Below are 57,671 nucleotides of genomic sequence, written 5' to 3' on the forward strand. Positions count from 1 at the left end.
GCAAAATAAAAGCTCTTAACCTTACTGAAAGCAAGAAGTAAACGATGAAAATAAATTGATTTTTTCAGCAAGATGGAACCTCACGATTTATCCTATAAGTGCATGAGCAATACCATGTTCATTAAAAATAGACTTATTAAGACGACAGCCGGTGAATATACTGGGGACCTTATAAGATCATTGAATCAGCCAATGGAAAAACTACCTTCAACAGCGCCAAAACTCCCAGCGCAGGTTCAGACAGCTAGAGGGAAATTAATAGTGTAATTTCAACAAGCTCTCATTTCACCTATACAGCCTCTAAGTCTATCCCGCCTTAATTAATAGCCCTAGATGCTAACAACACTAGCATTACGAAAACAGTTAATTTATATACCTACCAACAATAATCAATGACTATTTTTGTAACCCAAAACTCATATGCAGTACGAAAACTGGCAGCGCCCCTAAAGCTAAGACCGCTAGACTTCAGAAGACATCTATAAAAATGCAAAAAAAGGTTGGCAAGAAATCCTCTCACCAACCTACATATTCATTCAATCAAATCTAAACAATGAATCACAGATTTCACCGGATTAATCAAAACCCTTTACTAACACTTAAGCCAACAATACGAGGCTCTAATGTAAACACATTAGTAGTAAGACCTGAATCATCACTATTAGTGAACATATCAGTGATAGGCGCATCATCAAAAATATTCTTCACGTAGAGCTGCATATATAGATCAGAGTCAGGATTGCTGAGGCTAACTGAAGCATTGAGATTACTCCAAGCCTTCAAACGATCATACTCAGTGTTATATACACGAGCATAACTTTCCGACTGGCGGTAGTAATCTGCTCGTAGAGTTAAATCCCAATTCTCAATAGGAATCGTATGTTCCACTCCGAAATTAACGGTGAAACGTGGTGCGTTGGGCAACTCATTTCCACTTAAATCAGCAGCAAAACCACGCCCCCCATTAGGTGCATCGGTTAGCGGGTTGTAGGGATCAACTCCATAATTGATATCATGGCGCAATGCATCCGAGACTTCGATTTCTGGAGAGAATGAACCATACTGGGCGGAACCCGCACAAAGCGACCAAATAGCGAAAATATTAGGCGCAGCCATAACCGCTTCAACTAAATCCACAGGTGCAATACAGTTAGACGGCACCTGGATGCTAGGACGAACCAGTACCCAATCTTCATTGCCCTGAGTACGATCCATCACGTCAACAGATTCTTCTCCGTCTGCAATTCGGGTTTTTAGGTACCCTAAATTCATATCTATTCGTGTTGCATCTGTAAGCTGCCAAGCCAGCTCAAGCTCAAGCCCCATAGTTTCCGCATCAAAATTCTCATTGAGAGAAATTCTGTCAACAATTTGAGAGACTTGATAGTCGGTATAATCGTAGTAAAAGGCACTAGCATTAAGCGATAAGCTACCATCGAAAAGAATGTTCTTACTGCCAAACTCAATTGCGTTGACAAACTCCGGCTCAAAAGAATCTTCCAGGGGCTGAAACTGTACTATTGCTGGATCAACCTCGGCTCGGGGAGGGTTAGTACCACCACCTTTATAGCCGTGCGCAAAGGACATATAGAGCATAGTTTCATCCGTAAAGGGCAGATCCGTTCTCCAGTCCAAAACTGCACGCCCGGTGTACTCCTTCCAGCTCTGAGTAGCCGGATCACCTTCCGGATAGCCTCGATGGACAAGCCCCCCGGAGACTTCACCGGAGGAGACTTCCCCCGTTACCGGATCATAAAAAGTACCTAACAACAGCTGACTGGGTACTGGAGTAGAGCGCTTACGATCATTTGTATAGCGAAGGCCGGTAGTTAGCTTTACATCATCATTAATTTGCCAATAAGTTTCACCAAATAATGCCCAAGAATTAACTTCCACCAAATTTCGGCTCAAGAAATAGTTATGTCCTTCCTCATCAATGTTTTCTATCGAATTAGGGTCAACATAAATACAATCTGAACCAACATTTACTTCTGGATCAGTACAGTTTTGAAATACTAAGTTGAAATTTTCATCGCGGTCGGCATTATATAGATATTGCGCCACCATACTAAATATATTATTGAATACAAAATAGTCATCTTGGGTTTTAAAGTCTAAATAGTTTGTACCCACTGAAAAATTCCAAGGACCATCGAAAGATGTCTGCAATCGGAATTCCTGGCTCCACTGTTTATTATCTGATCGACTAATATCAACCGCCAACAGTCCTTCAGAGGGTCCCAACTGTGGATCAGTAAAAACTCCCCCCGGTGTAGGTTCTAAATTACCCCCATCATTAAAGATGGGATCTGAAACATAACGATTATAATCTTGGGATGAATAGTAATCGTCCTTAGCATAAGTCGACTGAGAGTAAAATGTAAGAGAGTCTGTCAGGCCCCATTCGAAGTTCAGTTGCACTAAGTCATTCTCTGCGCGGAATACCGGATCATAACTGGTTTCAATTTTACGAAGATCACGTGACTGCGTTGAATTCGCATAAGGGTCAGTAAACCAGTCAATAACCTGGCCATAGCTCGTGACAATTAACCCGGTAGCCAAAACGCTTGCAAAACCCTGGGCATTGGGTGCGCTGTAAGCGTCATCACTATAAATCGAGCTAGGCAGACAACCCTGACTAAAAAACACTGGCGTAAAGCCTGTTAGTTCAGTATCACCAATATGTGTTCGGCCTGGATCTTTTGTACAAAGTTGCTTGCCCGTGCGTGAGCGCCGATCATCTTCCTCAAAGTGCTGCCATATTAAATTGGCACTAAAGGATTCACTGGGCTCCCACTCAAAGATTGCACGAGTAGAATATAGATCGCGGTCATTAACATCGTTACCGGTATAAGTGTTGTAATCAAAACCATCACGCTTAGTCATGGCCCCGGAGAAACGCAACGCCATGGTCTCCCCCAATGGCATATTAAACATTCCGCTGGCGCGCTTGGTGTTATAACTGCCCACCTCCGCCTTGATCTCAGAGGCAAACTCATCTCCAGGCATAATTGGCAACATATTAACTACGCCAGCTGTCGCGTTACGGCCATAAAGTGTACCTTGGGGGCCACGCAAGACTTCAACCCGTTGCACATCAAAGAATTCTTGCTCAAATAATCGATTGCGAATTAAAGGAGTATTGTTGAAGCTCACAGCAACCGCCGGGTCTGAAGCAGCAGAAACAGCTTTAGTGCCTATACCACGAATAGAGAAGTTATAGGTGCTGAAGTTGGATTTAGAAAAATTGGCATTTGGGACAGCTCGTAGCAACTCTTCCCCCCGCTCAATTTTAAGGTCATCCATACTGTCACCACTGAGTGCAGATACTGCAATGGGCACATCTTGAATACTCTCTTCAATCTTCTGCGCAGTAACCGTGATCTCCTCAATCACCTGTCTTGGGTGTTTACCTTCTTCACTCTCCTGGGCACTGGAAATGGTAGGAACAACTGCAAATGCCAAAGAGGCAACAATGGAGCTGTACCAGGGAGTAATTTGGCATGAATGTCCAGATTGATAAATGGCTTGTGCAATCAATGTTTTCTTTTTGACAGGTTTCATCATCACACTACGTCTCTCTTTATTGTCGGTATTATTGGGTTATTGACCTGATATAAACCTATTTCAGGCTCAACAACATTTAAGACGCGAGAGCTAAAAGAAAGGGGGGATAAAAAATAAACTTGATTTTTGGGGGGCTAAAGCAGAATTATTAACTAAATATTTAGAAAGCTTCAACAGTTAGAACTAAAAAGCCAAACCTCTGGCGTAGCGCTAGCAGAATCACTCACCAAAAAATTTCTAGTTGAGCTTGTTGTCCCGTTAGACATCTACTCGAAAAAAGGTCACAACCTACAGCACAATATGACCTATTTTGCGCCATCAAGGAGCTTCCTCTGCCACCTGCCTAACCTTGGTCAAAGCACGCTGTATTAACTCTTTAACCGAATCCTTAGAGATTCCCATTTGCTCCGCAATTGCTTGATAAGTCATTCCCTCAAAGCGATGATAGCGAAAAGCTGTACCAGCTCTTGGCGGCAATCCTAAAATAGCTTCCAGAACTCGGGTATAAGCCTGTATTCCCATCACCGTCCGTTCCGGACTAATCATGTAAGGGATATCGACTTTGTGATCAATAGAGTCATGTAACCCTCCACACCTAGACTTTTGACGCCTACCATGACTAATCAAAAGATTTCTTGCCATGGCATAAATGTAAATTCTTGGGTTTTCGATTTGCCCTCCATACTTTTTGATACGAATATATAACTGAATAAAAACCTCCTGAACTAGATCATCAACATCAGATAGATTAACTCGGGAAGAAAAGTAACGTTTCAAATCCAATCCATACTCACCAACCCACTGCGTCACATCATCCTGATAAAAGTTTTCCATTTTTCTAGTAAACCATCTCGTGTGACCGACCGGTTTCTCTGAGCTTCTGGAAAATTTTGCAATACTTAGTACAACTTACAGAGGCTCTCTAGAGACAATGAACAAAACAAACCATCGATCAATTATTTTTTGGTCAAATTATTTTTGTAGTACAAAACCAGCCTTCTTTTCAAAATCGAGTATCAACTAGCTAAACCGATATAAGTCTTTAGTTTTACTAAAGTTAACTTCCCTTAAAAACACAGAGAGTAGACAAAAAACATACGATAAACGACCACCTCCAGTGACTGGAAAAAAGTAACGCCTAAATTACAAGCATAGAGAGGTATTACTATGAACTTCAGCGCCTAAAGGCTAATCAAATCGTAGACTATTAACCTTCAAAAGGAGGGAAAATAAAAGAGGGGAAAATGGAACAAGTACTTGGATAATTGTAGATATGAAAAAGTTACATTACGAAATATAAAAATAGAATTACTTACTTCTTCCGTTTTTGTAGTAGTAAAGTAGATTTTTACACTTCCACAGAAACATTGAGAGCTTCATACTCTTTATCTTATTACAAAAAAAATTGCTATCTTTTGAATAAATCTTATGCGAACAGTTTTCAAGATGAATCATTTCTATATGCTAGAGTACTTTCCTGACTTTTTGTTCACGCCGGCATAGTCGCAACTGGGAAAGAAAATGACACTTTCGTTTATAGAGCCTGTCAAGCCACTATACAAAAAGTACAAGCGTTTTATCCTTGCTAAAGCCCTGAGAGGGCTCTAAGCAACCTTGTTTTGCACTCTCAGCCTTTGTTCAGCCCCTTCACTTTCAGTGAACGCAGACATCTCACCGTTCCAAATTCCTCGAAGCAGCAGCCTGGAGTTAAAGATCCTATCAGTACTAGGTCCTATTCACTTTACGTTAAGTTACCTAAGAGTTACGAAAGTACCCTCGACTAACGATATCCTTTAGTGCTTATGACAGATGCAGACTCAGCCTTTCAGGCCACTTCAGGTACAACTCAAGTGCCGATGGATTTTGGCAAACTGCAGGAAGTCATTTTAGTTGGACTATCTTACTCAAAAGGGTCAAAAATCATGCCAGCCGTATTCGGGGCTTTACCCCCATCAGCGATAAAAACTGGAAATATTTAACTGGCAAGGCCTATGAGCATGCCACTTTTATTCATGACGTCATTTTGCCCCTCCTAGCAAGATCACATCGCCTATCTGACATCGGACACACCTTTATAGCGCACTCTCTAGGCGGGCTATTTGGCACATATATGTTGCTTACCAGGCTAAGCTGCTTTGATGACTATATCCTCAGCAGGATATCGGTGTGGCACGATCGTGCAAGAATCTTTAATATGAAAGCTACTTTCAGCTCTAATTACCGAAAGGTGTTTATTGGATTTGGTGCTATAGAAACTCAAAAAAAAGCCAAATTCGCAACGACATGGTAAGGGGAGCGAGACAGCCCCAAAGAAAATTAGTCATTGAAGAAGGCTAGAGATAAGCCCCCGACTGCTCATTTTTCCAGAAGCAAATTATGGCACTTCATTTCCAACTACTGCCATTTAGGACTTGGCTTGCTATACAGAACGAGAATGTAAGAGCAATAATAATATGAACTACTAGATGACAGTTTTATCAATACAAAGGTCTTTTATATCAACGATATACAACCACTAAAATTTATAAAAATCTCATAGGCGTGATGAACAAACCAAAGATAAAAAGGCTATCCTTATTGTTATAGCTGGCATTTTTTCATTGACACTATAGCCTCACTTTACCAAAGCTATTATCTAGGGGATGATGAATTTCAAATCGCCATACGATTCGCTCTCAGACACCCTACTTCAGGTAAAATATCTACATCAGAGGCGCCCCATGAATCTGAGCATAATGATTTTATATAATAACCCATAATACCTGAACACTTGCCACCCCAGGCGTAGAACCATTTTTTAGTTATTTTAGAGCAGGAGCTTAATTGCTATGTAGTGAATTTAAGGAAAGCTAGCTTTCATAGAGTAGCAACATTGCCTATCATTGATTATAACCTTGCACGGACCCCATAAGTCCATTAGTACTGGGTTTTAAACATCCACCTACTATTTTTCGGACTTCTGTCTGACAGCCTAATTAAACCGAAATCCCTAGTGAGAGGTTAATAGCTTATATTACCGATATTCACGGGGTATCTATATCGAGAAAAGCCCCATGAGCTCTCGAATAAAATTATTATCCACTTGAAAATAAGAGCCCAATCTAAAACAATAACATTCGCCTAAGTTCGACAATAAGGAAGTATCGAAACAATGAAAAATAATGCCAAAAAAGCACATCTTTTCACTCCGCTAATAATAATGCTATCACTGAGCCCTGTCAGCGGATCAGCAAAGTCCATTAACAATGAAAAACCGCACACCTTTACTACATGGAGCAAACAAACTGCAGAGGGCTATCAAGGCTTTATTGAGGTACCAGAAGATCGCACTAAGAAAGATAGCCGTAATATCACCCTCCAATATGTAAGGTTTCCTGCAACAGGAAAGAAAGTGGGCCCACCAATAATCTACCTGGCAGGCGGCCCTGGTGGCTCAGGAATTACGGCCGTTAATTATCGCTTTGATATGTTTATGGCGTTGCGACAATTTGGTGATGTTATCGCATTAGATCAACGTGGTAGCGGCCGTTCCAATGACCTTCCCAATTGTGAATCCAAGCAAATTGTACCTTCCCTTGAACCAATCACCGATACCCAGTATATCAACTACCACCGCAAAGCCCTAAAAGAGTGCTTACATTTTTGGGAGCTTACTGGTGTAAACCTAAATGCCTATAATACTCTCGAAAATGCCCGAGATCTTGATGCCATACGGAGCCATTTGGGTGCAGAGAAAATAGTATTGTGGGGAACATCTTATGGAAGCCATCTCTCTTTGGCAGCGGTAAAGGAGATTGAAGGTTCTATTGATAAGCTAATTTTATCCAGTGCAGAGGGTTTGGACCAAACCATCAAGCTGCCCGCCCGAACAGATTACTATCTAAACCGTCTACAACAGGCAATCAATCAGCAACCCGCAGCAAAAAAAGCCTATCCAGATATTAAAGCACTTATAAGCCGAGTCCATAAAAAACTTGAGTCACAACCATTGAAAATTAAAATCCCTCAACGGGATGGCAGGGAAGTCGAATCCCTCCTACAGCGTAGGGATATGCAACAACTAGCCTCGGCATTCATTGCGGACCCTAAAAGTGTCAGCCATCTACTCAGGTTTTATCGCGATTTGGACCAAGGAGCTACATTAAGTTTCGACAAGGTGCCCAGACGTTACTTCCCCGATGAATTTCTGCAACCAGGCATACCCATATCCCTGCGCCCGATGCCTACGGCGATGGATATAGCCTCTGGAATTGATATGAAGCGTAAAGCACAGGTTGTAGAGCAGGCACAAAAATCTCTACTGAAAGACTACCTAAATTTCTCTCTGCACTACGAAAATTTAGCGCCAGAGTTGGATCTTGGGGATAAATTTAGGGAAAAGCCAGTCAGCAATATTCCGGTATTACTATTTAGCGGGACCTTGGACGGAAGAACTTACCTGGAAGGTCAATATGAAGCCATTTCAGGGTTCAAAAACGCCACTAAAATAACAGTCGAAAATGCAGGGCATAATTTATTAATGGCTTCCCCTGAAGTCCAGGATGCGATAAACCTATTTATGGAAGGGCAGCCTATCCCGAATACCCATATCGTAGCCAAACTACCCAACTTAGCTCCATAACCAGTATCCGCCGATCGATAGCTGCGCTGTTAGGGTAAAAGACTCTTCCGCAGCTTTCTCCCTTTTTCGCATCCAACAAACCCTCACATTACCCTTGTCCTAGAAGCAACTGGAGGCTGGGGGATGACCAATATCACCGACGAAGTCCATCGTGGTGCCATCTGTGACCTCAGGGCGTTGCAGCAACCTGGTCTCGACACCTTTAAACGTTACATTCGCGGCAGCTTACCCGGGCCCCCTTTTTGGCGACTAACGGGTATGACTCCCACCGAGGCCGGCCTTGGTAAGGCCACCTATTCTATGCCTATTACGCCGTGGCTAGCTGATGGGACCGGGATCTATTGGGGGGGGATCTATGCCATGTTTGCAGACGCCCCCTTGGCCTCCGCAATATGGACAACCTTGCCCGCTGGTAAAGTCTTGAGCACATCAGAATTAAATATGTGCTTTATTCGACCCATCACTAGCAGTACACAAAATATTGTTGGTAGAGCTACGACCGTTCATTCGGGCAACCAGGTGGGGCTCTCAAGTATTCAGATTAACGATCAGGAGGGGAGAACCCTCGCTTTCGGTAGCACTCGCTGCCTTATTGCCGACTTTCCAGTCAACCCAGATCAGGAGCTTCCAATTCCCGACCTGGGACCAACAGATACACCTGACCCTTATCTTCGCCCTCCTCCAAAAACGTTCTTTTGCGACATGGCACACTTACCGGAGCAAGTCCCTATCGAATTGCAGAGAACCACGATTAGTGAGGGGCGAACTCACCCTATCTGGATGCTCACAGGTTACCGCGCAATAGAGGTTGAAAATGGTCGCTGTATCTCGACTATGCCCTCCTCTCCCTGGTTCTCTAATGGGACCCTTTCTATATATGGTGGACTTTTGGCATGGGCCGCAGATTTCACCATGGGAGGCGCGGTCTACTCCACACTGCCTGCAGGATCTATATTCGCTACTCTGGACATGCATATCCGCTTTGCTCGCCCAGCCAAGCTCAACAGTGGCGACTTGATTCTGGAGGCGCAGGTACTCCACCGCGGCCGGCAGCTGAGGGTATCCTCTTGCAACATTGATACTCCCAGTGGCAAGCGGGTGGCTATTGCTACTGGCTCAGCCCTGGTAATTCCAGGGGGCGCTCAAATGCTGAGTGACGGCAAGGAACCCGATGAAATCATCGCAACTGCTACCTCCGGTAAGCCTTGGACACCATAAAAATCTTTAGCGGTAGTTGGACCATCTTCAGGTAAAATACCCTCACAAACTATCAACCCATATGGTTGGTGAAAATTTGATCAGGCATACCTGTAAAGGCTGCCGAAACTTTAGACTTTCACGGGGAAGAGACTATGGCCTCATTGCAAGACCAACTACTCCAAGCAGGACTTGTCGATAAAAAGAAAGCCAAACAAATCAGCAAAGATAAACGGAAGCAACAGAAAGTTGCGAAGAAGTCTTCACAACCCCAGATTGATGAAACAAAGCTAGCAGCACAAAAGGCTCAAGCAGAGAAAGCCGCTCGTGATCGCGCCCTCAATGCTGAGCGCGATGCGGCTGCACAGCAGAAAGCTATTGCCGCGCAAATCAAGCAATTGGTGGAAAAAAATCGCCAACCTTATTCGGGCGAAACTACTTACAATTTCACTTTCGACAAAAAAATCAAAACCATCTATGTCAGCGAAGAATTAAGGGATCACTTGATTGCGGGGCGCCTGATGATTGTTGTCCAGGGAGAACAATTTGAGCTGGTTCCACGGGTTATTGCCGAGAAAATTGCGGAGCGCAATAGCGATATCGTAATCAGGCCTGCTGAAAGTTCAGCAGTGGTAGATGAAGATGATCCCTATGCAGACTTTCAGATCCCCGATGATCTTATGTGGTAAGCAGTCAAATGGAAAAAGCTGTTACTCAGGCGGTAGAACAATGGCTTACTGATGTGGTTGTCGGTCTCAACCTCTGCCCTTTCGCACGCAAACCTCTGCGTGCAGGGCAAATTCGACTCAAGGTGAGTCCTGCCACAGGAGACGAGGCGCTACTCAGTGATCTATTGACGGAGTTACGTCGGCTCGATACCACTTCGGAATCTGAATTGCTTACCACCTTATTGATTATCCCTAATCACCTAGGGAAATTCAGCGACTACAACCAGTTCCTGGATTTAGCAGAGTGGTTACTGGAACGCAACGACTATGTAGGCACCTATCAATTAGCCAGCTTCCACCCAGATTATCAATTTGCTGGCACCGCAGCCGCCGATGCAGAAAACCTAACTAATCGCGCACCCTATCCTATCTTACACCTGCTGAGAGAAGAAAACCTGGAAAAAATGATTGATCTATATCCAGATCCAGAGAGTATTCCAGAAAATAATATCCGTCGCATGGAATCATTAAGCCATGAGGAAAAACTAAAGTTATTTCCCTACTTATTTCTTCAGGGCAACAAGAAATAATGAAGCCTCTGGCAGAATTATTACGATTAAGGAAGCAGATCCGAGTTATCGGTTTTGATGACGCCCCTTTTGAAAAACGAAGGGGTGCGCCGGTAAAAGTAAGCGGTATTGTCTGCACCAAAACTCGCTTTGAGGGGATGCTTTGGGGGCAGGTAAGCAAAGATGGGATGGAAGCTACAGAAACACTTGCCACACTGCTGAAAGAAAGTAAATTCTACAGCCAGGTAAATGTCGTATTGACCGATGGAGTAGCAGTGGGTGGTTTCAATATTATTGATCTACCCAAGCTGGCCGATATCTTACAGCGCCCTTGTATCGCGTTAATGCGAAAACCACCAGACATTCAAGCCATTGATAAAGCGCTGCAAAATTTTCCTGACTATCTACTGCGTAAAGAAACCCTGATGAAAGCTGGGAGTATCCATAACTACAATAACTTCCATTTTCAAGTACAGGGATGTGAACCGGAGATTGCCGCCCAGGTGTTAGAGCAAACCACTGACACTGGGTATGTCCCTGAAGCTCTACGTTTAGCCCATATGATTGGCGCGGCAGTAATGACCGGACAAAGTGGCAAACGCGCATAATTCCAATAGCATAACAGATCTACCATTTGTCGCGGGCAGCTATAGCTCTTCTTTTACCGCGAGAATTATTATATTGCCCACAAATCCTGATATACCCACCTTAAACCTTTTGCCAACCCCACCGGGAAAGTGGAATAGTGGTCCGTACCGCTCACCACCTCTCCACTAAGCTTTAATCCACGATAATTACGCGACTGTAATTTAGCAAGAAATCTCTTATGCCCATCTACCATATCATTACGCATGTGGCTCTTTTGTATTGTCTCCAAAGCGCCAGTGGCAATATAGACGTTTACAGGCAGTGTGTTGTTATGGCTTGCATATTTATCCTCCAAATCAAAGATCATTTCATCCTTAAACCAAAGAGAGGGACTTGTCAGGATATAAGTGGAAAACAACTGTGGATTGGTAAGTAATATCCAAGCACCAAAAGATCCACCCAATGAATGACCTGAAAGAATCCTACGTGTGGGATCCCCCCTAAAGCTCCCCTCAATAAAGGGCATTACTTCTTTTTCAATAAACTGTAAGTACTTACTGGCTCCACCAGTTGTATAACGCTTCCACCCACTATCGACTACGGGCGTGAGATCTCGAACTCGACTATACTGCCCATTTTCTCCGTGAGCGAATGAAATAGCAACTACGATGGCTTTATCCATATCCTTAAAGTGTGTAACACCCGAGGCAACCTTAAATGTATGAGGCCCATCATTAAGGTAAATTATCGGGTAGGTCTTATTTTTATTGTCATCGTTCGAGTAACCTGATGGTAACTTCACGTACAAGTCGTATTTGCGTTTGAGAATATCAGAGTCAACTGTGTATATTTTAGATCCACTTAACTCAAAAGATTCAGAAACCTTGGTAATGAGGGGCTCTGCAATTAGTGAATTAGACAGCACCAGAATGGCTATCAGCAGAATAGCTCTAATCATATTTAACCTAGTTTAATTTTATACTCAATATTGCTTTAAGAAAAAATCCGCTACCAACAAAAATGTAAGCCAGTTAAACCCTGCATATAATAAGGTGAGAGAGAAATAAAAAAGATAAAGAAAAGCTTTATTATGAATCAAACTGATTTGGTTGAGCGTACTTTATCAATTCATCTTGAATCTTTTGAACCTGTTGAGAAAACTGATTTAAAGAATCTCCTACCAGCCCCTTACTAATAGGGAGGTCAAGCCTTAATGGATCAACAGCCGTACCATTTTTATGAATTTCATAGTGCAAGTGACGCCCCTGCACACGACCTGTAGCGCCAAGGTAACCGATTACCTGCCCCTGTTTTACTCTTCCCCCTTTACTAATTCCTTTCGCGTACCCCTTAAGGTGCGCATAAATAGTCTTTATCCCGGAGCCATGGCGAATACGAATATAGTTGCCGAAACTACCAAAATAAGAAGCTCGCTCAATAATACCATCACCTGCAGCCAATATCGGCGTGCCCAAAGGGGCTCCAAAGTCCAAACCTTTATGTACTCGGGTATACCCTAGGACTGGGTGCTTGCGGCGCCCAAAATAAGATGACAACCTTGCATTCTCTAACGGAGTACGCATTAGAAACCCTCTAGAGCCTTGGCCATCAGGGTAAAAATAATCCACCCCCTGAGGTCCCTCAGTAGAAAACCGATATAAACTTATCTTTTCTCCACTAAGAATAAGCTCAGCAAATAAAATTCTATTTAGTTTTTCCTTTCCAGTTTGGCTATTGAACAAGGTATCATAGAAAACAGAGAATTGATCACCTGCTCGAATCTGCCGTTGAAAATCTACGGAATAACTAAATATTTCATTTAGTTTTGTGAGCACAGAATTAGATAGACCAGACTCTTTTCCACTTTGGTATAAACTGCCCGAAATTTCACCTTTAACGTAGTATTTCCTGGCATCGACAGGAGATTCAAATTGATTAGCTCTATAATTGTCTCCATGTCTAACCAACTCCAAACTCTCTGCAAAGCCAACAACCAAGGTAAGCTTATTAAGCTTTCCAGTAGTATCTATTGTTAAGTTAAATTCCTTACCAACTGGTAGGATACTGACATTGACATGTTCCGACAAAGCCTGAATTATTTTATACGCTTCTGCACGATCGACTCCACTATCCACCAATAATGATAAAACCCCTTGGTTTTTAGCTAGTTGAACTTTTTTTGTGCGCTCTAGATATTCTTTCTCAACTCTATATGGAGGGGCCACTTCCCTACGCTGCATCCCTTCATCTTGATGTACCAAGGATAGATCATTGAGTAGGGGCAGTGTAAAAGATAAATCATATTGTACCGATTTAACATTGGAATGGTTTTCCAATAACGGCCCTGCTATCGCCAGTGATTGAATCGACAAAAGAACCAGCAACAAAGCCATCCTCCAGATATCGATCAGAAAGAAAATAGTTAATCGCCTCACAGGTAACCCTACTTTTCTTAAGTAATAAATCACACTCCCCCCTTACTTCGCAAGCAAAGTGTCTGGGTTGATTCGCTTGCCTTCTTTGATGAGTTCAAAGTGAAGATGTGGCCCTGTTACACGCCCTGATATACCCACAGTTCCTATCGCCTGGCCGGCACGTACTGACTGCCCTGCCTCAACCTCCCGCTCATTTAAATGGGAGTACAGAGTTTTCGTATTATTACCATGATCAATAATTATGATTTTCCCATAATTTTTATGCTTATAATCATCAGTAGAGACTATTACAACACCACTTTCAGCTGAAACCACCGGAGTACCAATCGGTGCCGCAAAGTCAGTACCTTCATGGGGTTTTTTGCGAATTTTACTGAAATCACCAAAAGGGCTACTAATACGGGCACTCTCAACCGGGACTGTCAATTTGGTAATCTCCACTGAAGCCATTGTTAATCCCGGTTTTAACAGTAGCCCTCCGAGTATTAAAATGGTTGAAAAACTGCAGAACAACATAGCGCGTAAATAGACACCTAATTCGCCATTATTAGCCCCCGCCCTTGAGGCTTCCATAATATTCAAAAGTCTGCGTCGGAAAAAAGGAGCCTGACTCGTACCACCAGAGAAAGAGAAAGCTACAACCCAGTCACTTGTTCTTTTTGAAGAGTTCCGTCGAAGAGTGTCAATCATTGCTTGTGCATAAACACGGTGCAATTCTCGCTTACATGACTTTAGAACTTCGCGATCGCACCCCAACTCTATCGCCCAGCTGAATCGAGACTTCATCCAACCTAAGAAGGGATTGAACCATAGGATGCAAGTAAATATATGCACAATCAGAATCAACAAGGGGTCAAGCCTTTTCAAGTGCATAATTTCATGCTCAATGATTAGATGACGCTCCGTTTCATTCATTGATAAAATATAGGAGGGAAGCACCAATTTACGACTGAATAGCTGCATCACAAATGGTGTAATCGTTGAGTGTGTTATAAACACCTGAGTCTTACTTCCGATTAGAAAATCACTTTGAGATGAAGTAAAAAACTGGTCAAATTTAACAACAGAAAGCTTATTATTTGCTATTAAACGCAATTTCTTACCATAGAAAAACTGACTCACTACCACTTTAGATAAGGTAAAAAACACCCCGGACAGATATATAAGCAACCAAAGAAAAGCCAGTAATTCAACAGAGCTCAAAGAGGTCGATACATACTCATGCAGAACTATGTTAATTGGTGGTATAGAGGTAGCCTCATAAGCTGGCGGTAATTCAAAATTCAGATCCGGAGCAATACCCAACGTTAACTGATCGCTCAATTGCGCAAGAAAAAATGGGGAACCGGCAGCGACCATTGCACACAACCAGAAACTTCGCCAATGGTATATCGCATTAAAGCTGTCTTTATTTCTAGCTGTTGCCAGCCAAATAACAATAAAAACCAACCCCGCCCACAATATTGAGAAGAAAGAAGTAGCTAGAAAATCCAGTGCAAATGGTAGAACTGTAGAGACTATCTCGGCCATAGCCTATTCACCATCCTTGCTGACCGGCTCAGAGTCAGGCCAGGAATCAAGTACTGCCTGAAGCTCCTCGATATCTTTATCACTCATTAACTTACTGCCGGCAAACATCGACACAGGAAGGGGACCATCAAGCTCTAATACTCTTTCAGCGAAATCTTTTGCATATGACGCCAAAGTTTCCACCTTCTCAATCGCAGGGCTATAAACATGGATTCCATGGATCTCAGATTGAGCCACAAACGACTTATCCCGCATCCGATCTAGTGTCTTTCGAGTAGAGGAGTATGACCAACCCAATTCAGGTCCCACCCGATCATGTAACTCTCTGGCACTCAGCGGTTCTCGCCTCCAAAGGGCTTTCAACAGCGCAAGTTCTGATGGGGACGGTTTTACCTTTTTCATTTTATCTTCCCGTGTGACAGTCAGGGCTAGTGTGCGACAAGTGTCGCATCCGGTCAACCATCCTGCAGGGAAACTTGTTAGGTTGTTTTTTATACAGCCAGGATCGTAAACAGTTTTTGCCGGCTGGCAAAAAGTTAAAAGCTATCGATAAACCAATCGATTTTGATCAGTTTAAGCACCAACCAATATAAGGTTTGAAAGCGCCTGCAACCAACTCAAAGCCTCAGGGCTTGCTGCACCAGCGCCAAGCAAAGCCCCAATCCAAAGATATAAGTGCCTACGGCACCCAAGAAGCGCATTGGGTTAGGCTTTGCCATAGTGGAGGGAAATAAGATGCCTGCAACATAAAGAAATCGACAGGCGGTCAGCAGAATAACAAACCACCAAACCCAGGTAGAAGACTGCCCTAAGCTCACTAAGTAAATAAGTACCATCAAAAGGGGAGCATATTCTGCTGTATTTGCATGGGCCCTTACCCATTTGTGCAGGGTATTATCGGGGTCGAAAGAATGCCCAACTAAAACCTCATACTTACCCCGCCCAACAGTAACCAAGGCGCCGAGCAAAAGGGATAATGCCGCTAAGAGCCCAATACACAAATAGTAAACATTCATAGAAATCTCCATTTCCTATGTTATTTGTACAGGGAGGGCATTTTAAGCCTCGCCTCCCCGCCCTAGTTGTTCACACTATATAAGCATCGTTTTCAGCTACATTTTAAAGAATCACAGCAGTATCTCTGGAGCCTGTCGCGAACAATGCAACCAGAGAAAACTGTGAAAAACCTTGATCAGTAGATAGATACTCTTTACACCAAAACCTAAGTTCATCCGACCATTTAACCAAAGCCTGCTGCCTCTTCGGCTCAGCATCATATTGGGAAGCCAGTCCAGCAAAGTGACAGTGCACAACTACTTTAGAGTCATTGCTTCGGCTATCATCAACTACAGATACCGTCATAGAAGCAGATACAGACTCCCAACTAATCAGGAAGTACAGAGAAGTATCACTTACATTTTCATCAAGCTTGGAAATTGCGAGCTGTAATACCTCGGAAAGGTCCTGATAAATATCATCATTCGCCAAGGCAGTACTTTCCGATCGGTGTAACTCATGCTCCGTAGCAGTTTTATTTTCACCACCAAAGAGGCATGTCGACTTTTCTATCTGCCAAGCCAATCTCATAAACCCTCCAAATACATCAAGACTGAACAGAGAAATATTCTACGAGATTTATGAGTAGAGCACACTTCATCCCCTCCCAGCCTGCATACTCTTCTCCATATTCAAGCTCAAAGTAAGGCAATTCCCCTTGAAAATACACCAAGAGTTGACCTCAAATGACAACTCTACTACTTCGCGTTGGGGCGCTCTGATACACGCATGGTAATATCGGCATGAAATACTTCCTCTCCATTAGTATCAATAACGCTCACAGGCATAACAACATCGCCAGCCTCAATGGTTTTAAACCCTGGATACTCACAAACGGCTCGTAGATTAGTCTTCGCCATCTTTAAGTACTTGACTTCCATCCCTACTGGTATCCAGCGAAAGCGTCGATCCAAAGACACATCCAAACAAACACCGCCAGCTAATTCAGCGGCGTTACACATAGCGATAGCATGTACAGTACCGATATGATTTGTCACGCTCCAACGCTTATTTAGCAAAACCTCCACTTTACCCGGTGATAATTCCAGGAAACGCGGCTTGATTGAACGAAAATACGGTGCCTTAAGTGCCACTAATTTAGACACCAGCCAGCGGCCCAATGCCGAGCCGCCAAATCGCCCCCAAAGATTAAGTACCGGGCTTTTAGAAGATTGATAGTCCATCTTACCTCTCCATCCTATACATCGAACCGCCACTCTATATGGGCGGTCTTAAGCTATTTAGGCCACTATATATCAACTTCCGGTAGTCCAGGATACTCAGATCTATCAGTTTTATTGACATGGGCTATTCCAAGCGCAGAAATGCCCAAGAGGAGGTTTGATTCATAAGCGAGTGCAATTAATAGGGCTAGAGCTAATAATTTGTATCCCTTAAAAGCATATCCATTAATAGGTAAAGTAAGTATATCTGCAAGCTGAGAGGCATACTAAATGGCAATCGCTACTGCACACCTTGAAAGATTGTTTTTGATGTCCAAAAAATTCACTTAGACAATCTTTTACAAAAAAGCTTAGACTGAGTAGCTAATTATATGTCAATTAATACTGAAGATTAGATATCGAAAATTGTCAGACCAGAAAATCTTAGTTTAAATTCTAACTATACTTCTCGCGCGGTACCTGCTTTATCCATTTCTAAGACATCTAACTTTCAATATATCCAACATAATTAAGGGTACATTATAAATTTTTCAGAAATTTAATATTGAAAAGGGTATGGTCGCGCCCCCACAACGCACCAACAACGCACCAACAATATTAGATTCCCAGAATATTTACACCTCTAAAGGGCTCCCTTTCATGAGCCTAATTTTATTAGGCCACAAATCTATCACTATTTTATCGCCACACCTACATAGATATCGGGATATATTATATCACTTACCAATTACTACCGGCCTGTTCCTAATAGAGACCGAGAAGCTCGCACTCTACCTGCGAAAATTAGAGCTTCTGTTTAACACAACAAATTAATTCCTATTCATGGGACCGACTCAATCAGCCCTAGCAATGTTCTATAATGGAGAGAACCAAGCTTTGGTGTAAGAATAAAAGTCAGCGAAAAGATTTTCACCCAAATGCAAATCTAGTGGAGGCATCTACAAAAGGGAAGACAAAGCAAGAATTAGGTAAGAAGAACAAAAATATCTAACAGAAAATGTTATCTATATTTGCATCCAAGGATAAAAATATCTTTTCTGAAAATGAGACAACCCCACCGAATAGACTGTCCCATAAATTATCTCACGACAACTTTCGACGGTATTCCCTCGGCAACATACCCTTATTTCGGCGAAATGCCCTTCTAAGCTGCTCTTGAGACTTAAAACCACAGATAGTAGCAATACGCTCCTGAGTTAACGCTTGAGTTGCTAAAAGCTGGCAAACCTTTTCAATGCGAATTTTCTCAACGAATCGACCTGGAGTTACTCCCATATCCCGAGTAAAGCAGCGAGCAAAGTTTCTCGGACTCATAGATGTCTTTTCCGCGAGACTATTAACGCATAAAGTTTTATCCAAATTACTATGAATCCATTGCACCAGCTCTAAAAAACGATCACTCTTTAACTGGCTCATAAGATAAGTGCTACTCTGTTTATGATCTCCATCTCTCTTGAGATATAAGACCATTAATTGAGCAACAGCTAAAGCAATACCCCGACCAAAATCATCCTCTACCATTGCCAAAGCCATATCAACCCCCGCACTAACACCTGCAGAAGTATATATATGATCATCTTTGACAAATACAGATTCTGAATCGACATCCACTTCTGGGAATCTCTTCAGCTGATCAATATATCTCCAATGGGTAGTGGCACGCCGACCATTTAGCAAACCTACTTTTGCGAGAATCAGAGCTCCATTGCCAATAGAGCCTATACGCTTAACTAAACCAGACTGAAGAGAAAGCCATCTACTCAAACATTCACTGATATTCAAATCATCAGCAGCATTAAGATTACCACTCACAAGGAGAGTATGAATTCCTCTTGAATCAGTAAAACATCTATCTGAGCATATCCTTAAACCTGATGAGATTTCCTTGGTATCTCCATCTTCGGCTAAGAATTCGACCTCATACTGATCATCACAACTAAAGCCCCTATCCTTTAGCTGCTGATTTGCCAGCGAAAACACTTCTGCGGGCCCCATTACATCTAATGAGTGTGCCCCAGGGTAAAATACGATAGATACTTTCTTTTTACAGTTCATTTTAAATTGCAGAATAAGCGTAAAACTATATACCAAACTCAAAAATCACTGTGCGGATTACTAACTTATTAAAAGAAACTTCAGGAATACTATCTTGGGTAGCCCAACCACCTCAGAGGAAGGTGAAAAAACGCCATAGCGGAAGCTTAATAAAACCTAAATAAAATCCAGATTAACTGGAAACACTACTAATAAGTTAATTCTTCACTTGATCTGAGTAATATACCAGGTGGCTACTACCCAATAGTGAGAATTGATCACACGATGATTCTTACCCCAATTAGAGACTACAGGCAAACACACTATCCATCAGCCATACTCTCATCATCCATATACATAAAAATGCTATTTAATAAGGCACCTTCAGAACCAATATCACAAACTGTTAATCCTGTATAATTAAGCAATCCTGACCCTAAGGTACCAGCTTTTTCTATTCTGTAAAGTAATAACGATATTTTTTTTCGGAATATATAGTCGTATATGAAACAGCCCTGCATCCTGCCAAATAAACTTTGATTGCGGCCAATAATTACAACAAAGAAACACTACCCAGCCACATCAACAGAAGAGCCGCTTCAAAGACCTAACGCCATTAAAGGAAAAAGATAATCATTCCTAATAAAAGGAGCTGTAAATATCTAAACTCCTATTCATCTCAGATAATATGAATTGATTCAAGGCAAGAAACAAAAGAAACTCACATTTATCGCCTAAAGCCTTCGCTCTATCGTATAACGACCTAAAAGCCCGCAAGAAGTGCACCGCCGTACCACTTACTTATTCGCTCATATGAGCATCAAAATATTGATGATCTCATAGAAATTTAAATAATTTATCGACTCAAATAACCTCAGGCTTAGCAAGCTCTCTAACATATTCTTACAGTCGGTTGGGTGCTGAACCCCATAGCTGGGACTTTCGAGGGTTATTAAATATAGATAGGCTTCAGGCTACGCATGGTAATCTGCTACTTCCAGGGCGGATAAGCAATGACTACCGACAACCTTGGCAGGATAGCCAAGACTTCAGAAAGTGAGTTTTCATTATTTATGGAAAATAACACACTAAAGCTATTGCCCTTTATGTTGCCGAAAGCCCTATCTAGCAATTTAACCCGCATAGACTTATATAAGCTAAAAAGGACAGCAACTTGTCTTCATGTAAAGAAGCACTGAATATGATTTATCTCAAAATGCAATACTGCTGTAAAAACTTACGCAAATTAACGTATTCAAGCTTTCGAGTTAACCCCCTATATCACAGACAACTTATAAGCCTTTACGAAATAATACTTCATTTACTTTGATCGTCATTCTTAAGCTGTTGAATAAGCGTATCACCAGACCAAAAGAATCTGACACAACCATCATAATTTTCCTTTCTTACACATCGCCCCAAGGGGTCGTATTGATACCGAATCACATCCTGAAATTTCTCTACACCTTTTTCTACTTTTAGATTTTCTATTTTAATCAACTTTTGCTGACAATTATAATGGTATCGAATCCTCTGTGCCCCCTCCCCTCCAACTTCTTCAACACGACCTGTAGAAGAGGTATAACCACGGGATATATTGCCATTATCAACGATTCTATTCTCAATAACTTCTTTGCCAGGAATCTGACTATCAAGCTTACTCGTCGAGTTAAGCTTACCTAGGAGACTATCAGCGGGGTCATAAATTAAGAAGGCAAGAAACTGATCTGAATCACTATTACAAAAGTTATGAACATTAAAGATATTTTTATTAACCTTGCCGGAATGATTAACTCTGGCAAGTGAACAGCTACTATTCGGCAATAAATTCAAAATATTTGTAACTGTATCAATTGGCCTTTCAAACTTACTAACAATAAAGCCTTGCACATAAACCTGAGGATCATAATTGTCCAGAGGTTTCAACCCTTCGGTTGTTTTTATCAACAAAGAATTGAAATTTCCATTTACTGAGGAGAAGGGTGAATTCTCAGATTCCACAAAATGATCAAAGATAAATTTAACATCTTCTTTTCTGGATAGTGAAGTTGCCGTAAGATTACCTAAAATATCATACTTATAACTGAGCTTACTATCATCTTGCCATTCCGCTACAATACGACCACTAGCATCATATTCCCACTTCAGACTACAGTAATTATTTTTAGCTTCGATCAGTTGCCCTAGGCAATTATATCTAAAGCTATTAACGCCCTCTAGCGTAGTTTCTTTTATTAATTGGCCCAGCAAATCACGTTCAAAGTAGATATCGGTACCAATGCCTGATTGAGAAGCAATTACTTTCGTAGAATTTACTAAGTGGCCAGCAACATTATATGCATAGTGGGTAACACGACCATAGAAATCCTCCTCTTCTATTAATCGGTTATTGAGATCATATTTCAGCCGATAACACTCACCCTTTTCATTTATAAGGCAAATTAAATTGCCCTCTCCATCATAATGATATTCTAATTGACTGCCACTGGAACTAGTCTTGCTCTTTATTTGATGGAGTGCGTTATAAGAATAACGCGTATAACTCCCATCCTTATCTAATATTTCTGAAACTAATCCATGCTGGTTAAATCTGCACTGAATATCTGTATCTTTTTGAGCAACCTTAACATTGATCCGACCCTGATCCTCATTCTTGCAAGAAGCCTCTTTCGTCTCAGCAGGCGTTAACAATTCCGTGCGAATATCAACATCATATCTACAATCAATAGATCGTCCGAAGGGGCAACTTATTCTTAATAGCTTATTGCTGCTTCCCCACAGATAACTCGTAACATTACCTAATGAGTCACTAATAGAATTAATCTTGCCAGCAGAGGTATAGTCATATTTCACTTGGTTGCCTAGCGGGTCTTCAGCTAGCACCAGCTGTCTTTTTTTGTTGTAACTATACTGCCAACTGCTATCTGATGGATCAGTATACTTTGTGGCGAGACCTTCATTGTTATATTCAATTTGATAATTATTACCGGCCACATCTATCTTCTCGGTCAAGCGACCCTGATTGTCATATCGGAATAACTCCTCACGTATAGTCCCATCAGTACTGGGTAGCCGTACTTTTGTAACGTGACCTAGATCACTGTATTCATACCACGTTTCTCCACCTTCAGCATCTTGATGGAACGTGAGTAATCCGCGATTATTGAAGTGAAAACGTTGCCGCCCGCCTCTCGTGTCACACATCGTTGCTCCGTGACCACTTTCCTCCCAGATAAATTGATAACTGTAAGCAGCTTTTTCGTCAATAGGGTCCCCCCACTGCCGTATACAATGAGCTGAACTACCCTCAGCATCCCACTGAAAATAGAAACTATAACCAGTTTTTAAAGTTCTTTGTTTAATAAGGCCTTTGTGATAAACATACTTTTCATTATTGCCAACACTGTCTACAGCTTCAGTCAGATTATTTTCACTATCAAAGACATATTGAGCTACTACTTCAGAACTTCCCGAATTATTTTCTTTTGTCAAAGTATTTATAAGGTGACTTTCAGGAGATTCATCAAGCGAGCTAATGTATAAAATTTCACCGGAACTACTCTCGACCGATCTTAAATACTCCCCTGAGTAGTTGAATAAATAAAAGTTATCGTTATCATCCCGAATCTCAGCGAGCTTTAACGCACCAGTTTCACCAGTAGCTTTAAAATGTCTTTGTACTCCATTGGAAATTCCATATGTCGTAATGATCCAATGCTCATCGTTTACTCGCGTGAGAGTTAATCTCTCATAAATATTATGACTGCGCGAGCTATTTCCGGGAGCTGGCAAGCTAATTATTCTACCTTCAGAATCAAAGAAGAGTATGGGTTTGCCTGGACGCCAAACCAAGCGCTCGCTAAATGTATGAGTCCAGCCACAACCCAATCCGAAATTTCTTGAATTACTACTGCGATAGGTACGAGTTACCGATAAGGGTAGTGCCCCCTCCAATACCAAATCTTCTAAAGTAAACTGAACCTCTCCAGTTTTTAGATTTACAGACCTAGTTACTTCACCAGTAACATTATCGCTCTGACATATATCGGAGTTATAATTTTCACCTACTTCGCTAATGTGGTTATCAGTATCATATGAATAATCCCTGACACAATTTATCTTATAAAATTCAGACTTTACATCATGGGGCACTGTGAAAGCTTGTTCACTACCCCTTTTATTTTCTCGCAGCTCGTTACCCACTTTGACTTGCACTAAATTTCGACTATTTTTTCGGGGTGCAGCTATTTTGGGGGTTTTCTTTCCGGATACAGCAGTGCTTTTGCCTACTGTCGGATATCCTGAATTTTTAGCAAGTATTTTCCTTTGCTTTTTTGTCCTGGCAAAATCAAACATTAAATCGCCAATATTACGAAAAGCATTCACTAAGCGCTTATTCTTAGTTAAGGATGTTATAGCTACATCTCCCTCAGTCAATGCCGCAAGTGCTATAGTCAAAATGATCTCAAAAGTACCACTTGCAGTTAAGTTTGTGTGCTGCAAGCTATGTTGTGTTTTGATGTAGTCCTGGGCAAAATGAAAAACTGCTCCCCGAAGAGTTGGGTCACTATAAATAACCTCGGCTATGTTGAAACTCAAGCGGAGCTGCTTTTTTGAAACAGAACTGGGATTAAAGCCTAGTACATCAATCACACCTCGATACAGGGAGGTTACACATTCATCAGCTTCTTCTTCTGGAGTTTCTTCATATAAGACATAATTGATTGCCGCAGAGCTAAACTCAAATGATTGACGTGCTGGACTTACTATCTTCTCAACATCAACAGCACTCTTTGACCAAATCGATAAGCGCCACACAGAGCTGTCAGTTTCTTTTACTTTCTTTTTTGCAGTTGTTACACGCTTCACCCAACTCCAATCAGTTTGCTGGCTAATAAAAGCCTTATCTGCAACTTCCTGCGTAATAATTTTCTGCAAGCCCATACGAATCTTAGCAACCAACTCTGTTTGTAGATCCCCCAATGCCGAATATGGCAATGGGGCCTCTTCAATAATCAGTTGATTCTGAGCCAATGCCCGATAAATGGCTTTATCCCGCTCATTAAGATAGCCAGGCACATTACTTAATCGCGATTGAGATGGGGGACGCTCTTGCTCAGGGTCTATATCTGGCGCAAAGGTTGTGTATAAGCCAAGGTACTGGTCATACACTAACTGAAGAGTGTTAGTATCGAACATCCTCAATAATTCAGCAGCATCAATCTTTCTAGAGGGACCCGTCTGGCATATCCATCCAGGCCGCACCGCATAACGAGAGCCCTGAGAGTTTTCGATATAGAGCTGTATCAAAAGTTAAATCCTATCAACCGCTGACCGACTATTCTGCGGTCATCAAAAAACGAATCCATTCAAAGCACCTAAACTAGGTGCTCAACTTCGACATAATCATTTCTACTGGGACGATTTTTCTTTCAAAGGACAAAGAAATATATTTCAGCCTTCTTACATCGGTTTTAAAAAATCGGCTGAACCAAGAACAGTTTCTACGTCCAAAATTTTGACAATGAGTGTGAAGTTTAGTAGTCCGTGTTTCAAAGCCGGGAACACTAAGCTCTCGATTCACATTCAAGTCTTCACTATCACAAGCAAAATACTAAAAGTCACAATAGCAACATCAAAAGCTATACCAATAGGAAAACCATAATTCATCCACATCTAAAGACTTTTCAAATGATCTAAACGAAATAGTTATAATCCCTATCTAATAGCTACTAAGCCAATCCTCCAAGATACCTAACATACCACCATCTTTCGGAGTAACTAGAAATTAGGTGAAAGCTAACTTAATTTGTATTGTTGCGATAGGAAAAAGCGATTACAGGAGAGTACACTGCATATAGTGCAATTAAATTTGACTAGGGTCAAAGAAAGAAAATAACAGTCAAGCGATATATGACAGCATATTCTGACAAAAAAGCACCATTTAGCGACATTAAATATAGTTTAAAGTTATGGATGGTAAACTAATCTCAAAGAGAGCACTTAAGTCCCATTAAATTGTCAGCGTAAATTATAGTATTCGCTCAAATAATATAATACAAAATTGATAACGATTCAGCAGTCGAATATTTATATATAAAGGTACGTCTGTTATGGGTATAGACATAATAGATCGGCTGGATTATCCAACCGATCCGTAATGAGCACTAATTGCTAACAGTAAAACTACTCGACTTACCTGAATAGCTGGAAATCTTCCCAGTCCAACCACTCTTCCAGTTACCAAAGTGCTTTATTCGGTAAGTGCCTGATGGTGTATCCTCTCCGATGATCCACTGCCCTTCAGCAAATGAACAGGCCATACAATCAATAGCCGTATCTCGTGTCCAAATAAAGCGTGTATCCAAATCATCATCGGTAAGATAAGTTTCCCAACTACCGTTAACTTTACGCTGTACTTCAATGAACGTACTCTCAGTCTTCAGGTCATTACGGGGATGGCCAGAACGGAAAGTGACAGATACAGTATCGCCAGCACTGTAGCTGGTACCTACATCATCCCAGACTTGACCAAAAGACTCCCACAGGCGTTTGTCATCATAAACAACCCCAATTACATTAATGATTTGGTCATCAGACAGATCTTTCGGAGTAGGCCCTGCAGCAATATCTACGCCATTGACCATAGCATGTGTCATTTCGGTATAAATCTGTCTATAGGCTGCAAGGGTATTGGGGCCGTATATGGTATGTGCTCCCTCATAGTGCTGCCTATCAAACTCTTCAGGGGTAGTTATGTAACCGGAATAGGCATTTGCCAAACCGGCAATCACCACAGTGTTTACACCGCTTCCTTCAAAAGCTGACAAGACTTCTGCTTCAAGACGTCGGCCTGCCATAGTCGTCATTTCACCCGGGGCGGCGACCAAAACAAGTGAGCCTATGCGAAACATTTGGAAAGGTAGGTAAGGGGTATAAAGTGCTTGGCCTATTACCTCACGCTCTACAAATGTAGGTTTGGGGTACTGGCAGGGGTCATCCTGAGTATCCTCATATACTGCGGCTGCAGAGAATGCACTCATCAGGCCAAAAAGTGGATAACCATTAATAGCCGATTCGAATAGTCCCACATCTCTATCCCAATCCACCCCCTCATTTTCAACAGACATTCCCTCAAAAATACCATCAATATTGCTGGGACCGTCCCAACTTGATCCTGCAGTAAATGACCAGCCGACAGCACCTTCACAAATATCTATTTGCCCCTCACCGGTAAATTCACCTGCTACGGTATAGCCAGGGAAATAGATATGTTGATGTCGATAATCTAATCCACCTTCAAGTTTCACAGTAGCTGATTGGTAAAGAGACTGAGCTTTTACAACTTGCTTTTCCGCAGATAAAAGTAAACTTTCATACTCAGAATTTCCGCATCCATCCCTAGGGCCACAAATATTCGGAGACGCATCACCTAAATTACTATTGGCAAATGCCGCAGTAAATTGACTTGCAGCACCCTGCTCGGCAGCCCAAGACTCCAGCAATTGACTCGCCGCCCCCTTATTATCCCCGCTAAGTTGCCGCTGCCCTGTTCCTAAAGAGACATTATGTACTGCAAACCAATTAATAACTCCCAGTGCTTTGTTGTTGGCATCGACCAACTTGAGTTGGGTCATGGTTTTATTGGTATCGTATTGATAGTCGCTTGCATCAGTATTTTCTGAATAAGGGTCTGGGTTTCGATTGATACTGGTATCGAGCAAGATCCCCTGCTCAATAAAGATGTCACCTGGAGTTAGTCCACTGTCCGCGTCAACGATTGACTGAAAAATACCATCAACAATAGCGTCATAGTTATCTTCCGCATACCCAAGAGCACTCATATTCAACATGACATAATGATCATACCCCCCAGGACCTACATGGGTATGTGTAGCAGTCAGCATCACATTCTTTTCGGTGTACTTACTATTACCATAGAGATTTTTTAATTTATCTACGACACCCTGCTTCACGCCCTGCGGAATACCTTGCAAATCTGCTGATACGAATACCAAACGCTCATTTTCAGAGCTATCAGAAATTATGAATGCGCGGGACCATAAACGGGTATGAATTCCCTTAGTTGTCTGCCCCGTTTCTCCATATCCTACCATTCCAACATCTGCTGCCGGGCCAGTTATATCATACTTACCAACACCAACACGCCAGTCAGATGCTTTAACAGTAGAAGAAGCTCCAATAAATACTATTAAAGCAATGACGTAACCATTAATTATTTTTTTCATTTTTTCTCCAGAATCTATACACGCAGGAGTACATTCGCCAGTTCACAGAAGTGAAGGCGCATCCTTTTCGTTGAAAGTTGATACCTGAATAAGCCACTTCCGATCAACTCGGACGCGACTCTCTAGATAGTTAGCCAATGTAATCTTGGCTTTTATTATCTCATCCTGAAAAGCGGCTTTATTATTTTAAAAATACTCATAGTAGCCATAACCTCCCTGCTGTCAGCACACTAAAACTGAGAGTACAGCTCTAGTACGCATGTTCAGAATACCCTAACTGGCTGTATTTGGTAGCACCCGCAGAGTAATTGCCCGCCATAAATCCGTTAATTTAGAGTCGAAAGTAAAATAATTTTAAATATACGAAGATTTTCTGAACTACAGCAAACCTAAATATTTACAATTCAAGCAAGTACAATCTAAAAATGAGTGTAAAGAAAGGATAGATTAGGGGATTTGAATTACATTTAGAGAGGAAATGTTAAAAACTTTCGCCATTCAAAATTATCACTCAATAAGCTTCCAATTATATTCCATAGATTGATCACTTGTTCACAAAAACAATTAAATTAACAATTAATTAGGCAAACACCTGTACTTAACATTCAAAGTTCTCTTGACATGAAATAAGGTGGAAGTTGAATAACATTAATAATCGGTCCTTTTAGCATTTGACGCCCCTGACTATAAATATGTGAACTTTATGTAGCTATCAATATCCGACTACTCTGCAGTAATCCATATAGATACATATATAATGCACGCTAAACTTCTCCCCCTCTCAGTTTTTACCATATTGACCTTCTTATCCCTACCATCCCTGGCCGGTCAAAAGTGCGATGTACAAATGACGATACAGAGCGAATGGGAAGATGGATATATGGCTTCAGTGGTTGTACGTAATACAGGTACCGAGCCAATAAGTGATTGGGAACTTTCATGGCAATGGCCCTCAGACCAAGAAGTCACACATATATGGAATGCTACTTCAGCCCAGGATGAAAACCTGATCTCTGTAGTTGGAAAACAAGGCTATGTAAGAGTACCCGTTGGCCAAGCCCAATCTTTTGGTTTTAATATTCGCTACTCGGGTGGTGAAAAGACGCCTGCTCATATTAACGCTAGTTGCAACAACACCATCAATAAACCAGATCCGACCCCACCTTCACGAGACCTGTTAGACCCCCTTTCACAATACAATTTAATTTTAGGCACTCAAACGATAAACCCTAGGTATACATTTACAGATAAGGGATCACTTGTTGAAAGTGCTGAAGCCATTTACTCAATGGGCTCTAACTTACTCAAGATAGCCCTTTCTCCGAGCCTATATAGCGAGCTAAGTCACTCTGGACTCGACTATCAATTCAAGCGAATGCTGGAAGAAATACCAGAATTTCAGCAAGTCTTGGAAATGGATTTCTCCATCTACATGTTTTGGGTCGAGGACTCCGGTTCCTGGATGGATAACAAAGGAATGAGTGAAGAAGAGCTAAAGTGGCAATATGACAAAATTTATTCGTTGGCTGAATATTTACTAACTGAATATAACGGCTCCGGTAAGACATTCATGATTGGGCATTGGGAAGGCGATTGGAACCTGGTTCAAAAAACTGATGGTACTAGAGATGACAGTCAGGAAACTATCCCTCCTAAGCGTTTACAGGGTCTAATTGACTGGATCAATATTCGACAAGAAGCCATTGATGATGCCAAAGCAAATATCACCCACTCTGACGTTAACTTATATCACTATATTGAGGTCAATAGGGTTGAATCTGCAATGCAGGGCAAAGAACGAATAACCAATGCCGTACTTCCCCATACTAATGTAGATTTGGTGTCTTATTCAGCTTACGATCTCACTACCAAAGAAAAGCATTCAGATTTTGCCACTCTACATAGTGAGTTGACCTCAGCTCTGGAATTTATCAACTCAAATCTTCCCAAAAAATCTGGGCTGCCATTTGAAAAGCGGGTTTTCATTGGCGAATATGGTTACGGAGAGTCCTGGTTTAAGGATTGGGGAGCCCGCTCTGGCGAAGCCCAGGATATGCTATCACGTAATGTAATAAAAACGGCACTCCAATGGGGTGCTCCATTTATTTTGTACTGGCAAATGTATGACAATGAGTATGATAGCTGGATCAATGAATTCGCTGGCTACTGGCTGATTGACAGGGATGGTAATAAAAAGGAGATTTATAAGACTCACCAAGAGTACTATAAGGACGCGAGAGCATTCTTAGATAACTATTATATGGAAAACTCCTCCCTTCCGTCAGAAAGTGAATTTCGAACCTATGCCTTAAAATGGTTTGAATCATCGAAAATCCCACCACAACAGCCCAAACCTGACACTCCCCCTACTATACCGGAAGAACCCAGTGAACCTTCAGACCAGTGTAATGTGGAATATGCAGTGCAAAACGATTGGGGAAGTGGCTTTATGGCAAATGTGGTTATTTATAATAAAGGAAAGACTTCTCTCGATAAATGGCAGCTACAATGGAACTGGCAAGGTAACCAATCGATCACACACTTCTGGAATGCACAAGTCACAGAAAGTAACGGGACTATAACTGTTACTAGTGAATCATCTATTCCGGCAGGAGAGGCCCGAGCTTTTGGGTTTAATGCAAATTACTCTGGAGAAAACACCCCACCAATTATAATTGGCAACTGCACGGGTACACTCACAACAGAACCTTCACAACCTAGTCAGCCCCCCAATCAGCCCAATGAACATTCAGATAGTAGCAGTATTATGCTATGGTTTATTGGTGATTCGATTACTTACGGCATGACAACACTCCCTTATAATTCAAACGGATTTCGTAGCCAGATCTGGAACTATCTTGCCAAAGCAGCCGATGGCAACTCAATCTTTCCTATAGATCAAGAATCTACCAGTGAGCAGCTAATTCTAAAATACAATGGAAAACAACTAGAAACGATTGGCACTATCACTGGACCAACAGGCCCTGACGATATGTCTCAACAGACCAAGAATTACTGGCACTCTGGGATACCTGGAGCTACAACCAGCGATTTACTTTGCTATCTTGATCCGATAGGCCATCAAATCACCCCTGGCTACAATTTCACCAACTGCCTCAATTCCATCAAGAACTTCAATCAATTTCTCAGCGAAATGTGCAGGGAGGGCGAAACTAGTGCTGGCTGGCTCACTAATCAAGCCTGCAATTTAACGCGGGATATAACCTCTGAAGATAGCGTTGTCATACCTATACAACTCGGGACTAACGACATCACCTTCCTTAGCATGAATAACGCGATTGATTGTAGCCTTCCTATAGAAGAAAATAGTGAATCCGCCCAGAAGCTAAATATGGTCGTTAGTAAGATAATATCATCACCCAATAATACTCAAGGCATATCAATAACAGGTAGAATACAAAATTACTTTGAGAGCATAGATATTCCAACTGAGAAAATTGCATTCGTAATTTCAACTATCCCTCGTCGAAGTGATTTAGACGGACAAGATCCGAAAAATTACTGTACGGACTTTTATAATCAAAAAATCAGGAAGTCACTATCAGAGGACTCCAATACCAAAAATATTTTCTTAGCAGACCAAGGAAATATTACCCCAACTGGAGACCCGGTACACCCTACAACTGAAGGCCACAAGATTATGGCTTGCAACTTACTTTATGGTAAAAATCTTGGCCATTCAGATATTCCTTCTTGTATTCTTCCCAGTAACATCCCAGATAAAGGGCTATTGAAAGCAATAGATCATGTATCTAATTAACTAGGATTTCGCTTAACAGGCCCTGATTAGAAATTTTCAGGGCGCTGCTTTTACTCACCAATAACTTTGGGAGCCTTTATAAATCCGACTTCTATAGAAGCCGGCCTAACTCTGAAGCAGATTTAAGAACTGCTTCCTATATTCTGCCCAAATCACTTTCCCTGAGAAATTACTTAAATCAACTTTTTTTAATTTTGAACCCGATAGAATTGACAAAAACATTGATTCCAGCTTTTTTACTGCATCATTACAGTCTGAATAACAGAAGTTTTCGGAATAGAACTCTGGGTAGCACTGTTCATCTGGCACCAGTGGAGTCGCACCGAGAATAGCTGCCTCCATCACCGCCAACCCTTGGAATTCATGGTAAGCCGTAGAAAGGAATATATGGCTATGTCGCAGTACTTGACGATAGTCTTTAGCGCTTTCGAGATACCCGAGTACCAATAAATGGTCGGCAAACTCTTCTTGTATTTGAGCAAACTCAGCAGGGCTATTACGAAATGACTGCCCCATTAGATTAACAAGAAACTTAACATTTCTGGCTTTCAAGCCCCGAAGGATATCCAGCAATCGGTCCGCGCCTTTGTCATATTCCCAACGGGCCGCCCAACTGATAATCAAAGTATCTTGACCTATCTCGCCCCCATAAATGCTCTCTGCGCAGGAGTTCCAGGAAAAGGCCTCTTCAGTTTTCGCACTATCAAAAACGATGTCTTCTATTGGCACAGGAAGAACTCGCGACTTTTCCTCAATCTCCTCACAAATTCCGGGAGGAACACAATCAGGAAAGCGCTTGAGTAATTTCTTTACTCCTCCTAACAAGGTACTGCGGTTGTATTCAGAGTTGAACAAGACCAGATCACCGGACAAGGCCGTGTAAATATTCAACAACTGGGGTTCTACCGATCGAAACGCATCAGAGCTCACTGGGTAAGCAAATTGATTCTCATGAAAATATACAACTGTAGGCACCCTAACGATTTCAGGAACTAAACCGCGCAAGGCACTTAGATCGGTCATTGAGGTTGTAACAATAAGGTCCCAACGCTGCTTCAATATTTGCGCAGTTTCCCCTCGGCCCCAAGAAAGGCTATTACCACGGATTCGCCAGCTAAAGTATCGCGGTGGTAAGGTTAGTACGGTCCATTGCCAATCAGAGAATGCCGCTGCCAGCCCTTTACGCCAACGCTTGTGACTGTCCGCATCATAAGCGGAGAGTAATAAAACTTTCATTAAATAGTAACAAGAAGAAGCGGCACCGGGATCAAACTCAACCCCGGTAGCTATTGATCGGAGGGATTAATCGAAAGAGCGCACATTCATTAATCGTGCAAACAAGCTGGAAGTATCCCAGCGAGCACCACCAATAGCTTGTACCTCACTATAAAACTGGTCTACCAGGGCAGTTACGGGCAGTAAAGCTCCGTTATGTTGTGCCTCTTGAAGGACTATAGCCAAATCCTTACGCATCCAATCCACAGCAAAACCGTGGTCATACTCCCCTGCTAACATAGTTTTTGAGCGGTTTTCCATTTGCCAGCTCTGTGCCGCCCCCTTGGATATCACATTGACAACCTGCTCTCCATCGAGGCCAGCTGCCTTGGCAAAATGTAAACCTTCAGCAAGCCCCTGAACGACACCCGCGATACAAATTTGATTGACCATTTTACACAGCTGGCCGCTACCTACTGGCCCCATCAGGTTGCTCGCCCGCGCATAACAGTCGATAAGAGGTTGCACCTTATCAAAGTCTGCCTTATCTCCCCCAAACATAACCGTTAAAGCACCATTCTCAGCGCCGGCCTGGCCTCCAGAGACAGGTGCATCCAGAAAACCGATTCCCTTTTCGCTAGCTGCAACTGCCAATTCCCGAGCAACATCGGCAGAGGCTGTTGTATGATCTACAAACAAAGCCCCTTCATCCATACTCGTGAATGCCCCCTGCTCTCCTGTCACCACTTGACGGAGATCGTTGTCATTGCCTACACAGGCAAAAACAACCTCCGCGCCCTTTGCGGCTTCAGCGGGCGTTGCAAAGCTCTCTCCATCATATTCTTGTAGCCATTGATCCGCACGGCTAACAGTGCGATTGTAAATTCGCACCATGTGGCCAGCATTAGAAAGATGCCCCGCCATGGGATATCCCATCACCCCCAAGCCAATAAATGCAACTGTTGCCATTTCCTCTACCCCCATACCATCCAAATAAGTATTACACCGAGAACCAAGCGATAAATCGCGAATGGAGCCATCCCAATGCGGCTAATAAATTGAAGGAAAAAATGAATACACAAATAAGCACTAATACAAGATAAAACGGTACCTAGCAGCAAGTCATTCCATGGAACACTTTCCAGCGCAAGTAATTCAATCGTTAACAAAATAGCGCTGAGGGCAATAACAGGAATGGACATCAGGAACGAAAAGCGCGCTGCAGCCTCTCTCTTCATGCCAAGCATCAAACCAGCAGTCATTGTGATACCAGAGCGGGAGGTGCCAGGGATCAGGGCCAACACCTGTGATAAGCCAATCAGAAGTGCTTTTTTCCAATTTAACTGGGCTAGAGATTCGACCCTGCGCCCCTTTGCATCAGCCCACCACAGTAAAATACCAAAGCCAATAGTCGTAGCAGCGATAACACCGGCTGAACGCAGGTGAGTTTCTATGAACCCTTTGAATACCAGGCCTATCAGCCCCACAGGTATAGTAGCGAGAACAATTAACCAGGCCAGCCGCCCCTCATCGGAAAATTGTTTATCCGTAAATCCTCCTAAACCATCCCTAATCAGCACCCAAATATCTTTGCGGAAATAGAAAACTACTGCCAGTAAAGAGCCAAAATGAACAGCGACATCGAAGGCCAGCCCCTGGTCCTGCCAACCCAATACCTCAGAAGGTAAAATCAAGTGCGCAGAACTGGAGATGGGCAGAAACTCTGTCAGCCCCTGTATCAGGGCCAAAATTACAATCTGAAATGTTTCCATGTGTTATTAAGATCGGATTTTTTGTCTTTTCTTCCAAGTCACTTCATTGCGCAAATAAACAGGCTCAAGCTCTTCAGCGGTCACTGTATGACCCTGCTCCCATAGTGGTACTGCCAGCTGCGCTATATCCCGAGCGTGAATGAGACTGGCTTGATCAACGGCAGCCAATAACGCCCCTTCAAAAGCCTCATAATGTAATCCCGGGCCCGCCCCATAGATCGGAGTACAAATCTCCGATTTCTCTAAAGACAGCAGAACCTCCTCCGGGTTCTGTACCGCCTCCGGGATCAAGCTATCGCAGGGAGAGTCACTGGAGTAAACCCCCCAATATACTTGTTGCATACGAGCATCCAGCATTGCCACGACCGGTGACTGTCCCCAGTCCGGGTGCGATCGCCGAGCTCCAAGTGCTAGGGCTGCGAGGCTGGAAACCGGAACCACTGGTAGATCTGCAGCATAAGCCAACCCCTGCACACTACTAATTGCTATACGGAGACCAGTAAATGACCCCGGCCCGCGGCTGACAGCAAGAGCATCCAGGCCTGCCAGCTTTATGCCGGCTTCTGCGAGAACGTCATCCACCATTGGCAAAAGGCGACGAGTGTGATCGCGCTCTGCCTGTACAAAACGCTCAATCAGCTGGCCATCAGATATGAGAGCAACAGAACAGGCGCCCGACGTTGTATCCAGGGCAAGTATTTTCACAGCGTTCTTAATCCTGGTCATAAAAAAGGGAGGGAATTGTGGCACGGGAGCGGAGGGGAGTCATGCCCAATATCGCAACCCGCAACTAAAAAACCCCGGACTAACCGGGGTTTATGAGGAGCCTGCCAAAGTTCACATCGTTGAGCCCATATATATGACCCTAGGCGGCCTTTTTCGGTGGCCGACCTCGACGGGCAGCACCAGCCTTCGGTGGACGGCCGCGACGGGCTGGAGCCTTCTTAGCAGCTGCTGTCGCCGTCGCTTTCTTGGGTCGTCCGACTCTTTTTGCAGGCTTAGCTGCTGAAGTTGCCTTCTTTGGACGGCCGGCTTTTTTCGCCGTCGCTGTGGCGGCCTTCTTGGGGCGTCCGGGCTTTTTCGCTGCCGTAGCCTTGGCTGCAGGTTTCTTCTTGGCCTTTTGAGTTTCGGCTTTTAATTTGGCTTTAGCCTTCTTCTCTAACTCTTTAACTTTAGCGGCAGCTTTCTTTGCAGCTGCTTTAACTTTAGCTTCAGCCTTCTTCTCAGCGGCCTTCAATTTCTTGGCATGAGCCTTTTCTTTGGTTTTTACCCAGCGTGTTTCAAATGCCTTGAGTGCGGCAGCTAACTCTTTATCTGCTTTGCTGGAGAGGCTCTTAGAGAGACTTTCCACCTTTTCTTTTGCAGCAGCTTCAGCCATATGTACGGCATCCATAGCCTTAGCTTTGGCAAGATCCATCTTTGCTGCTGCCAGCTTGGCGCGCAAATCCTTTGCCTTACTATTGGCACTGGCCAGCGAAGTTTTCGCTGTTGCCGCATTACTTTTCTGCGCTCGAGCCTTAGCCTTAGCAACACGGTCCATTTGCGCATCCAGCGATTTGGTCGCTGAATCTACCGCCTTCTGCGCTTTCACGACCGCTGGCGACGCTGCGGTCGCACTAGTTGCTCGTTTCGCGCGTGTACCTTTTTTTACTACTCTTGCCATCCCTTGTCTCCTCACTGAAAGAAGAAGTACATCCAAAAGTGTGCCGGCAGCATTGCCTTTTAGCTATCGAATAAAAACTGGAATCGGCCGTTTTTATTACTTATGCAGAGCGCCGCACCGCCTATTTCGATACAACTTTATCAAAGTTAATAAAAATACCCGGCATTGCAAGTAAAAAAGCGAAAAATGAGAAACTTTTTATAAAAAAAGTATATTTTTCTTATCAATTTTCACTTTTGGGTCCCGTTTTAGCACTTTGGTAGAAATTATTTTGTCCCATTGAGCTTAGTTTGCACAATTCCCGCAAGCGCCTCTATATGATCTTCACGTAAATTTAATGCAGGAATATATCGGTAGTCACTGCCCCCGGCATCAATAAAATTAGCGCGATTCTCTACCGAAATTTCTTCCAATGTTTCCAGGCAATCCGCAGAAAAAGCCGGGCAAATTACATCGACACTACTAATTCCTGTTTTACCCCATTCAATAAGGGTCTTATCGGTGTATGGCTGCAACCATTCTGCCTTACCAAAGCGCGATTGAAATGTGACTTGCCACTTATCCTCACTGATTTCTAGTTCATCCGCTAATAACCGTGCGGTTTCCATGCAATGGCGATAATAGGGGTCCCCCTTATCGACATTGGCTTTTGGGATACCGTGAAATGAAAGTAACAATTTTTCCGCTGGCCCCGCTTTTTCCCAGTGTTCTTTTACTGAATTGGCCAGGGATTTTATGTAGAGCGGATTTTGGTAATAATCTCGAATCAGAGAAATATCCGGAATATCGCGACTATTGCGAAAAATTTGCGCCACCTGATCATAAATTGCTGCAGTTGTGGTAGCCGAATATTGGGGATATAGGGGAAACACTATAAAAGACTCAAAACCTTTCTCGCGCAGAGTTTCTATGGTGTTGTCGAGGCGGGGCTCACCATAAGTCATGGCATATTCAACAGCGACATCGCAACCTTTTGCTTTTAAACGCTGCTGCAACAGCTCTGCTTGCTTCTGCGTATAGTAGAGAAGCGGCGATCCTTCCACTTTTGTTTCATCGGCACTGCTATTCCATATTTCCGCATAGGCAGGGGCAATACGCTGTGGACGAAAAGGCAGTACCAAGCAGTTCAATATGGTCAGCCAGATTGGCCGCGGTATCTCGACAACCCTTGGATCTGAAAGGAATTCCCGCAAAAAGCTTCTTACTGCTGTAGGTGTGGGCTCAGCTGGAGTACCCAAATTCATCAAAATTATTGCCGTAGACATAAACCGCCCCGTTAGAAATCTTATCCTTTCAAGAAATCCTGCCAGTTATCAGGCAGGGAAGAGCGCATACTGCCAGGCCAATACCGCCGTGATCAACTCGCTCTATATCACTTCTGGAGATACAAAAAAGCCCCCAAGTGGGGGCTTTTAAAAAATGTTAGCGATGATCTCAGCTGAGAGCTTCCAACACTTTCTCGCGAATCTCATCCATACCGCCAACACCCATTACCTTGCTGTACTTGGGAGCCGCTTCAGGAGAGCGCGCTTCCAGCTCGCGATAGAAGCCTACCAGCGGTGCCGTCTGCTCGTGATAAACCGCCAAACGGTTGCGAACAGTTTCTTCAGTATCATCTGTTCGCTGGATCAGTGCCTCGCCAGTCACATCATCGACACCCTCAGCCTTGGGCGGGTTGTATACGATGTGATAGACGCGACCAGAGTTTTCATGAACCCGGCGGCCCGAGAGACGCTTTACGATTTCTTCATCGTCAACAGCGATCTCCAGAACATGATCGATATGTACATCGGCTTCCAGAAGGGCTTCAGCCTGGGGAATGGTGCGAGGGAAGCCATCGAACAGGAACCCTTTAGCGCAGTCTTCCTGGGCAATGCGCTCTTTAACTAACGCAATGATCAGGTCGTCAGAAACCAATTTTCCCGCGTCCATAACATCCTTGGCCTGTAGGCCAAGAGGGGTACCCGCCTTCACCGCAGCGCGAAGCATATCGCCGGTGGAGATCTGCGGAATGCCGAACTTCTCTGTTATGAATTGAGCCTGAGTGCCCTTGCCGGCCCCCGGCGCGCCCAAGAGAATAATTCGCATGTTCAGTAAGCCTCCAATACTATCGACGAACCAAAAGCCGCCGCGCTAAAAGAGCGCTACCTTACACTCACACCTCAGATTGGGCAAGATTGCTACCGATACCCCCACAATCCATACAAGCCACAGAGTACTAAAAGGGGCACAAAGCTCCGCTCTATGTAAGCCTGTTAAGACCCCTAGCTATCAGCACCGGGCTCCCGCTGAACTTTGGCCTTATCCCAAAGTCTGTCCAGTTCCTCCAGCGTTGCCTCTGATACTTGCCGACCTTCACTTTGTAAACTGGACTCAACATAACCAAAACGCCGCTCAAATTTCCTGCTACACCCCCGCAAAGCTACCTCAGGATCAACCTTCAGGTGGCGGGATGCATTCACACAAGAGAAAAGCAGATCCCCCAGCTCCTCCTTTGCATGCTCCGTATCCCCATTTGTCACAGCCTCCCGCAACTCTGCAACCTCTTCCTCAATCTTATCGAGGACACCATCAATATTGGGCCAGTCAAAACCGACACGGGAGGCGCGCTTCTGTAATTTGGCCGCACGCGTCAAAGCCGGCAGCCCCACAGCTATTCCTGCCAGGGTTCCTGCATCCCCTTTGGCAGTGCGTTCGGCCTCTTTAATCGCCTCCCAATTCCTCTTTACTTCAGCTTCATCAAGAGCTTCGGCAGAGCGGTCGCCGTAGAGAGTTCCACTTGGAAAGACATGGGGATGCCTGCGCACTAGTTTGCGTACCAAAGTGTCAACAATCTGGGGGAAATCAAAGTAGTCTTTCTCACGCCCTAACTGGGCATAAAAAATGACTTGGAAGAGCAGATCTCCGAGCTCTTCGTGCAGGTGCTCAAAGTCTTCCTGCTCAATAGCCTCTGCTACCTCATAGGCCTCTTCAATCGTAGAGGGGACAATACTGGCAAAGTCCTGTTTCAGGTCCCAAGGACAACCGCCCTCAGGGCTACGAAGCTGGGCCATCAAGTGGAGGAGGTCCTCCACAGAATAATTCTTTTCCACGTTATTCCTTACTCAGCGTTCAGCGCAGAATTCGCCGCTTTGCCGCTGCCACATTGGGCAGTTGATTGATCCGATGTAAAACCTGGCTCAACTCTTCAAAGTTGTGGATCTCAGCAGTCACGATCATTTCTACCGTATGCTTGTTCTTATTAGAGCGGGTTTGCATAGCGGTAATATTAATTTTCTGACTGTCCAGCATCACCGTGACATCCCGCAACAGGCCCTGGCGATCGTAAGCTTCGATCATAATTTCAACGGCGTAAAGTTCGCGGGGTTTTTCCGCCCAACTTACCTGGAGTACTCTTTCAGACTCCTCAACCTGCATACGCAGCATATTTGCGCAGTCTTTACGATGTATAGAAACCCCGCGCCCAAGGGTGATATACCCCATAATTTCATCGCCTGGAACGGGGTTACAACAGCCGGCAATGTGGGTGAGCAAATTACCCACTCCGTCGATATAGACATCTGCCTTGCCTTCTCCCCGGGCAACTGGAGCCGTCAGCGATGGTACCCGAGGCACATTGTCGACCTTCACCATTCGCTGGGCTGCGTTGAGAACCTGACCCACGCCTATATCGCCGGCACCCACTGCCGCGTAGAGGTCCTCAAGGGAATGCATGTTGAGCTTGGCTGCCAACTTATCGAAATCGAAATCACTCAGCGCCAGCTGCTTAAATTCCCGGTCGAGAATACTGCGGCCATCGGCGATATTCTGATCCCGAGCCTGCTGCTTAAACCAGTGAATAATCTTGGCTCGGGCACGGGAGGTAGTGATATAGGCCATGCCCGAAGAGAGCCAATCGCGACTCGGAGCTTCGAGTTTTCCTGTGAGGATTTCAACCTGATTGGCTGTCTCCAACCGGTGGTTGAGCGGCACGATTCGGCCATCTACTTTAGCCCCGCGACAACGGTGACCAATCTCTGTATGAATCTTGTAGGCAAAATCTAATGGTGTTGCACCCCGAGGCAGGTCTACAACATGACCACCGGGGGTAAATACATAAATACGTGAATCTGCCTCACTGGAGCGCAAATCATCTTGTAGTGGGTTACCTCCCACCTCTTCATGCCAGTCGAGCACCTGACGCAACCAGGATATTTTTTGCTCGTAGCTATCTTTACTCTCGCTCTTAAGATCAGTGCCCTTGTAACGCCAGTGAGCACAAACACCGTATTCCGCTTCTTCATGCATAGCAAAAGTTCGGATCTGAACCTCGAGCACCTTTCGCTCGGGGCCAATTACAGCCGTGTGCAGGGAGCGATAACCGTTTTCTTTGGGGGAGGCGATATAATCATCGAATTCATTCGGTATGTTGCGCCAGAGGTTGTGCACTATACCCAGAACCGCATAGCAATCCCTTACTGTTGGGACAAGAATACGCACTGCGCGAATATCATAAACCTGGGAAAAGCCGATATTTTTCCGGCGCATTTTCCGCCAGATACTATAGATATGCTTTGCTCGCCCGTAGACATCACCTTCAATATGGGCGCGCTCGAGTTCAGAGCGCAATAGCTCCAATACCTCATCGATATACTGCTGCCGAGCCAATCTTTTCTCATCTAGCAAGCGAGCAATCTGCTTGTAATCTTCCGGCTCAAGATAACGAAAAGATAGATCTTCTAATTCCCATTTGATATGACCAATTCCCAGGCGGTGGGCAAGGGGTGCATAAACATCGGCTACTTCACGAGCAACTCTCTGGCGTTTAGCCGGCTCTGAGTTTTTTGCAGCACGAATAGCACAGGTACGCTCAGCAAGTTTGATCAAAGCAACTCGCACGTCGTCGACCAATGCCACCAGCATACGCCGGATATTCTCTGAATGTTCCTCTACCGCACCACTCGGGCTCTCTTCTCCGGTATCTGCGCTGCGACTGCGAATCGCAGCCATACGCAAAACACCACGAATCAACTTGGCAACTCGCTCACCAAATTCTTTTTCCACTGCTTGCAGTGACAGGCGTTTTTCACGTACGGCACGGTACAGCACCGCCGCGACAAGTGCTTCTGAGTCTATTTGTAAGTCGGCGAGAATCTCAGCCATCTCAAGGCCAGTGGCAAAACTGCTAGCGCCCTCAGCCCAGATATTTTCCGCCTCAATTGCGCGCTGTTCTGCCTCGGCACTCACCTCAGCTGCGCGCCGCAAAGTTACTATCGCAGAACCATCCAGGCCCGCGAGTTTCTGTACATGGCGCAACCAGGATTCAAGGTCGAGTTCACCTTCTCCACCAAAGGAATGATGCTTTCTTACTTGAACCATGTTTTAACAAGAGTCATTTGTGTTATTGGCATAATTTTGTCGTTACCTGGCTTAGCAGCACATTTACTCAGTGCTCATGCTGGATTAAGCGCTTCTCTATCATAGGTTTGAACTCACCAAAGTCCATGATTTTCTGTATACATTTCAATAAGCTGCGCGAAATTCAGCAGTTTTTCGTACCAATTTGAGTGGGAGGGTATAAGTCTTGTCCAGCTTGTTGACCTTTTAACCAACAGTAAACCTGGAAAACCAATGCCTATAGAAAACTAAAATTGTGATATTGGGGAATATCGAGAGAAGTGAACAGGTTGCATTTGTTACTTAAAAGTGAATTTCTCCACCTCTACATGAACACAAAACAAGGCTTTACCGAACTTTACAAACTATCAGTTTTTTGTATTTACCGGCTTAGTTATTGCTTTTTTTAACTGGCAATGCACATATAGCAAGAGGATTAGAGGCTCCCCCCAAAAAAAGGGGCAAAAGAGATGATTGTAAATTGATTGGCGAATCACTTTACAAAGCTGCGAATCTCACAAAGTTTTTGTTAGTAGATATCAGGCACAATGCTGGAGTTAAAGCACTTTATTTCCAGCATTGATCAATAAAATAAGATAAATTAGAGAATAAAAGTAAGAACTATTTTGGGGAGGCAAAAAGTCCTGAAGATAAATAACGATCTCCACGATCACAGACAATTGCAACAATCGTCGCATTTTCTAGCTGCACAGACAGCCTTAAAGCACCGGCTACCGCCCCTCCAGAGGAAACGCCACAAAAAATACCCTCTTCTTTCGCCAGCCTGCGAGTCATATCCTCAGCTTCTCGCTGGTCCATATCCATGACCATATCCACTTGCTCAGGAACAAAAATCTTAGGTAAGTATGCCTCCGGCCAACGGCGAATCCCCGGAATACTGGAGCCTTCAGTTGGCTGCAATCCCACGATTTGAATATCGGGATTTTGCTCCTTCAAGTAACGCCCGCATCCCATAATGGTACCGGTTGTACCCATTGAGGAGACAAAGTGAGTCACCGTTCCAGAGGTCTGCTGCCAAATCTCAGGACCGGTTCCCTTATAGTGGGCCAGTGGATTATCGCTATTGGCAAACTGGTTCAGTACCAATCCTTTCTTATCCTCTTGCATTTGCAAAGCTAAGTCCCGCGCACCCTCCATACCTTCTTCAGCGCTAACCAATATCAACTCAGCGCCATAAGCTGTCATTGAAGCCTTACGCTCCTCGGTAGCACTGTCGGGCATAATCAATATCATTTGATAGCCCTTAATCGCTGCAGCCATTGCCAAGGCAATTCCCGTATTACCGCTGGTCGCTTCAATCAGGGTATCTCCCGGAGAAATATATCCTGCAGCTTCCGCATGGTTGATCATTGAAAGTGCCGGGCGGTCTTTTACCGAACCCGCAGGGTTATTGCCTTCCAGCTTGAGCAAAACAGTATTACTGGTATCACCTGGCAGGCGCTGTAGTTTAACCAGCGGGGTATTGCCTACGCAGTCAGCAATTGTTGGATAATCCATAATGCAATAAATTCCAGAAAAATCTCGCGAGATCCAAGTGTACAGCAAGCGGTACTACGCACTAAATACCGTCTACTTTGGTCTACTCCCTACCCAGGTTATTAAAGGAGTTATACCTGAAGCGGTATTATTCAGATGGCTATGCCGCGCTATCTAATCTTGGCAAAGTGAATCTTTGAGCCTCTAAAACGCGCATATTGTGACAAAAAAGAAGCGTTTACTGATAAGTGAATGAGTGCGCTCAGATGTACATGACGGTAAAATGAGGGAAAAATAATCGTACAAGGCCCCTCTTAACATGGCCCCAGGCAACCCTATTCTCTCAATCGAGGAACCAGAGCAACCTCGATCCTTACGAACCCTGGTATTTCGCCTTACTGTAGCACCTGCACTAATTCTGTCCTTGCTCCTCGCTCTCGTTTTCACCCTGCAGCAAATGCACGATCGTCGCCAATTACTATTAAGCCACGGTCGAGCCAGCGCCGAACAGCTAGCTGAACTAATTGAGATGAGCGGGGGCCATCCAGCTGAACTTAGAATGGAATGGCTGCGTAAAAGTTTGCTGGCGCTTATGCTGGAAAAAGATATGGTCAGATCTGTTCATGTCTACTCCACCGAACCCAGCCCCAAGCTAGCCCTCAACCCCAGCACCGGACTCAGCTTACTGGCCAGTGTCGGGCCGCGTCCACGCACCCCCATTAGCAGAGACACCCTTAACAAGCGCGAACCCTTTATTTTTGAAGATGATGAGACCCTTCAGGTTTTACAGCCATTGAAAGGCGATATCACCACCTGCTGGATAAGTATTGAGCTACATCGCCCCTATTTCCTGGTGGGAACTTACCAAGTTTTACTCGTAGGCTTGGTGGGGTTGATTCTCTGTACCCTAGCCGCGCTGGCCTGGTCGGTCATCATGTCTGAGCGCTTTGCTCACAGCCTGATTAGAATGGGACATACTCTGGAGGCGATTGGCAGAGGTGAATTTGATCGACGCACCCATGAAACGGAGAATCGAGAACTCGCTCAACTGGGAAACCAAATTAACGAGATGGCTGAAAACCTGTCCAGTTACCAACAGGAATACAAAGCCAACTTGCTCCAGTCTATGGATGACCTGCGCCAATCCCTGGACAGTATGGAAGAACAAAATATTGAGCTGGACTTAGCACGTAAAAGGGCGCAGGAAGCAAGCAGGATTAAATCGACGTTCCTAGCCAATACCAGTCACGAGATTCGCACACCTTTAAATGGAATTATCGGTTTTACCAACCTGTTGTTAAAAACTGGAATTGATGAGCTACAGCAGGATTACCTGCAAACCATTTTACGCTCATCGGAAAACCTGTTGACTACCATCAACGACATCCTGGACTTTTCCCGCATTGAGTCCGGCAACCTGGTCCTTGACCATATCCCTATGGACCTTGGCTTACTACTTGAAGAGACCCTGCAAATACTGGCCCCAAACGCCTATGAGCACCATCTGGAACTGGTGCCTTTGATCGATTCTCAACTCCCTCCCACTTTAATCGGAGACCCATTACGAATTAAGCAAATACTTACAAACTTGGTGGGTAACGCGGTGCGCAGCTCGGCAAATGGCAATATCCCCGTGCGCTTGTCAGTACATAGCGTTAATAACTCAGAACTTGTACTCCGTATTTCGGTTACCGGCCTGGGTAACCGTATTGACGAGGCTGGTCGCCGTGAAATTGAGAACATCCTCACCAGCAAGTCCCCACAGCTCACCCAACAAATCAGCGCAAATGGTTTAGGGATGTCTATAGCCCGCAGCCTAGTTGAGAGGATGAGCGGCTGCACAGGTATTGAAGAAACAGCCAATGACGGCAGCACCTGTTGGGTGCAAATTTCCCTCCAGGCTGAACGCAATCGAGGCATGTATCCGCGTATTCAATATCCTGGCTGCCGAATTTTACTTGCAGACCCCAACCCAGTTACACGGACCCAGGTAGCCCAGCTACTCAGCCAATGGCAAGTGGAGCCCATAGAACTCGGCGATACCGATACTCTGCAACCGGCAATCGAGCAAATGTGGCGGCACGATGCCCTACCGGATGCGGTTATTATCGATACAGCTACTGCCAAAGGTGATTTTGATAATTTCAGTAGCAAAGTGCAGTCGCTGGTTGATACCTATCAGTGCCGCGTGATCGTACTGGGCCCACCCGCTGAATTGCGTCGCTGCTACGACCAACTACGCACCCGCACTCTCACTTTCCTTAGCAAACCCGTCACCCGAGACAATTTGCTGCGATCCCTGAAACGAGCAGTACCACAGCAGGGGCAGCAGCGGGTTAGTGGCGGGGTACAGGCGCTACCGTGGCCCGCACCACCGCGCGTGCTGGCAGTAGATGACCACGCGGCAAACCGCCGACTGGTCGGCGAACTTCTGCGAGCACAAGATGTAGAAGTCGTTATTGCAGCAAGCGGCGAAGAAGCTCTACAGCTCTGGCAGCAGGGAGCTTTCGACCTGGTGTTTATGGATATTCAAATGCCCGAAATGGATGGTATCGAAGCTACACGTCTGATTCGTGAGCAGGAGACCGGCCGCCGTACTCCAATCATTGCCCTCACCGCCCACGCCGGCGCCGAAGAAAAAGCACGCCTGCTGTCTGCGGGACTGGACGACTACTTAAGCAAGCCTGTTAGCGAGGCCCAGCTCTCCCATATGATCAAGCGCTGGCTTAAGATCATCACTCCCCAGGCCGCAGAAAAAGTGAAGATTGAGGAGATGCGCCTGGTAGACATTGGCGAATGCCTGACCCTCGCCAACGGCGATGCCAAGCTGGCCAGGGACATGCTGCGCATGTTGATTGACGGTCTCAGTTCAGATGAGAGAGAACTGGAAAGGTTGTACAACCTTGGGGATTACAAGGGCATGTTCGAACTCACTCATCGCATGCACGGTGGCTGCTGCTATTGCGGAGTTTCACGCTTGAGAGAATCAACTTGCGTGTTACAAGAGGCATTGCGCACTATCCAAGGGTCCGATGCCCAAGCCTTTGACCAGCGCAAACTCAATGCTGTTCTCAGGGAGATCCGGGCCCTGCGCGAGTGGGCTTCTGAACAAGACTTGGATGCGCTCTTTGGCCTGGAGGTAGTTGCCTAGCAGGATTCAAATACGACGAATGCCAGGGCCGAGTCTTTTTCATCAGACAGGCTGAGGTGGATTCTGTCCACACCAAGTTTTTCGGCCCTCTCCTCAGCTGCACCCGCCAGCACCACCTGCGGTGCAGCTCCCTTGCGGCGACGGACATCGATGTCTTGCCAGGAAACCCCTTCACCAATCCCAGTGCCCAAGGCCTTGGCTACAGCCTCCTTTGCCGCAAATCGCTTGCACAGATATGCAGCACGGATGGGCTCAGCCATAGCATAAAAGTCCTTCCTCTCCGCACTGTTAAGAACACGCTCAACAAAGCGATCACCAAAGCGCTGCCACGCCACCTCGATACGGTCGTAGTTACAAATATCGGTGCCAATACTAACAATCATTTTTTTCCGTAAACCTGTCGAAAAAGCTCTCTGCTCTGCAAAGGCTTATCCCCCAATACTTTCCTCAACAATAATCGTGTAAGGCGCTTTGCAGGTGCTAAAGCTTCACCTGACCAGACACCCCCATTCATAGCGCTGTCCATCCCCAATAGTTCGGCACCTGAAAAAAAACACTCTCCCAGCCTCTCATCTTTGGAGCGGTGAACAGGAATTAAACCCCACTCATCATCCAGGCGATAAACCCCGCCTTCATTTACAAGGTCTCCTTGCGGGCCGCAAATATTGAGGGATGGGCAGGTACCTAGCTCCAGGAGCAGTTGTAACTCAAAGCAACGAAGCGGACCTTCCAGTTCAGCATTGGAGAGTCCCCCCAGCTGGGACAGAGATTCCAGCAGGCTCTGATAAGCTGCAAACAGCGTGTAATGCGCCTCGCCCTCGGGAAGGAGCCTTACCATCAGTTCATTGGCATAAAGGCCCGCATAAACCGCTCGGCTCTTGAGCCATAGTGGTACACCAACATTTTCGGCTGGACCGAGCGTTTTAAGTGAACCCGCTCCCATCAATGTGACAAGCAACGGGGTGAAGGGCTGCAACGCTTGTTGGCGGCGCTGCTTGTCACGGCGGGCCCCACGGGCGACACAGCCCAGCCGGCCGTAATCGGGCGTGAAAAGCTCCAGGATCAAACTGGAGTCTTTATAGGGCCGCGAATGGAGGATATATGCGGGTTGAGGCGGGTGAGGCGTTTTCATAGGTGCAGGGGAAATTGCCCTGATGATTACTCGTCTCTGTAACCGAGACTGCGCAGAGCCCGCTCATCATCAGACCAACCAGATTTCACCTTCACCCACAAATTGAGCATTATCTTGCTATCAAACAAGCGCTCCATATCTTCTCTAGCCTGGCTGCCAATCTGTTTGATTCGCTCGCCCTTATTTCCAATGATGATACGTTTTTGGCCCGCTCGCTCAACCAAAATAGCAGCGCTGATATGCAAGACCTTACCCTCTTGGGCAAACTCCTCTACCTCCACAGTAACTTGGTAGGGAACCTCGGCACCCAATTGACGCATAATCTTTTCACGAACAATTTCTGCTGCGAGAAAGCGCGAGCTGCGGTCGGTCACTTGATCTTCGGGGAAGAAATGCTGCCCCTCAGGCAAGTGCTTCAGAATAACCTCTTCCAAAGTATCCAGATTTACGTTGCGCAAGGCTGATATGGGAACAATTTCAGCTTTTGGATGCTCCTCAGCCAGGGCTTGTAGCTGGGGCAGTAGATCAGCTTTATCCTCGAGCTGATCCACCTTGTTCACGGCGATAATTAATGGGCATTTAATACCGCGCAGCTTATCTGCCACCAACTGGTCTGCCTCACTCCAACGAGTGCGCTCTACAACAAACACCACTACATCCACGTCCCGCGCAGCGCTGGCGGCAGCTCGGTTCATATAGCGGTTAATCGCTTTTTCTTGATCGGAGTGCAAACCCGGAGTATCGACAAAAATAATCTGGTTTGGACCTTCGGTTTTAATACCGAGCATATTGTGGCGGGTGGTCTGCGGCTTGCGCGAAGTAATCGCGAGTTTCTGCCCCAGCAGGTGGTTCAACAGTGTGGATTTTCCCACATTGGGGCGGCCGACAATCGCGACATAGCCACAGCGAGAAGGTTGTTCGCTCAAGAAATTTCTCCGAAAGAGTTGGAGGTCTCCGGGAATCCCCGGAGCCAGAAGCGCCCCCAGTGATACAGGAGGCTGTCATTACGATGCGGGAAATGGATCCGGCGCGTCGTTTCTATTGTAAGGTTAGTCCTGCCCGGTGAGGAGCTTATAAGCTTCCACCGCCGCAGTCTTTTCAGCATTACGGCGACTGCTGGCTTCGCCTTTTACGGGCTGCGTAAGGCCACTGACACGGCACTCCACTACAAAATGCTGTGCGTGTTCAGCGCCAGAAACATCTACGACTTTATATTCCGGCAGAGGCTTTTTACGCGCCTGCAGCCACTCCTGCAAGCGGGTTTTGGGGTCCTTCACGGTTTCTAACGATAAGCCCTGCAAGCGCAATGCAAACCACTCAAGTACCCGGGAGCGCGCAGCCTCCAAACCGGCATCCAGATAGATGGCCCCAATAAGAGCCTCTACGGCATCGGCCAGAATCGATGCCCGACGAAAGCCGCCACTTTTCATTTCACCTTCACCGAGGCGCAGGCAATCACCAATTTCCAGCTCCCGCGCAAGTTTTGCCAGGGTTTCACCGCTAACCAATTGTGCCCTCAAGCGGCTCAACTGCCCCTCGCGCCCGTTGGGGAACTGCTCGTAAAGTGCCGCGCCGATAGTGAACCCGAGTATCGAGTCGCCGAGAAACTCCAGGCGCTCATTATTACGACTCCCATGGGATCGGTGAGTAAGAGCCAACTCAAGCAGCTCGGCCTGATCAAAATCATGGCCGAGGCGCTTGCAAAGGCGTTCCAATAAAAGATCAGTCACGTTTGCGGAATTGCTCCAGATCGATCAGCGCATCACAGCAAAGCTCCGGCTTCGCAGTGTCGAGCTGTTTATTAAACTTCATCACAACATCTACGTTGTATATCAGCGGCTGACGCAGTTCGTAATTGATGCTCACAACAGAACCCTTTGCACCACGAACTACCTGCACAGATTTAGTAGGCTCTCCGCGCACATTGTTTACCAGGAAAAAACGGTTCAGCTCTTTTTTAATCTGACCCGTGGTCATATCTTCCAGGTTTGGGTTTTGACCGAGGGTTTTTAGCCCTTCGTTAACGTAACGAGCATCTACGTAGGCCGGTGCCATCTTGGACACACAGGTCAAAGCAAATCCCAACATCGCGATAATCAGCAGCCAACCCCAGTAGCTCATACCGCGCTGCTGCTGCAGTGAAAGGTTGAGTTTACTACCCATAACTATGCCCTCTATCCTTTATAAATAACCGGGCTAACGCCCGGCTGGTTTCTTTATTGGATTGAGCCTACACGCTTAAAGCTGGGCAAACTGAGCAACTTGTCCCAGTGCATCCAAATGGCGAAAGCTTTGCCGACGATATCCTTCTCTGGGACAAAGCCCCACTCCCGGCTATCGAGGCTGTTATCGCGGTTATCGCCCATCATAAAATAATGCCCTTCCGGCACTACACCACTAAAGTTACTGTACTGCCGGGGGCGGACACTTTTCTGCATCTCGTGGCGATAGCCATCGAGATCTTCCCACATGACTTCTGTTTGCGGGTTACTCGGCGGGATGGCCCGGATCAATTCTTGGCGAGCCATCTCACCGTTGACATAGAGCACATTGTTCTTCAGCTCTATCTTGTCACCGGGTAACCCAATCACCCGTTTGATGTAGTAAGTATCGTTATTGTGGGGTGGAAAGAACACCATGACATCGCCGCGCTTGGGCTCACCCACATCCATCACCTTGGTTCGGGACACTGGCAAGCGCACACCGTAGGCATACTTGTTGACCAGAATAAAGTCCCCGACTTCCAATGTTGGAATCATTGAACCTGAAGGAATCTGGAAGGGCTCGACAATAAAAGAGCGCAGAACAAATACGATCGCCAGAATCGGGAAGAAAGACTTCGCGTACTCGACAACGATCGGATCTTCTTGCTGGTCCCCGACATTCTTCTTGCGTTGACGGGCGAAAAACAGACTGTCAACTAACCAGATTCCGCCACTAATCACAACCAACCACAGCAGAATCAGAGGTAAATTTATATCCATTACTTTTCTCTACTATCCCTTATTTTTCGTCGTGGCGTAGGGCCGAAACCCTACTGATCCACCTTCAGTACCGCCAGGAATGCCTCCTGCGGCACTTCAACACGGCCCAACTGCTTCATTCTGCGCTTACCCGCTTTCTGCTTCTCCAGCAGCTTCTTCTTACGAGTAACATCACCTCCGTAACATTTGGCCGTCACGTTTTTGCGCAGCGCCTTCACCGTAGTTCTCGAAACTACCTGACCACCAATAGCCGCCTGGATCGCCACATCAAACATCTGACGGGGAATCAGCTCTTTCATCTTTTCCGCCATTGCGCGGCCTTTCTGCTGCGCATTATCGCGGTGGACAATCAGCGCCAGAGCATCCACCCGGTCACCATTAATCAGGATATCCAGTCGCACCAACTTAGCCGCTTCAAAGCGGACAAAGCTGTAATCCAAAGAAGCAAAGCCGCGGCTTACGGATTTGAGACGGTCGAAGAAGTCCATAACCACTTCGCTCATCGGCAGTTCATAGCGCAGGGACACTTGTGAACCTACGTATTGCATGTCTTTTTGAATACCGCGTTTTTCCACACACAAAGTGATGACGTTGCCCAAATACTCCTGAGGTACGAGAATATTCACCTCGGCAATCGGCTCCCTCATCTCTTCGATGGAGCCTACATCGGGTAAGCGCGATGGATTATCTACCATCACTATCTCACCGCCTGACTGCTCAACTTCATAAACCACGGTCGGCGCTGTGGTAATCAGATCCAGGTCGTATTCCCGCTCCAGACGCTCCTGGATAATTTCCATATGCAGCATGCCGAGGAAGCCACAACGGAAACCAAAGCCCAGGGCATCGGATGTTTCTGGTTCGTAGAACAGGGAGGCATCGTTCAGCGACAGCTTCTCCAGCGCATCCCGGAAAGCCTCATAATCGTCTGAACTAACCGGGAACAAGCCTGCATAAACCTGGGGCTTAACCTTCTGGAAGCCCGGCAGCATATCAATGTCATCAGCGCCCTTAGCATGGGTCAGCGTATCGCCCACAGGAGCGCCATGAATATCCTTGATCCCTGCCACCACAAAGCCCACTTCACCTGCGCGAAGTACACCGGTTTCGTGGCGCTTGGGTGTAAAGATTCCCACGCTGTCCACAACATGGGCACGGCCGATAGATTTGGTGACAATCTTTTCTTTGGTTTTCAGGGTGCCCTGTACAACACGCACCAAGGAAACAACGCCCAGGTAACTGTCAAACCATGAGTCGATAATCAGCGCCTGTAGAGGAGCATCGACATCGCCTTCAGGCGGTGGTACCAAGCGCACCAGATCTTCCAGTACATCCTCAACACCGAGGCCAGACTTAGCGCTGCAACGAGTCGCTTCGGCGGCATCGATACCGATAATATCTTCAATTTCTTCGGCAACCTTTTCAGGGTCTGCCTGGGGCAAGTCCATCTTGTTCAAGACAGGGATAACTTCCAACCCCTGTTCAATGGCTGTATAGCAGTTGGCAACCGACTGGGCCTCAACGCCCTGGGCGGCATCTACCACCAGTAGCGCGCCTTCACAAGCTGCCAGAGAACGGGACACCTCATAGGAGAAATCCACGTGTCCGGGGGTATCAATAAAGTTCAGCTGATAGGTCTTACCATCGCGCGCTTCATAGTCGAGCGTCACACTCTGCGCCTTGATGGTAATCCCACGCTCGCGCTCCAGCTCCATACTGTCCAGAACCTGTTCAGCCATCTCCCGATCGGAGAGGCCACCACAGTCCTGGATAAAGCGGTCAGCCAGGGTGGATTTCCCGTGGTCGATATGGGCAATAATGGAGAAATTGCGGATATGAGTGAGATCTGTGGCCACTGCGGAATAAAAACCCTTGCAAAATCAATTGATTAGCTGGCTGTAGTGCCAACTGTGTGGCGCAAGTCTAACAGAACTCATGGACAGAGGTGAGAGGTAGGTGGCCCAATGGGCCACCTATCACCGCAAAGCGGTCAGCTTTCAATCTTAATTGTACGGAAAGTGGACTGTCCGGCACGGAAGAAGCGAATCGGCAACAGCTCGTCTTGCGGCAGATCCTTGACCACCGTTTTGTACTCACTGATATCGCCAACTTCCTCAAACCCGAGCTGAGCGATAATGTCGCCGCTGCGCAAACCAGCCTTGGCGCCGGGCTTCCCGGGAATCACCTGCTTCACCAGTACTCCGGTTTCCACATTCCAGCGCTGCTTGAGGACATCGGGAATTTCTTCAACCACAACACCGAGGCGTCCACCTACCGCTGAGCTGGGATAAGCAGCCGCCTGAACGCCCTCCTCACCGGCGCCCGGTAAAGCACCGACAGTGACTCTCACGCGCTCGGATTTACCTTTGCGCATCAACTCCACCTGAGCCTCTGTACCCGGGCGAATTTGACCGACAACATGGGGCAGGTCGCCGTGCACACCAATCTTCTGGCCATGGAAGCGCATTATAATATCGCCGGGAAGAATTCCCGCCTGTGCTGCGGGTGACCCGGGACTTACCTGCTCAATCAGTGCACCAGCAGGCTTTCCAAGCCCCATGGCTTCCGCCATGTCACGATTGACATTGCTGATTCCCACACCGAGCCAGCCACGGTCAACACGACCTTTTTCCTTCAGCTGGGCAACGACGTCCTGGGCAAGACTGGCGGGAATGGCAAAGGAAAGGCCGATAGAGCCACCACTGCGGGTATAGATCTGGGAGTTAATCCCCACTACCTCACCATCCAGGTTAAACAACGGACCACCGGAATTTCCGGGGTTAATTGCCACATCGGTCTGGATAAAAGGAACGTAATTCTCGCGGCTTTCATTGGGAATACTGCGCCCCATCGCACTGATGATCCCGGCACTGGCGGAGTAGTCCAGGCCAAAAGGAGAGCCGATAGCTACGACCCATTCCCCCACCTGCAAATCTTCAGAGTCCCCCCAGCGCACCGCGGAAAGGTCATCCGCTTCAATCTTCAACAGGGCCAGGTCAGAGCGCACATCCTTACCTATAACCTGCGCCTCGTACTCGCGGCGATCGGTAAGTGTCACGGTTACCTGGTCAGCACCGTCAACCACGTGATTGTTGGTCACGATATAGCCATCTTCAGAAATGATAAACCCGGAACCCATACTCGCTACCGGGCGCTGCTGGCGCTGGCGCGGCTCGAAAAGGTGGCGGAAGATATCGGGAATTTCCTGTTGAAGCTGCGGCTGGCTGCTGCGACTAGTGCGGTTGCGATCAACCGTGTTGATTTTGACGACTGCCGGAGAGTTATCTTCGATTAACTCCGTAAGTTCGGGTAGTCCACGAGCACTGGCAGCCCCGGAAACCAACAGACAAAGAACCAGTAGATATTGTGTACAACGTTTAACCATAGGTTTGTTACCCCTAGTGATCCCTTCTAATATGAAACCATTGGATTTTCGAGTCCTTTCAAGGGCGAGCCTTGGCTTGTCCAGCCCCTTAGGGACTCTCAGTAACGACTTAGTGGCGATCTAGTCACCAAAGTTCTACAACAGACTGTAAAACTGTGTAAAGAGTTAACGATGTCCGAAATGCGCCCGCGCCCAGAACGCGGTCAGTTTCACCTGCCCACCGAGCTCTACGGCCAAAGTGTTTTGGGCGCCCCCCTACTCTATTTTCCCGCGCAAACCGGCACCCACCACGGCCTCATAATGGCCGGCACCCACGGAGATGAAGTCGCCGCAGTCGTCGCTCTATCCTGCGCGTTGCGGGCCCTCGCCACCAATTCATTGAGACATCACGTAATCCTCGCTGTCAATCCGGATGGCTGCCAGCTGGGCACCAGGGCCAACGCACGCGGCGTGGATCTCAACCGCAACTTTGCCACTGCAAATTGGGATGGCAGTGGCAATGTCTACCGGTGGAACAGTGCTGCGGAAAAACGCGATGTTCGGTTAAGTACAGGTGATAGCGCCGCCTCTGAACCCGAGACCTCTGCACTTTGCCAGCTGTTTGCAAAGCTGGGACCGACCTGGACCGTTTCCATTCACGAGCCCCTTGCCTGTGTCGAGGACCCCAGCAACAGCCCTCTGGGCATGCAGCTTGCCAGTGATTTCAAGCTGCCTCTGGTTGGAGATGTGGGTTACCAGACCCCAGGATCATTCGGCACCTGGTGCGCAGAACAAACACTGCCCTGCATTACCCTTGAATTCCCCCCAATATCAGCTGATGCGGCAAGTGAAGACTATCTGCAAGCGCTAATCGACCTGCTGACTTACGACCAATAAACTCTACCCGCCTTGAAAAGCAGAGGGGGCTCCACATCGCTGGCCAGCCAGGTGGGCCCATCCAGGTCCAGAAAGCTCGCTCGACTTCCCAAGGGCCAGGCTGCTCGGATAGCCCGAGAGGTACAAAGCATACATCCCAACATAATTTCCAGGCCGAGATCAGTCGCTTCATCTGCCAGTGCCAGGGCCTCGGTAATCCCGCCAGTTTTGTCCAACTTGATATTGACCATCTCATAGCGTTTGAGCAACTTCGGCAGATCTTCCCGAGTATGGCAACTCTCGTCCGCACAAATCGTCAGCGGGTGCTCAAAGCTCTCCAAAAATTCATCTTCACTCGCAGGAAGTGGCTGCTCAAGCATCGCCACCCCCAGCTCGCTTAAATCATGACATCTCTGTAACAAGGTCTCTTTTCGCCATGCCTCATTGGCATCAATCACCAACCTGGCATCCGGTGCTGCAGAGCGTACCGCCGACACCCTTTCTTGCACATGTTGGTCATCAAGTTTCAACTTGAGAACATCAGCTCCCGCCGTCACAGCAATTTTCGCAGCACCAGCCATTGCCTCGGGACTATCAACAACTAATGTCTGTACGGTAGGGAGAAAATCCGGAGCCGGATGTAGACGCCCCGCTTTTCTAGCCTCCCAATCTGCCAGCGCACAATCCAATGCATTTCGCGCCGCTCCGGCAGGCATACGCAGCTGTAATTGCTCTCGGGTCAACCCATCGCTCACCTCTTTGAGCATCGGCTGCAGCTGGTGCAAAACAGAGGCAGCACTTTCTCCATAGCGAGCATAAGGCGTGCACTCACCGACGCCAGAGACTTCACCATCACTAAGCTCCACCACCACAACCTGAGCCTCAGTGCGCGCGCCACGAGAGATGACAAATGCAGTACGTAGAGGCCAGCGCTCATCAAAACAGCGAGCCCTCATTGGCAGAGCCTCCAGGCAATAAAAGGAACTCTCAGTTTAGGTCAGGGAGACGAGGGCTAGCTGGCGAAGGCGGAGGCGACGGACTATTTCTTTTGGGAGGGCTCAATCTGCAGAAGTACAGGGGTGTAGGTGGGGTTTTGCGACTGGGACCTACTGTACCAGCGAACTCCCAAAGCACCGAAGACCAGACCGATCAAGGCCCCGATTACAGCGCCGGGTTCAGCGAAGAGCGAATCCCCAATCAGTGCAACTAGCACCAGGGACATCAAGGGGACGAGGTAAACCAGCAAGGCACTACTGGTCAAGGCATTCTCGGTAATACCAATTACCGCCACATCATCGAGGTGGATTTTATCTGCGGAAAAACCGTTGAGAGCTACTTTAACGCGGGTCGAAGAAGAAAACAGATCGCCCAGCAATCCGGTCCCACAGCTGGACTTGGTAGAACAGCCATTACAGGCGCTACTCTGGGTGGTCTCCACCCAGATAGCATCAGCCTCTATGGCCACCACCCGGCCACGCTCTTGAAGCACCTATATGCTCACTTAGCTCTTTGCGGTAATTGAGCTGGCGACACGGCGCGCTGTAGTTTCGGGGATTTCACCCACCACTGTTACAGTGTAAGCAACGCCTTCAATTTCCAGGCGGTCCATATAGGCTGTTGTGGCTCCGCGGATTGCGCGACCTTTAAAGCCCTCAAGTTCTGGACCGAGGCGCTGGACAAATACAGAAAACACTCCCAGCCCGTCGCTAAACACCATCATATCGCCATCAGATAAGGGCTTGACGGACACTACCCGGAAACCGTCGGGTAACCAGCCCACCTGCCAGCGGCTCTGTGAAGCCGTACACTCATTCCGATTATCGATGCGCCGGGCATTATTGGAGACCGCCTGTAGTGCGGCATCCTCTACAGGGGAGAGATCCAGTTGTACAAACTGGTAACGCTCCAGTACGCGGCCCTGGGTGCTAACCAGCATGGTCTTCAACGGCAGCCCAGTCTGTTTATCGAGACTCACTACCAAGCCCAGGCGATAGCGATCCCTTGGTCGCGCCTCAATCACAACAGCATCGCGATCCGCGATTCGCTCCTCACCCCGCAAGATAAATTGGTAAGCGCGCTGAGCCTGTTGTTGGCCCGCCGAGTTCCATGTTGTAGCACGATTTCTTGGCGAAGCACTGACATCGCAATTTCCGGCACTGCCGTGGCTGATCAACTCTCTAGGCTCACCACTGAGGTAGCGCACGCGCTCTACCTGCTCACCTTCTCGAACCGCGTGAACCACTTGCAAGGTCTCCAGGAGGCCCGCATGCTCAAAGGTCACCAGACCACTGTATTCAAGCTCAGTTACTGCCTTTGCCAACTTGGCTAGCCAATGCTCAACCTCGTTATTACTCACCACACCCGGGCTTACCATGCCGCTCTGCGCTGCAGGGGTGAGGTTAACTACGCCAGATGTCACCGCCTCTTGCGCCGGCACGCCGCCAACAGCACTTTCTGGAGTTGCAGTTGCTGGAACGGCCGGTACCGCAGCGGGACTTTCCACCTCTCCCGAGCCCCCGTCCGTCATAGCAACTTCCACAACAGCCGGGGCTGCTGCGGGAGCAGTACTCATATCGAGATTGATAGTGGTGGGGGCACTGGGCTCTACGCCAGCGTCAACCTGGGCAAATGACATGGGTGCCAATAACGAGGAGGCCAACAGTAGACCGTTGGCCTTGAGAATCCCACTGAGGATTCGGCGCCCCCTGGTTTCGACTTTCGTCACACTACATTCCAACCTGTTCGCCGTAAGTGGCGCGAGCAAAGGGAACCATGCCCTGACTGCCCACATGAGCGGCTTGTTCTGAGTGCTGAATCATTACGCGATTCAGGTGGCGCATCAACTCGGGAGTCGGGGCCTGCTGAATTACGGCCTGCCCCACAACACCGGTGCGTTGTTCCGGCACAAAGCGGGGAGCCGCAGTGCTCACTGAGCGCGTGGAAGGGGCGGGCACATAGAAACCGGAAGGCTGCGGTGCAGACTGAACGACCGGCTGAGCCTCCCGTTCTACCGAAGCTACCGGCTGGTTTGCCCCCTGAATAGCGCTCTGTGGAGAATCTGTCATTTGCTGCACACCCAAAATGGCAGCAAAGGCCACCGTCGCAGCAACAGCACCACGGGACAGCGGACGCCACCAGCGATTGTTGACCAAATTGCCAGCA

At 46.1% G+C, this 57,671-nt stretch carries 43 protein-coding genes (1 of these 43 cut by a window edge); 9 read left to right on the forward strand and 34 right to left on the reverse strand.

Going from position 1 to position 57,671, the window contains the following annotated elements:
- Nucleotides 1-579: 579 nt before the first annotated feature.
- A complete protein-coding gene (locus tag ACJJI1_RS00840) occupies nucleotides 580-3,567 on the reverse strand; it encodes a TonB-dependent receptor (protein ID WP_444958286.1) in 2,988 nt (995 codons plus the stop codon).
- 318 nt (nucleotides 3,568-3,885) lie between these two features.
- Nucleotides 3,886-4,401, reverse strand: a complete 516-nt coding sequence (locus tag ACJJI1_RS00845; protein WP_444907717.1) for an RNA polymerase sigma factor — start codon at nucleotides 4,399-4,401, stop codon at nucleotides 3,886-3,888.
- Nucleotides 4,402-5,369: 968 nt separating this feature from the next.
- Between ACJJI1_RS00845 and ACJJI1_RS00850 the strand changes: the two genes are divergently transcribed.
- From ACJJI1_RS00850 to ACJJI1_RS00875, 6 genes are all read left to right on the forward strand, one after another.
- Entirely contained in the window at nucleotides 5,370-5,546 is a 177-nt protein-coding gene (locus ACJJI1_RS00850; protein ID WP_444958287.1) for a hypothetical protein, read from the forward strand.
- A 1,172-nt stretch (nucleotides 5,547-6,718) separates the two neighbouring features.
- On the forward strand, nucleotides 6,719-8,188 hold the full coding sequence (locus ACJJI1_RS00855; RefSeq protein WP_444958288.1) for an alpha/beta fold hydrolase: 1,470 nt from the start codon (nucleotides 6,719-6,721) through the stop codon (nucleotides 8,186-8,188).
- Between the two features lie 123 nt (nucleotides 8,189-8,311).
- Nucleotides 8,312-9,406, forward strand: coding sequence for a PaaI family thioesterase (locus ACJJI1_RS00860; RefSeq protein WP_413662716.1), 1,095 nt, complete (start codon nucleotides 8,312-8,314; stop codon nucleotides 9,404-9,406).
- A gap of 134 nt (nucleotides 9,407-9,540) precedes the next feature.
- The gene (locus ACJJI1_RS00865; protein WP_444958289.1) at nucleotides 9,541-10,074 is read left to right on the forward strand and encodes a DUF2058 domain-containing protein; all 534 of its coding nucleotides are present in this window, start codon (nucleotides 9,541-9,543) and stop codon (nucleotides 10,072-10,074) included.
- Nucleotides 10,075-10,082: 8 nt separating this feature from the next.
- Entirely contained in the window at nucleotides 10,083-10,643 is a 561-nt protein-coding gene (locus ACJJI1_RS00870; RefSeq protein ID WP_282931996.1) for a DUF1415 domain-containing protein, read from the forward strand.
- Nucleotides 10,643-11,230, forward strand: coding sequence for an endonuclease dU (locus ACJJI1_RS00875; RefSeq protein WP_444893254.1), 588 nt, complete (start codon nucleotides 10,643-10,645; stop codon nucleotides 11,228-11,230). The genes ACJJI1_RS00870 and ACJJI1_RS00875 overlap by 1 nt, the downstream gene beginning before the upstream one ends.
- Before the next feature lie 68 nt (nucleotides 11,231-11,298).
- On the opposite strand, the gene ACJJI1_RS00880 is transcribed toward ACJJI1_RS00875, so the two are convergent.
- The 10 genes from ACJJI1_RS00880 to ACJJI1_RS00925 form a co-directional block, all read right to left on the reverse strand.
- Complete coding sequence (locus ACJJI1_RS00880; RefSeq protein WP_444958290.1) at nucleotides 11,299-12,168, reverse strand: alpha/beta hydrolase; 870 nt, start codon at nucleotides 12,166-12,168, stop codon at nucleotides 11,299-11,301.
- Between the two features lie 130 nt (nucleotides 12,169-12,298).
- Nucleotides 12,299-13,678, reverse strand: coding sequence for a M23 family metallopeptidase (locus ACJJI1_RS00885; RefSeq protein WP_444958291.1), 1,380 nt, complete (start codon nucleotides 13,676-13,678; stop codon nucleotides 12,299-12,301).
- Between the two features lie 9 nt (nucleotides 13,679-13,687).
- Nucleotides 13,688-15,175, reverse strand: a complete 1,488-nt coding sequence (locus ACJJI1_RS00890; protein ID WP_444958292.1) for a M56 family metallopeptidase — start codon at nucleotides 15,173-15,175, stop codon at nucleotides 13,688-13,690.
- Nucleotides 15,176-15,178: 3 nt separating this feature from the next.
- On the reverse strand, nucleotides 15,179-15,577 hold the full coding sequence (locus ACJJI1_RS00895; protein WP_444907712.1) for a BlaI/MecI/CopY family transcriptional regulator: 399 nt from the start codon (nucleotides 15,575-15,577) through the stop codon (nucleotides 15,179-15,181).
- A 215-nt stretch (nucleotides 15,578-15,792) separates the two neighbouring features.
- Nucleotides 15,793-16,191, reverse strand: a complete 399-nt coding sequence (locus ACJJI1_RS00900; RefSeq protein WP_444958293.1) for an MAPEG family protein — start codon at nucleotides 16,189-16,191, stop codon at nucleotides 15,793-15,795.
- Between the two features lie 103 nt (nucleotides 16,192-16,294).
- Nucleotides 16,295-16,762 carry a hypothetical protein gene (locus ACJJI1_RS00905; RefSeq protein ID WP_413662725.1) on the reverse strand — a complete coding sequence of 156 codons (468 nt, stop codon included), beginning with the start codon at nucleotides 16,760-16,762 and terminating at the stop codon, nucleotides 16,295-16,297.
- Between the two features lie 167 nt (nucleotides 16,763-16,929).
- Nucleotides 16,930-17,415: a hotdog fold domain-containing protein gene (locus ACJJI1_RS00910; RefSeq protein WP_444925479.1), complete on the reverse strand. Its 486-nt coding sequence runs from the start codon at nucleotides 17,413-17,415 to the stop codon at nucleotides 16,930-16,932.
- Between the two features lie 1,083 nt (nucleotides 17,416-18,498).
- Nucleotides 18,499-19,470 (reverse strand): GlxA family transcriptional regulator, encoded by a 972-nt coding sequence (locus ACJJI1_RS00915; RefSeq protein ID WP_413662727.1) that lies wholly within the window; start codon nucleotides 19,468-19,470, stop codon nucleotides 18,499-18,501.
- A gap of 1,296 nt (nucleotides 19,471-20,766) precedes the next feature.
- Entirely contained in the window at nucleotides 20,767-24,759 is a 3,993-nt protein-coding gene (locus ACJJI1_RS00920) for a DUF6531 domain-containing protein (protein ID WP_444958294.1), read from the reverse strand.
- Nucleotides 24,760-25,616: 857 nt separating this feature from the next.
- Entirely contained in the window at nucleotides 25,617-27,698 is a 2,082-nt protein-coding gene (locus ACJJI1_RS00925) for a neutral/alkaline ceramidase (RefSeq protein ID WP_444958295.1), read from the reverse strand.
- 757 nt (nucleotides 27,699-28,455) lie between these two features.
- Between ACJJI1_RS00925 and ACJJI1_RS00930 the strand changes: the two genes are divergently transcribed.
- Nucleotides 28,456-31,479 (forward strand): cellulose binding domain-containing protein, encoded by a 3,024-nt coding sequence (locus ACJJI1_RS00930; RefSeq protein ID WP_444958296.1) that lies wholly within the window; start codon nucleotides 28,456-28,458, stop codon nucleotides 31,477-31,479.
- Between the two features lie 105 nt (nucleotides 31,480-31,584).
- On the opposite strand, the gene ACJJI1_RS00935 is transcribed toward ACJJI1_RS00930, so the two are convergent.
- The 10 genes from ACJJI1_RS00935 to cysM all read right to left on the reverse strand — a co-directional run bounded on the left by ACJJI1_RS00935 (nucleotide 31,585) and on the right by cysM (nucleotide 43,023).
- Entirely contained in the window at nucleotides 31,585-32,715 is a 1,131-nt protein-coding gene (locus ACJJI1_RS00935) for a tRNA-queuosine alpha-mannosyltransferase domain-containing protein (protein WP_444958297.1), read from the reverse strand.
- Nucleotides 32,716-32,781: 66 nt separating this feature from the next.
- A complete protein-coding gene (locus tag ACJJI1_RS00940; RefSeq protein ID WP_444958298.1) occupies nucleotides 32,782-33,663 on the reverse strand; it encodes an NAD(P)-dependent oxidoreductase in 882 nt (293 codons plus the stop codon).
- Nucleotides 33,664-33,668: 5 nt separating this feature from the next.
- Nucleotides 33,669-34,466, reverse strand: coding sequence for an undecaprenyl-diphosphate phosphatase (locus tag ACJJI1_RS00945; RefSeq protein ID WP_444925489.1), 798 nt, complete (start codon nucleotides 34,464-34,466; stop codon nucleotides 33,669-33,671).
- A 6-nt stretch (nucleotides 34,467-34,472) separates the two neighbouring features.
- The gene (tsaB, locus tag ACJJI1_RS00950; protein ID WP_444897996.1) at nucleotides 34,473-35,171 is read right to left on the reverse strand and encodes a tRNA (adenosine(37)-N6)-threonylcarbamoyltransferase complex dimerization subunit type 1 TsaB; all 699 of its coding nucleotides are present in this window, start codon (nucleotides 35,169-35,171) and stop codon (nucleotides 34,473-34,475) included.
- Between the two features lie 160 nt (nucleotides 35,172-35,331).
- Entirely contained in the window at nucleotides 35,332-36,129 is a 798-nt protein-coding gene (locus ACJJI1_RS00955) for a hypothetical protein (protein ID WP_444897997.1), read from the reverse strand.
- Between the two features lie 266 nt (nucleotides 36,130-36,395).
- Nucleotides 36,396-37,394, reverse strand: a complete 999-nt coding sequence (hemH, locus tag ACJJI1_RS00960) for a ferrochelatase (RefSeq protein ID WP_444958299.1) — start codon at nucleotides 37,392-37,394, stop codon at nucleotides 36,396-36,398.
- 169 nt (nucleotides 37,395-37,563) lie between these two features.
- Nucleotides 37,564-38,217, reverse strand: coding sequence for an adenylate kinase (gene adk, locus ACJJI1_RS00965; protein ID WP_282931972.1), 654 nt, complete (start codon nucleotides 38,215-38,217; stop codon nucleotides 37,564-37,566).
- Between the two features lie 176 nt (nucleotides 38,218-38,393).
- Nucleotides 38,394-39,221: a nucleoside triphosphate pyrophosphohydrolase gene (gene mazG, locus ACJJI1_RS00970; RefSeq protein WP_444958300.1), complete on the reverse strand. Its 828-nt coding sequence runs from the start codon at nucleotides 39,219-39,221 to the stop codon at nucleotides 38,394-38,396.
- A 19-nt stretch (nucleotides 39,222-39,240) separates the two neighbouring features.
- Nucleotides 39,241-41,487 carry a GTP diphosphokinase gene (relA, locus tag ACJJI1_RS00975; protein WP_444958301.1) on the reverse strand — a complete coding sequence of 749 codons (2,247 nt, stop codon included), beginning with the start codon at nucleotides 41,485-41,487 and terminating at the stop codon, nucleotides 39,241-39,243.
- 639 nt (nucleotides 41,488-42,126) lie between these two features.
- On the reverse strand, nucleotides 42,127-43,023 hold the full coding sequence (cysM, locus tag ACJJI1_RS00980; protein ID WP_444958302.1) for a cysteine synthase CysM: 897 nt from the start codon (nucleotides 43,021-43,023) through the stop codon (nucleotides 42,127-42,129).
- 298 nt (nucleotides 43,024-43,321) lie between these two features.
- Here cysM and ACJJI1_RS00985 point away from each other — a divergent pair, with 298 nt between their 5' ends.
- Complete coding sequence (locus ACJJI1_RS00985; RefSeq protein ID WP_413662740.1) at nucleotides 43,322-46,153, forward strand: response regulator; 2,832 nt, start codon at nucleotides 43,322-43,324, stop codon at nucleotides 46,151-46,153.
- Here the strand turns inward: ACJJI1_RS00985 and acpS are convergent.
- From acpS to ACJJI1_RS01025, 8 genes are all read right to left on the reverse strand, one after another.
- Nucleotides 46,150-46,536 carry a holo-ACP synthase gene (gene acpS, locus ACJJI1_RS00990; RefSeq protein ID WP_282931967.1) on the reverse strand — a complete coding sequence of 129 codons (387 nt, stop codon included), beginning with the start codon at nucleotides 46,534-46,536 and terminating at the stop codon, nucleotides 46,150-46,152. The genes ACJJI1_RS00985 and acpS overlap by 4 nt on opposite strands.
- A complete protein-coding gene (recO, locus tag ACJJI1_RS00995; protein WP_444958303.1) occupies nucleotides 46,533-47,219 on the reverse strand; it encodes a DNA repair protein RecO in 687 nt (228 codons plus the stop codon). Before recO ends, acpS begins: the two co-directional genes overlap by 4 nt.
- Before the next feature lie 92 nt (nucleotides 47,220-47,311).
- Nucleotides 47,312-48,211: a GTPase Era gene (gene era, locus ACJJI1_RS01000; protein WP_282931965.1), complete on the reverse strand. Its 900-nt coding sequence runs from the start codon at nucleotides 48,209-48,211 to the stop codon at nucleotides 47,312-47,314.
- A 123-nt stretch (nucleotides 48,212-48,334) separates the two neighbouring features.
- The gene (gene rnc, locus ACJJI1_RS01005; protein ID WP_413662743.1) at nucleotides 48,335-49,015 is read right to left on the reverse strand and encodes a ribonuclease III; all 681 of its coding nucleotides are present in this window, start codon (nucleotides 49,013-49,015) and stop codon (nucleotides 48,335-48,337) included.
- Nucleotides 49,008-49,448, reverse strand: a complete 441-nt coding sequence (locus ACJJI1_RS01010) for a DUF4845 domain-containing protein (protein ID WP_413662744.1) — start codon at nucleotides 49,446-49,448, stop codon at nucleotides 49,008-49,010. Before ACJJI1_RS01010 ends, rnc begins: the two co-directional genes overlap by 8 nt.
- Before the next feature lie 53 nt (nucleotides 49,449-49,501).
- Nucleotides 49,502-50,269 (reverse strand): signal peptidase I, encoded by a 768-nt coding sequence (gene lepB, locus ACJJI1_RS01015; RefSeq protein WP_413662745.1) that lies wholly within the window; start codon nucleotides 50,267-50,269, stop codon nucleotides 49,502-49,504.
- 50 nt (nucleotides 50,270-50,319) lie between these two features.
- Complete coding sequence (lepA, locus tag ACJJI1_RS01020) at nucleotides 50,320-52,125, reverse strand: translation elongation factor 4 (RefSeq protein ID WP_444958304.1); 1,806 nt, start codon at nucleotides 52,123-52,125, stop codon at nucleotides 50,320-50,322.
- Nucleotides 52,126-52,259: 134 nt separating this feature from the next.
- Nucleotides 52,260-53,654, reverse strand: coding sequence for a Do family serine endopeptidase (locus ACJJI1_RS01025; RefSeq protein WP_444958305.1), 1,395 nt, complete (start codon nucleotides 53,652-53,654; stop codon nucleotides 52,260-52,262).
- Between the two features lie 171 nt (nucleotides 53,655-53,825).
- Between ACJJI1_RS01025 and mpaA the strand changes: the two genes are divergently transcribed.
- On the forward strand, nucleotides 53,826-54,530 hold the full coding sequence (mpaA, locus tag ACJJI1_RS01030) for a murein tripeptide amidase MpaA (RefSeq protein WP_413662748.1): 705 nt from the start codon (nucleotides 53,826-53,828) through the stop codon (nucleotides 54,528-54,530).
- Here mpaA and ycjG read toward each other — a convergent pair.
- The 4 genes from ycjG to ACJJI1_RS01050 form a co-directional block, all read right to left on the reverse strand.
- Entirely contained in the window at nucleotides 54,518-55,465 is a 948-nt protein-coding gene (gene ycjG, locus ACJJI1_RS01035; protein ID WP_444958306.1) for an L-Ala-D/L-Glu epimerase, read from the reverse strand. The two genes, mpaA and ycjG, sit on opposite strands and share 13 nt — an antisense overlap.
- A gap of 83 nt (nucleotides 55,466-55,548) precedes the next feature.
- Complete coding sequence (locus tag ACJJI1_RS01040) at nucleotides 55,549-55,998, reverse strand: SoxR reducing system RseC family protein (protein WP_444958307.1); 450 nt, start codon at nucleotides 55,996-55,998, stop codon at nucleotides 55,549-55,551.
- A gap of 12 nt (nucleotides 55,999-56,010) precedes the next feature.
- Complete coding sequence (locus ACJJI1_RS01045; protein WP_444958308.1) at nucleotides 56,011-57,234, reverse strand: MucB/RseB family sigma factor regulatory protein; 1,224 nt, start codon at nucleotides 57,232-57,234, stop codon at nucleotides 56,011-56,013.
- Nucleotide 57,235: 1 nt separating this feature from the next.
- Nucleotides 57,236-57,671, reverse strand: partial view of a sigma-E factor negative regulatory protein gene (locus ACJJI1_RS01050; protein WP_444898008.1) — the 3' portion only. Its footprint extends 269 nt past the window's final position; the window shows 436 of its 705 coding nt (coding positions 270-705); its start codon lies off the right edge, out of view — the gene reads right to left on this strand; its stop codon occupies nucleotides 57,236-57,238.

This window comes from Microbulbifer maximicatervae (SeqCode) (assembly GCF_052467065.1).

Excerpts from the sequence above, each read along its gene's own strand:
- mpaA (WP_413662748.1), top strand. The coding sequence starts at position 53,826 with ATGTCCGAAATGCGCCCGCGCCCAGAACGCGGTCAGTTTCACCTGCCC.
- ACJJI1_RS00890 (WP_444958292.1), bottom strand. The coding sequence starts at position 15,175 with ATGGCCGAGATAGTCTCTACAGTTCTACCATTTGCACTGGATTTTCTA.
- relA (WP_444958301.1), bottom strand. The coding sequence starts at position 41,487 with ATGGTTCAAGTAAGAAAGCATCATTCCTTTGGTGGAGAAGGTGAACTC.
- ACJJI1_RS00955 (WP_444897997.1), bottom strand. The coding sequence starts at position 36,129 with ATGGCAAGAGTAGTAAAAAAAGGTACACGCGCGAAACGAGCAACTAGT.
- ACJJI1_RS00935 (WP_444958297.1), bottom strand. The coding sequence starts at position 32,715 with ATGAAAGTTTTATTACTCTCCGCTTATGATGCGGACAGTCACAAGCGT.
- ACJJI1_RS00865 (WP_444958289.1), top strand. The coding sequence starts at position 9,541 with ATGGCCTCATTGCAAGACCAACTACTCCAAGCAGGACTTGTCGATAAA.
- ACJJI1_RS00855 (WP_444958288.1), top strand. The coding sequence starts at position 6,719 with ATGAAAAATAATGCCAAAAAAGCACATCTTTTCACTCCGCTAATAATA.
- ACJJI1_RS00880 (WP_444958290.1), bottom strand. The coding sequence starts at position 12,168 with ATGATTAGAGCTATTCTGCTGATAGCCATTCTGGTGCTGTCTAATTCA.
- ACJJI1_RS00840 (WP_444958286.1), bottom strand. The coding sequence starts at position 3,567 with ATGATGAAACCTGTCAAAAAGAAAACATTGATTGCACAAGCCATTTAT.
- ACJJI1_RS00900 (WP_444958293.1), bottom strand. The coding sequence starts at position 16,191 with ATGAATGTTTACTATTTGTGTATTGGGCTCTTAGCGGCATTATCCCTT.
- ACJJI1_RS00925 (WP_444958295.1), bottom strand. The coding sequence starts at position 27,698 with ATGAAAAAAATAATTAATGGTTACGTCATTGCTTTAATAGTATTTATT.
- acpS (WP_282931967.1), bottom strand. The coding sequence starts at position 46,536 with ATGATTGTTAGTATTGGCACCGATATTTGTAACTACGACCGTATCGAG.
- hemH (WP_444958299.1), bottom strand. The coding sequence starts at position 37,394 with ATGTCTACGGCAATAATTTTGATGAATTTGGGTACTCCAGCTGAGCCC.
- ACJJI1_RS00930 (WP_444958296.1), top strand. The coding sequence starts at position 28,456 with ATGCACGCTAAACTTCTCCCCCTCTCAGTTTTTACCATATTGACCTTC.
- lepB (WP_413662745.1), bottom strand. The coding sequence starts at position 50,269 with ATGGATATAAATTTACCTCTGATTCTGCTGTGGTTGGTTGTGATTAGT.
- ACJJI1_RS00875 (WP_444893254.1), top strand. The coding sequence starts at position 10,643 with ATGAAGCCTCTGGCAGAATTATTACGATTAAGGAAGCAGATCCGAGTT.
- ACJJI1_RS01025 (WP_444958305.1), bottom strand. The coding sequence starts at position 53,654 with ATGGTTAAACGTTGTACACAATATCTACTGGTTCTTTGTCTGTTGGTT.
- ACJJI1_RS00945 (WP_444925489.1), bottom strand. The coding sequence starts at position 34,466 with ATGGAAACATTTCAGATTGTAATTTTGGCCCTGATACAGGGGCTGACA.
- ACJJI1_RS00985 (WP_413662740.1), top strand. The coding sequence starts at position 43,322 with ATGGCCCCAGGCAACCCTATTCTCTCAATCGAGGAACCAGAGCAACCT.
- adk (WP_282931972.1), bottom strand. The coding sequence starts at position 38,217 with ATGCGAATTATTCTCTTGGGCGCGCCGGGGGCCGGCAAGGGCACTCAG.
- cysM (WP_444958302.1), bottom strand. The coding sequence starts at position 43,023 with ATGGATTATCCAACAATTGCTGACTGCGTAGGCAATACCCCGCTGGTT.
- ACJJI1_RS00845 (WP_444907717.1), bottom strand. The coding sequence starts at position 4,401 with ATGGAAAACTTTTATCAGGATGATGTGACGCAGTGGGTTGGTGAGTAT.
- ACJJI1_RS00915 (WP_413662727.1), bottom strand. The coding sequence starts at position 19,470 with ATGAACTGTAAAAAGAAAGTATCTATCGTATTTTACCCTGGGGCACAC.
- ACJJI1_RS00895 (WP_444907712.1), bottom strand. The coding sequence starts at position 15,577 with ATGAAAAAGGTAAAACCGTCCCCATCAGAACTTGCGCTGTTGAAAGCC.
- ACJJI1_RS00850 (WP_444958287.1), top strand. The coding sequence starts at position 5,370 with ATGACAGATGCAGACTCAGCCTTTCAGGCCACTTCAGGTACAACTCAA.
- ACJJI1_RS00870 (WP_282931996.1), top strand. The coding sequence starts at position 10,083 with ATGGAAAAAGCTGTTACTCAGGCGGTAGAACAATGGCTTACTGATGTG.
- ycjG (WP_444958306.1), bottom strand. The coding sequence starts at position 55,465 with ATGAGGGCTCGCTGTTTTGATGAGCGCTGGCCTCTACGTACTGCATTT.
- ACJJI1_RS00860 (WP_413662716.1), top strand. The coding sequence starts at position 8,312 with ATGACCAATATCACCGACGAAGTCCATCGTGGTGCCATCTGTGACCTC.
- ACJJI1_RS01010 (WP_413662744.1), bottom strand. The coding sequence starts at position 49,448 with ATGGGTAGTAAACTCAACCTTTCACTGCAGCAGCAGCGCGGTATGAGC.
- ACJJI1_RS00910 (WP_444925479.1), bottom strand. The coding sequence starts at position 17,415 with ATGGACTATCAATCTTCTAAAAGCCCGGTACTTAATCTTTGGGGGCGA.
- ACJJI1_RS00905 (WP_413662725.1), bottom strand. The coding sequence starts at position 16,762 with ATGAGATTGGCTTGGCAGATAGAAAAGTCGACATGCCTCTTTGGTGGT.
- ACJJI1_RS00940 (WP_444958298.1), bottom strand. The coding sequence starts at position 33,663 with ATGGCAACAGTTGCATTTATTGGCTTGGGGGTGATGGGATATCCCATG.